A 57,461-nucleotide genomic window follows, 5' to 3' on the forward strand; every position below is an offset into this window, starting at 1 on the left:
CGTTGGCTTAGCTTTTATAAAAAGCTAAAAAATTGTTTGTTGACGTTCTTGTTTGTTTAGTTTTCAAAGATCAATTTCACTCGATCGCCTAAAAGCGACTTTATTAATATATCATCACCACAATGTAAAGTCAATAACTTTTTTCAAGTGATTTCTTTTACGTCAGCAGCGACGTTTATTAATATACCAACATACCATTTAAAAGTCAACGATATTTATTAAATTTATTCCTTTCTTTTTTTAGAAAGTAAATCTATCCTTTCTTCCTGCTTTTATTGTCCCGTCTCATATATTTTAAACACTCATTTGGGGAGGCCACTCTTCTAAATAAGGTAAATAAAATTTTATAACGTTCTTCCATTGCCCGTTTTACAACATGATCAATACGATCATCCTTTAAATCAAATAATATTTCATCCATCTCTCTCTTTATTAGGTATTCCATTTCTTTTACTTCTTTTGCATTAATGAGAAGCCCAAACATTGAATCACCCTTTATGTAAGATGTATTTATAGTAGTCTTTTCCAAAATAGTAAAATTTATAATTATTTTTTGTTAATCATATTCATTAAAAAATTTGCATAGGTATGAGACAAGGACAGCATTGGACGAGGTGGTTATAATGAACTTCTTTTTTGTATTGAATGGTAAATCTGTAAAACAAATTCTATTAGTAGTGATTGCTGCATTTTTTACTGCATTGTTTCTATTTATGAGTAATCTGTCATTGTCTCCAGTCTTCTCTACCAAGGATGGACCTAAAGCCGTTTATCGCGGTGAAAAGGACATTGCTCTTACCTTTAATATTGGCTGGGGTGATGAAAAGGCCGAGCCCATTTTAGATGCATTGAAAAAAGAAAATGTGAAATCAGCCACTTTCTTTTTGGCTGGTTCATGGGCAGAGAGGCACCCGGATATTGTCAGTCGTATCGTTAAAGAGGGATTTGAAATTGGGATTCTTGGTTATGCCTATGAAGATTACACGGAATTAGAAGATGTTAATATCGGGAAAGACATCGCAAAAGCAAAGGAAGCTTTTAGAAAGTTAAATATTAATGAGATAAAGCTTCTTCGCGCTCCTACAGGTCATTTTGATGAACGCTCCTTAAAAATTGCGGAACGATATGGGTACACGGTCGTTCATTGGAGTGTAGATTCAAAGGATTGGACCAATCCTGGTGTTAATCAAATTATTGCAAACGTAAAGAAAGCGGATAAAGGAGATATTGTTCTCCTCCATGCATCTGATTCCGCGAAACAGACAGCCAGGGCATTGCCGGGAATTCTCCATGGCTTACAAAGTAAAGGCTTGAAACTTGTTACAGTTTCAGAGTTAATCGCAAATGGAGTAGTTGAATCAAAAGAAATTAAATAAAATGTGAAAAAAACGTACACCTTTTCAATAAAGGGTTCCGTTTTCGGGTGCTTTCTTATTAAATGGATCAAGAGGGTCCGCACTTATCAGTTTGGAGAATAGGTTAAGCACACGAGCTAATAAATGATAGGCGGAAAAATTCCGCTTAATTCGAAATTATTATTAAAAAAGGCTTAAATAGACGGAGAGATTCCGCCTATTGACTCGAAAATTTCGAAAATGGGAGATTTTTCTTTGCATAAACGGAAAATCTCCGCTTATGTTACTTTTGCTGGGTACTCGATTAAGGATAAGACATCTTATTTAAAAAGGCGTGAGTTTTATCTCAAAAATCCATATTAATAAGGTTGTTGTATTCCTATAAAAGAAACTCGCCTTATGGCGAGTTTTACTTTTTTATATACTAATAACGATACCAATACGACTGTCATTTTGGCACTTATTTTAAGAAAAGCACCTCAAAACGGAACCGTCCACCTTTTCAAATGGACGGTTTTTTGCTTGATTTTTTCTGAGCATTTGTTTTTTTATTCGGTACTCGGTTACTCTCTATTCTCTGTCTCACCTGCTGTGATTGCATGTTTAACTTATGAAGAATCAAGATTTGATACGCATTACAGGCCAATAAAGAGAACAACATTAGATAAACCCAGCTATGTTCATTAACACGTAAAACAGGGAACCACTCGATAACAGTAACTACAATCATAAAAAAGAGTGCAGGAATAAATGCCTCGCGATTTGTTTGTTTGGCTTTAAACCATGCTGTGACCAAGGCAGGAATTAGCAGAAGGACTGCTAGAACGATATAAGGCAGGAGGCTGTCTCCAGATTTTGCAAAGGTCTCATAGCGTAAATAAACAAGATCAAATAACACAAATAGAATAATAACTACTTGAACACCATTCCAAAGTGAAACGGATTTAAAGATACCTAAGCCAAAGCGGTGGACAGTTAGATAGGCAAAAAAGCCCATTTGACTAATAACACTATAAAGAACGCCCCATAAGATAAACCAAAAAAGAGCGGATAATATATTGATGATTCGAAAATCGGCAAAATAGTTCACATATTCATTCCAATTGATAATAAAACCTACAATTGCTGTTGTAATTGCGCCAATTAATAGCGTAGTCATAAACAGCCTAACCCAAATACGACTCGTCACACCATTATCCTCCAATAACAAAAAATAAATTTCCATACTGATTGTACCAATCCAAATATAAAAAATCCATCTTTTCAATATTCACACGCATAATCTAACCCTCTTTTCTTCATCCTAAAAATTAAGGACTCTTATGTGAAAGGAGCTTTTTATATGAAAGGAAAAAGTCTTATATCCCTCTTGCTCATCACCATGATATTAACTAGTTGTGCATCACCAGAAGCAAGCGGCGGTGAACAAATAGATTATGAAGCAACAAAAAAGATGGTTGTCGATATTCTTAAAACGGATGATGGTAAGAAGGCAATTCAAGATGTAATGTCTGATGATAAAATGAAAGAAAAGCTGATAATGGACCAAAAGGTTGTCTCTGATACCATTCAGCAAACTCTTACTTCAGAAAATGCTACAGAGTTTTGGAAAAAAACCTTTAGTGACGAAAAATTCGCCCAAGGTATAGCCAAAAGCATGCGAACTGAGAATGAAAAACTTTTAAAGGATTTGATGAAAGATCCTGAATATAGAGGCATGATGATTGAGGTTTTCAAGGAACCGGAAATTCAGAAGGAAATGGCTGACGCTTTAAAGAGCAAAGAATATCGGGAACACCTTCAAAAAGTTATCTCAGAAACGCTTGAAAGCCCTCTTTTCAAGGTGAAAATGCAAGAATTACTCTTAAAGGCTGCTGAGGAAACACAGAAAAAGGAAGAATCAAAAAATGAGGAAAAAGAACAAGAAGGCGGCGAATAACAGAAAAATGAAAACCTCTTCCAAGTTGGAAGAGGCTTTTCATTTTATTTTTTCAAAAGATTTGTCATTTTTTCAGCAATTTCTAGATAAATTTTTCCTAATTGGTGATCTTCCTGATAAATTGACGGAGCAAAATCATCATCATTCCAATCAGGCTGATTAAGAGGCAGACGACCAAGAACTTCTGTATTCAAGTCTTCGGCCAACTTATCACCGCCGCCTTTACCAAATACATATTCTTTTTCACCTGTTAGCTTACTTTCAAAGTAAGCCATGTTTTCAATAACACCTAAAATTTCATGATCTGTACGCAGTGCCATAGCACCAGCCCTTGCCGCAACAAATGCCGCTGTTGGATGTGGAGTAGTTACGATTACTTCTTTACAAGCTGGAAGCATCGTATGAACATCTAATGCGACGTCCCCAGTTCCAGGTGGTAAGTCCAGTAGTAAATAGTCCACTTCTCCCCATTCGACTTCATTAAAGAAGCTGTTTAGCATTTTTCCTAACATTGGACCACGCCAAATGATTGGAGAATTATCTTCTACAAAGAAGCCCATTGAAATGACCTTAACGCCAAAGCGCTCAACTGGAAGGATTTTTTCTCCTCTAACCACTGGTCTTTTTGTTATTCCCATCATATCCGGAACACTGAAGCCATAAATATCTGCATCAATTAAACCTACTTTTTTACCTAGTCGAGCTAGGGCAACGGCAAGGTTGACTGAAACAGTTGATTTACCTACTCCGCCTTTTCCACTCGCAATCGCGATAAAGTTCGTTTTATTAGAAGCCAGTAATCCCTTGTCTTCTGTTTCGCTTGATGATTGACGGTGTTCTGCTAGAACCGCTTCTGGCAGCTCACTAAATCTGATCCCAACCGTTTGTGCTCCCGCTTCTTTTAGCAAATTAACTACTTGTGTTTGCAGTTGTAATTGTTCAGCCGTACCCGTTTTCGCGATCTGCAATTTCACGCTGACATGGTTTTTCTCTTCTTTGATTTTTATTTCTTCAATAGCATTTAGTTCTGCTAATGTTTTATGTAAAAATGGTTCTTTTAAGCTTCCTAGCACTTCTTGAACTTTCGCTTCTGTTAACATGTAAACAAACACCTCACCTAATGAATTCGTTTCCAGTTTTCAGTATAACATAACTTTTAATAGAAACAGTTAAATGAATCACATCCATTATTATTCAAAAAAAAGAAGGTGATTAAACACCTTTATTCATCTTCTATTTTTAATTCCTTTTCATTGGTAAAATAACGCAGTACTCCTTGATAGATGGATGCTGCTACCTTCTCCTGATAGGCTTCCTTTTTTAATTGCTCTCTTTCATTAGGATTTGAGAGGAATCCTACCTCTACTAATACTCCAGGCTTTTTAGCATTTTTTAAAATATAAACCGAATTAATTGGCTTCGCCTTTCTTGTCGTATTTTCTAAATTAACAATCAGTTCATCTTGAATGAATTTTGCCGCTTTGGCATTTTCTTTAAAGTGAGATGCATAAAATGTTTGCGCGCCGCTCCATCTTGCTGACGGAATGGCATTTAAATGAATGCTGACAAAAAGATCATTATCAGAGTTGTTTATCATTTTTAAACGCTTTTTCAAATCTTCCACTTTTCTTCTACTGTATCCTTTTGTATCATCATCTGCCAAATCTTTATCTGTCTCCCGGGTCATGACAACTAAGGCTCCCTGCTCCTGCAAATAATCTCTGACTTTTAATGAAATATCCAAAGCAATGTCCTTCTCTAATGCTTTTGAATTTCCGGCCCCGCCGTCTGGACCGCCATGGCCAGGGTCGAGTAAAATGATTTTGCCTGATAAGGGAAGACTCCATGAATCGCTGCCCCATGTGTTCTCTTTGACAAAATCATATTGTAAAATCAGAAATAAAAGAAGCAAACCAACAGAAAAACCAATGACCTTTAATTTTTTCTTAGACACCCCAATCATTCCCTCCCGCTCGTCCCTATTCACTTAACTATATGGGACAAGGGACCTGTTTAGAACCTAGAAGAAATGAGAAAGTAAAGCACCAGGATCATCGCTGGCCCTGGTGCTTGTTCTAACCATTCAATTAGTGTAATCGCAGCTTGCGGCGCCTTTGACCATTATTATAGCCTTCTTTCCACCATACATCTATATAGCCCTCACAGGAGTAATAAAGGGTTTCACTCATGGTTCCTTCTTCACCATTTCCCCAATAGAGGAGAAAATTGTACAGCGTATCAATTAAATGTTTCTCTTCTCTTTGACAACGTTTACGTACTTCATCTATATTCTCACCGTAATAACCAAATTTGCTGAATTTTGCTCCTAATAGGTAGGCTTCCAATGCTACGTCATAACAAGCCTCTTCAATTCCTGTATTCATAACAAAGCTTTGCGCAATTCTTGTTGAACCAAAATACTGCTGCACTCGTTCTTTTAACGTTTTCACCGATAAGTCCTTAAGGACGGACCGCTCGTATTTTATTTGTTTATCGCGACGCTTTTCTTTAAAGGTTGTAATTACAGTCACTCGTTTTTCACCTCTTAGGACTATTCTTCATCCCTTTGTCATAAGAAATGCAAACTACAAAGCGTTTTGTATTGCCAATTTTTATCGTATAGATTTTAAGCCTTCGATAGGCACTTCAACAGCTTTTGCTTAATCCCACCTTATAGAAAAGGAACTTCCCTTTATTACTGCAAACATATCTCTCCACCATTTCTCATAATAATGAAAAAAGGAGGGGAGGATTTGAAAAGAGTTCCCACAGATAATTCTCAACTTAAATATCCAAACGATATGCTTGCGATAATAAAAAAAGGGTTAAAAAAAGGGACCACCCCCAAGAAAGTCCTAATTGCAGGTGCAGGGATGGCTGGTTTAGTCGCGGCGTCCTTACTGAAAAAAGCTGGACATGAAGTGACGGTTCTTGAAGGAAACAACCGGGTTGGGGGCAGGATTTTCACAGTACGCCAGCCATTTACCCAGGGTAATTATCTAGACCTAGGTGCTATGCGAATTCCTGATACCCATGTTCTGGTATTCGAATACATTCACCGTTTCAAACTGCCTATTAATAGATTTATTAACGCTACACCAAGAGATTTGATTTTTGTTAATAATGTACTTACAACCAGTGCTTATTATGAGAAAAACCCTGATATACTAGGTTTTCCTGTTCAAGAATGGGAAAAAGGAAAAACAGCCAATGAACTTTTCCTCGCTTCCGTCAAACCTTTTATTGATCTTTATAAAAAGAGCACACCTGAGGAACAAGAGAAACTAAAAGAAAAATTTGATAGCTATTCAATGGAAGAATTTTTAAAAAATAACCCCTTCGGCCCTTCTTTGTCATTGAATGCCATTCGAATGATTAGTGTCATACTTGGTATTGAAGGATTTAGAGAATTATCTTTTGTAGGTATTGTTACGGATATCATCTTCCCCATTTTCAATGAAGAAACGGTCTTTTATGAAATTCTGGGAGGAAACGATCAAATCCCCTTATCGTTTTTGCCTGAACTTCATCAAAATATTTACTTGAACCAAAAGGTGGAAAAGGTCATTCAAAACAATAGAGGGGTTGTTTTTCAAACGAGAAATCAGGTAACAGGAGAAGCTCAGGCCTTTTCTGCCGATTATGCCATTATTACCATTCCTTATTCAGCGTTTCAGTTCGTTGATGTTGAACCTTACCATTCTATTTCCTTTAAGAAATGGCAGGCAATCCGAGAACTCTTAACGCTGCCTGCAGTTAAAATTGGAATTGAGTTCAAATCCCGTTTTTGGGAAAACCTCCAGTTAGGCAACGCAATATCAGATCGAACTACTCGGTTTAGTTATATCCCTAGTCACGGTATCGGGAGCGTTGGACCTGGAGTCCTACTCGCCAGCTACAGCTGGGGCCATGATGCAATACTGTGGAATAGCTTAACGAAGGATCAAATTATCTATTATGCACTTAAGGATTTGGCCAAAGTATATGGAAACGTGGTTTATAAGGAATTTCTGCAGGGAATTTCTTTCAATTGGAGTCAAAACCCCTTCTCAGCTGGGTGTTTTACACTATTTACACCAGGTCAAGTTACTGACTTTGGTGATTACATTCATCAACCTGAAGGGCTGCTGCACTTTGCAGGAGAGCATACTTCTAACTTTCACGGATGGATTGAAGGTGCCGTTGAATCTGGAATTCGAGCAGCATATGAAGTAAATGGAAGATAAGTAAACTCCCAACCAAATGGGCTGGGAGTTTCTCATTATTCGTATTTAATTAATATTTGAATCCTTCCTTCTTGAGGGTTACATCATTTAAATAAGACTTTATTTACGGAATATAGAGAAAATCCAGTCCCATTTATCTTTGGGTTTTTGAATCACTTTTTCTAAACGTTTATTAAAGTCATTTTGTGAAACCCACTCTTTTTTCATTTCTTCCTTGAGATTTTCTAATTCTCTTTGTAAGTAATCACTTTTTTCTTTTTCCTGTTCCAGTAATGTTTCGTAATGTATCTTTTCCTGTTCAGATAATTTTTCAATCCTAGCCTGCGTTTTTTGCGCTGAATTTGAAATGTTAGAACTTAAATCGTGGTGGTCCTGCTTTAGCCTGGAAACTGTCGTTTTAAGGTCTGCCATATCGTTTATGACTTGGACATTCATTTCACGTGTAGCAGCTAGTTCACTGGCTAAATAGGCTAAAATTTCTTTTAGGTGATTGGGGTCTTGGGGTAAATTGTCATACGTATCGGCTGCCGCTATATCTGTTTCACTTATTCCGTCTAGTCTTTCCTTTTGTTGCTGGGCAATTTCTTTAGCCGTATCGTCTAGGGGCTTGTCCGTATCGCGTAACGCTATAAGCGTTTCAATGTCGGATTGTACAAAAATACGACGATCACCTTCTTTTAAAAACACATAGCCATTCCGCTCTAGAATTTGTCCATACTTCCGAACAGTAGGTGTTGCAATCCCGGCTTCCTCAGCCACTTCTTTAGAAGAGAAAGAGCGTTCATACGGTTGAATATCATTTCGCATATCTGATCACCTTTTTTATATCAAGTATTAAGGGTTACTGGCAAATTTTCAAGAGCCATATCACCTAGCGATACAAATAAATATCACTGGGCGATACATTAGCCAAATTTTGATTGTCGAGGAATATGTTAATATTTGAGCGAAGAATGCTGGCAGCCGTATCGGCTGGCGATATGCCCTTACTAAATAAATTCAAAAGTATATCGCCCATCGATTTATTTCCTTTAATGACCCTCTGATTATCATATTTCAACAAAAATAGTATATTATTTCCCTGAAAATACAAACTTCGACTTGTTCTGCGATTTTCTACCTTAATCAGTCAGATAAAGCAGATGTAAAAAAGGCCCCCAAATGGTAGGCCCCTTATATCTATTTAATATAATAAGTACTTCTCACGCACTACGTTAAATTGATCTAACCCCGCCTGCCATGCTGCTTTCATTTCTTCAACACTTTTGCCAGCTTCAATATCAGCACGGATGGAGCCATTGCCGACAAGGTTATCAAAGAAGGAGATTCCGGCTGCACTCGGTGCTCTAAATTGGAAATCGTTTGGATACATATCATGGATTGTTTTTACGATATATAATCCTGTTTCAAACGGCTTATAGGAGTTTCGGTCTGTGACATGAATTTGAATACCATGGCTTAATACATTTGCATGTTTTGAGAAAGTCGGAATAAACGATGCCGCACGGAATGTGACACCAGGTAATTTGTATGAGTTTAACTTGGCAGCCAAGTTGTCGCTATTGATGAACGGTGCTCCAATCAATTCAAATGGCTTTGTTGTTCCTCTACCCTCTGAAACGTTGGTTCCTTCAATAAGTGCAGCACCTGGGTATACTACAGCAGTTTCCAAGGTTGGCATGTTTGGTGATGGAAGTACCCATTCTAATGGTGTCTCATCGTAATACATGTTTCGTTTCCAGCCTTCCATTTCCACTACTGTTAAATCAGCTCCAATACCAAATTCGTTATTGAAAAGCTTTGCTAGTTCCCCGACAGTCATCCCGTGGCGGACAGGAATCGGATATTCACCGATGAACGAAGAGTACTTATCCTCGAGTACAGGTCCTTCGACTTTTGTCCCGCTGATTGGATTCGGGCGGTCAAGGACAATAATTGGAATATTGTTTTCTTTAGCTGCTTCCATCGCTAGTGCCATGGTGTAAATATAGGTGTAAAAACGCGTCCCCACATCTTGGATATCAAATAACAACACATCGACATTGCTTAGCATTTCAGGTGTTGGCTTTTTTGTCTTTCCATATAGGCTGTAAACAGGAATCCCTGTTTTTTCATCCATATATTGTTCAACATATTGACCTGCCTGTGCACTTCCTCGTACACCATGCTCAGGGCCGTAAAGAGCAGTCAGGTTCACATCAGGATTATTGAAGAGTAAATCTACGATGCTCGTAACGTTCTGATCAACCCCAGTTGGATTTGTGATTAAACCGACACGTTTGTCCTTAATCAAATCAATTTGATCCTCTAACAAAACCTCGATGCCCAAACGGAACTCTTTATTCTTTTTCTCTTTATCGTTCTTGGCCATCGCCGCAGAAACAGTTGACAGTAGTAGAACGAGAATCAATAATCCAGTAAGCCACTTTTTCAAAAGTATCCCTCCTCTTTATCTATTCCCTGCTTAGTATCCTAAACCGTGATCAAATCCATATAGTACACTGCCGTCATGGTTGTAAATTGTTACTGGCAGTTTTCCAGTTGGATTGTTTTTACCAAAAATAGTATTTGCTGCTGCTTCAAAGCTTGCTTGTCTGAAACCATATTGAGCAATGTAGGCATCTACATTTTTGTAGGACATAATGTCATACGGATTTCTAGCACCAACAGCAATGACAGGCACCCCAGTCTCAATGAGTTGTCTTGTCATCACCATTTGGGTGGCGTCTTGAGCTCTTCCCCCAACACTAGATGTGTAGGTTCCAGCAATGATGTATTTCGCGTCCTTCAATTGATCTAATTGTGTACCATTAAGCGGACCTGAAGCATTCATATATACTGCGCCAGGATGGTGCTTTTGAACCTCCGCTGCAAGAAGGTTAATGGAGAATCCAGACCCACCAACCACAACGATCTTATCTTCAGGAGAAACAGTAAGTGGAATCACATTATTATTTTTCACAAGCGTAATGGATTTGGCTGCTGCTTCTTTTTCTATTGCTTTATGGTCTGCTGAGCCTACCATCTGAATCGCGTTTGCTACCTTCTCATCAATGCTCTTCTCTACCTCCGCCTTAACAATACCTCTATTTAATTTCAAGGTTAAAATCCTCTCAACTGACTGCTCAAGTCGTTTTTCTGAGATTTCACCAGAGTTCACGGCATCATAAAGTCCATTTGCTACATCTACGATTCCAACCGGCATTAACAGGATATCGGCTCCTGCCTTAACAGCACGGATTGCCGCATCTATAGGACCAAAATGATCTGCAATGGCACCCATATTCATCGCATCCGTTACGATAACTCCTTTAAAGCCCATTTCTTCGCGCATAAGACCCGTTAATATCTTGTGGGAAAGTGTTCCTGGTACAGCGACTTCAGTACCGTCCTTTTTAGAGATTGCTTTTGTATCATCTATTTTCGGGAAGGTCACGTGTGCTGACATAATCGCATCAATTCCCGCATCCATTGCCTGCTGGAAAGGATATAATTCTACATTCTTCAATCGATCGAGATCGTGAGGTACCGATGGAAGTCCTACATGGGAATCAACCGCAGTATCTCCATGGCCTGGAAAATGCTTAGCAGTTGCCGCAGTTCCCGTTTCATGGAGTCCTTTAATATAGGCATTTCCTAGTTTAGCAACTAGCCCAGGATCCTCACCAAAAGACCGGACACCTATCACCGGATTATCTGGATTGTTGTTTACATCCAGCACTGGTCCAAAGTTCATGTTAATACCAAGTGCATTCAGCTCTTCTCCAATAGTCCGTCCTACTTTTTCAGCAAGGTCTTCAGATCTTGTCGCACCTAACGCCATATTCCCTGGCATATCGGTGCCAGTTTGCAGACGTGTAACGATTCCGCCTTCCTGATCAATAGAAATTAATAGTCCGTACTTTTCTGCAGCTTCCTGATAGGCACTGACTAGTCTAGTTGTTTGATCAGCAGTTACCGCATTTTCACGGAATAAAATCACGCCGCCTAGGTGATAATCTTTTACCAACTTGGCAATTTCATTGTTCATTTCCGTAACATTTTGACCCTTCCAAGTTCTAAAGTCAGGCATTAACATTTGTCCGACCTTTTCTTCCATGGTCATATGCTCGATTGTCTTGCCAATAAGGTCATAACGTGCGCCTTTTTCCTTTTCAACAACGATTTCTTCTTGATTGCCTTTAAATTGAATCGAAACTCTATCGGTATGGGTGCCATCGCTGACAGAGATAAAGGTTTTACCATTGTGCCCTAATAAGGTAACTTCCCCATTTTTAGACACAGAGGCAACATTCTTATTAGAAGACTTCCAATTTAAGTTCTCAGACGCCAGCATAAAGTGACCATCCTCATAAACATGAAGTGCATTTAAATCAAGCTTGCTATCCTTTACTTCCCTTGTAACCTGTGGAACATTGAGATCAATCACTAAATCCTCGATTCCCGTAGCAGCAGCTGTTGTGCCCACAAGCTGAATTCCTGTAAATAATAGAGCAAATGCCAGAAACAGGGTGATAAATGACTTAAAAGATTTTCGCATTGTTTCTCCTCCTCAAGTTATTCTTATCTAAAAGATACATTGTAGGCAGGTCCTTCCTTATGTATACCAAAATATTGGCACCGCTTACAACTTATAGTAAAAGTATATAGTTAGTGTTGAGAAGTGGTCTATACCGCTTAAGTCACATAACAGGTGTTTCTGCAGGTCAAAAGGATTGTGCCATTAGCATTATTTTTTAAAATACATTGAAAAAAAGTGAAATAATATTTCAAAACCTAGTAGAATAGGGCAAATTCAATAAAAGATGTTGTCCTGGTGTATCAGGGTACGCACCTTAGCTGAAAAATAGATGGAGAATTTCCGCTTAATTAGCAAATATACTTAAAAACAACTTAAATAGGCGGAGAGATTCCGCCTATTTACTCGAAAAATTTGAAAATAGGAGATTTTTCTTTGCATAAGCGGAAAACCTCCGCTTATATACCCCGAAACGAGCTTCATTCTGCATCTACCCGGAAAATCTCCGCTTAATTTCTTTGCTGCCTACTCGATTAAGGACAAGACATCTTATTTAAAATAGAGTGAGGCTTTTCTCAAAAATCTAATAGAACTTCATTTTGGTACATAACGGTAAACCGCACTACAAGAAAGTGAGAAGTGTTGTATAGAAGAATTCAATTATCCCCTTTGTCTAAAAAAATAAAACACCTTTATCAATATCGATTTCTTTTTTCAATCCATTTAATTCGGAGTTGGTATATAACTCCTGGATGGCCTCATACGCTTCTTCACCGGATAAATGCCGAGGTTGGAACTTAGTTATTCTATTATTCGTATGGATTGGCCAAATTTCAGCACTTGTTAAACCACTTTCGTTAAAATGTAAAGTTGTTGGAAACCCATAGGTAAGGGGGGATCGACCAGGAGTATTGAAAATAAAGTTTCCAACACTAAAAAAAACGGGGACTCCATCCACCATACTCATTTTTTGATATTGGTGTGATCCATGACCGACGATAATATCAGCTCCGGCACTCACAATCATTTTCGCCTGTAATAATTGCTCTTCTGATACGGGTTGATAATTCTTTCCCCAATGGATGGACACGACAATAGTATTTATCCCTATTTTTCTTAAGGCACTGATATCGTTGTATACTGCTTTTTTAGACAAAGCAGCTATCCCACTATGAACATTAGACGCAAAGTGTTGATATTTCTCCTGATATCTTTTCCTGAAGCTCATGTAATTTAAAAGTGCGACTTTAATATTACCCTTTTTTATAATAAGTGCTTTTCTTGCTTCTTTTTTATTTCTTCCAGCACCAAGCGGGATCATTGAGTTTTTTTTCAAATACATAATGGTTTCCAATAAACCCTCATGTCCGTAATCAGTAGAATGATTATTTGCCAAAAAAAATATGTTGAAGGCCATTTGCTTAAATACATCAACCACTAGAGGGGACATGTTATATTTATAATCCTTTTCTGCATCAATTTTTTTCGCCATTTGGCTGATAGGTGCCTCAAGGTTAAGTGTCCGTACATCCGCTGATTTGTATATCTGATCAAGGTATTTAAAAGGATAATCATAACCATTACTGTCCAATAATTTTTGTGCTGCAGCACCTAACAAAGTATCTCCGCCAAAAAAAATACTCAGTTCCTTCGTAGGATCATCATAAACTTCGTATGTCATAGGTTTTATTATAGTCAATAGCTATCCCCTCTTAAAAAGTATTATATAGGCCACTTTTCTTAGCTTATGAGGAATAGCAACATATAGTTCCAAAATGAATTTAGGCTGGAGAATAAAAAAGACCCCCAACCAATATGGTTGAGAGCCTTTGAAGTGTTGAAGATTAACGTTTTGAGAACTGAGGAGCACGACGCGCACCTTTAAGACCGTATTTCTTACGCTCTTTCATACGTGGGTCACGTGTTAATAGTCCTGCACGCTTTAATGTTGGACGGAATTCAGGGTCAGCTTGAAGTAATGCGCGAGCAATACCGTGGCGGATTGCGCCAGCTTGACCAGTATAACCACCACCGCTTACGTTTACAAGAACATCGTAGCTGCCTTGTGTTTCAGTAGCTACTAATGGTTGGTTAACAACCATACGTAAAGCTGCAAATGGGATATACTCTTCGATGTCACGACCGTTAATTAGGATTTTACCTGTACCTGGAACTAAGCGCACACGTGCGACAGAGCTCTTACGACGACCAGTACCAATATATTGAACTTGTGCCAAGTTAATTCCCTCCCTCTTTATTAACCGCGAAGTTCGTAAACTTCAGGTTTTTGTGCTTGGTGCGGATGTTCGCTGCCAGCATATACGTGTAATTTTTTGAACGTTTGACGGCCAAGAGAATTCTTTGGAAGCATGCCTTTAACAGCAAGCTCGATCATTTTCTCAGCATAGTTTGTACGCATTTCAAGAGCAGTTCTAGTCTTTAAACCACCTGGGTGCATAGTGTGACGGTAGTAGATCTTGTCAGTTAACTTCTTACCAGTTAATTCAACTTTAGATGCGTTAAGAATGATAACATGATCACCAGTGTCAACATGTGGTGTAAAAGTTGGTTTATTTTTACCACGTAAGATTGCTGCTACTTCAGAAGCAAGACGTCCAAGAGTTTTGCCTTCAGCATCAATCACGTACCATTTACGCTCGATATTGTTGGCGTTAGCCATAAACGTTGTACGCATGAAATTCCCTCCTAAATTAAATCCATTAAAGATTATTTTTTCGCACCATCATAAGCCATTATCGTTCATTCTGTTCCGGGAATAAACGTTAACGCCATTGTGCGCCAATTTTAAGTTCATATATTTTCAATCACGATGAAGACTTTCCGGGGCTTAATCGTGGGATTAAAAACACAACCATATAATATAATAAGTTCTTTTGAGCTAAAAGTCAAGAAAATGTTACACTAGGATGAGTTGTTTACTTTTAAAATTTTAATAATATACTTTCCAAAGATATAACCCTTGTCCTGGTGCGGTTTTTCCAGCATAGCGACGATCCCTTTTATCAAGGATCTCCACTATTTCCTCTGGTTGACGCTTTCCAGAACCAACCTCAATTAAAGTTCCTACTAAAATTCTAACCATATTATATAGAAAACCATTCCCGACAAAACGAAAGCTAACACGCTTTTCATCCTGCAGGATCTCAATGGTTTCAATCGTTCGAACCTTATCTTCTACTTCCGTTCTTGCTGAACAAAAACTAGAAAAATCATGTGTCCCTAATAAATAGGCAGACGCCTCTCTCATGGCTTCAAGATTTAAAGGATAAGGGTAGTGAAAAGCATAATTTCTTTGGAATGGATCCCTTTTCGGTGATTGATTTAGATAATACCGGTATTCCTTTCCATTTGCATCGAACCGAGCATGAAAGGCAGGATCAGCCTCTTCAACACTTAGAACAGAAATATCCTCTGGCAGCATAGAATTTAATGCTAGCTCCCACTTTTCCAAAGGAAGGGATAACGGCGAATCAAAATGAACCACCTGGCCCTTTGCGTGAACCCCTGCATCCGTTCTTCCGGAGGCAGAAATTTTCACAGGGCTGCCCTTATGCATTTTGGTTAATACAGCTTCTATTACACTTTGAACGGTCCGCTTCTTTGGCTGAACCTGATATCCTGAGAAACCAGAACCATCGTAAGCAATAATGCATTTATAACGATTCATTATTTAACTCCATTATGAACGTAATAGGATTAGTAATATAGTCAATATAACAAGAATCAATAGCTGCAGGGTGTCAGAGAGACTCCAGTTTAATAGACGATATTTTGTCCTGCCCTCACCGCCACGGTACCCTCTCGCTTCCATTGCAATAGCAAGCTCCTCAGCACGTTTAAAAGAACTAACGAAAAGGGGGATAAGTAATGGAATGACAGCTTTGATTCTCTCCTTAATAGGCCCGCTTGAAAACTCGACCCCTCGCGCAATCTGAGCCTTCATAATCTTATCCGTTTCCTGCATGAGTGTCGGAATAAAACGTAAAGAAATCGACATCATTAAAGCCATTTCATGTACAGGGAACCGGACCTTTTTTAAAGGATGTAAAAGTGTTTCTAGACCATCAGTTATTTCAATTGGTGTCGTGGTTAAGGTGAGCAGACTGGTCATTAATATTAAGAAAAAGAATCTCATTGAAATAAAAATACCCTGTCTTACTCCTTCTTCATAAATCTTTATCGGCCCAAGCTCATATAATAGACTACCTTCTTTTGTGAAGAAGACCTGTAAGAGCAGCGTAAATAGTACTAACCAGAGAACAGGTTTTAAACCTGCGTACAGAAAGCGAATGGGTATTCGTGATAAACCAAGCATAAAAAAAGTATAAATACCAATAAGGACATAAGTAAATAAATTATTTGCAAGAAAGATAATACATACAAATAAGAATATAATAATTAACTTAGATCTAGGGTCTAGTCGATGTATTAAACTATCAGCGGGTACATATCTTCCAATAATCATTTTATCCATCATACTGGTGCACCTCTTAACAGTTCTGCAACCGCAGTTGATAGTTCATCGATTGATAGATAGGTTTTTTCTAACTTCAATCCTAACTTTTCTTCTAGACTTCGTTGAAAACGTACCACTTCAGGTACATCCAATCCCATTTCAACAAGCTCTGTAACCGAGGAGAAAATTTCGACAGGTGTCCCCTGCTTTACGACATGTCCTTGCTGCATGATAACAATTTGATCAGCATACCTCGCAGCATCCTCCATACTATGGGTTACAAGTATGGTAGACAAATTTCTCTTTTTATGAAGTGAATAAAACATATCCATGATTTCTTTACGCCCTCGCGGATCAAGACCAGCCGTTGGCTCATCCAGAACAAGACAGTCTGGTTCCATTGCCAGTACACCAGCAATCGCTACACGGCGCATTTGACCGCCTGATAAATCAAATGGAGACTTTTCTAATATTTCTTCAGCCAGTCCAACTTGCTTTAATGCAAGTCGTGCTCTCTCTTTTGCTTCTCTCTCTGAAACACCGAAATTCATCGGCCCAAATATAATATCCTTTTCGACGGTTTCCTCAAATAACTGATGCTCAGGAAATTGAAAAACAATCCCTACTTTTTGTCTAATCTGTCTTAAGTTCTTATTCTTTTGCTTTGCTTTGATTTCATGGCTGCCAATTGTTACAGTACCTTCTGTTGGCAATAGCAAGGCATTTAAATGCTGCAGCACAGTAGATTTTCCTGAACCAGTATGACCTATTAACGCCATGTATGTTCCTGTTGGGATGTTAATAGATACATCTTCAATAGCCAAACGTTCAAAAGGGGTGTTTGCTTGATAGCGATACTCTATATTTTGGAGCGAAATGTCCATAACTCATTCACCAACTCTTCTTCCGATAAATAGTGCACAGGTAAGTCAATTCCTTTTTGCCGGAATGCATTACTCATTTTAATTGAAAAAGGGATATCAAGTCCTAGATGAACCAATTCATCATCCATTGAGAATATGTCCTCTGGAGCTCCCTCGCGGTAAACTTCCCCTTGATTCATCACAATAATTCTGTCGGCTTTTGCTGCTTCTTCTAAATCATGAGTAATTGAAATGACAGTGAGTGACTTCTCATTCTTTAAAGTACGGACAGTCTCTAAAACTTCCTCTCTTCCTTTCGGGTCGAGCATAGAAGTTGCTTCGTCTAAAATGATAATAGATGGTCTCAATGCAAGAACACCAGCAATCGCTACTCGTTGCTTTTGTCCTCCAGAAAGATGGTGCGGCTCTTGATTAAGAAATTGATCCATTTGAACTTTTTTTAAGGAATCCTCTACCCTAAAGATCATATCATCCCTTGGGATTCCATGGTTTTCTAAACCAAAAGCCACATCATCCTGAACAGTCGTACCAACAAACTGATTATCAGGGTTCTGAAAAACCATCCCTAATTTCTTTCTTATGTCCCAAATGGAATCCTCATTTAACTTAATTCCACAAACTGTAATTTCACCCGATTGTGGAAATTGTAACCCATTTAAAAGCTTTGCCATCGTAGATTTACCTGAACCATTATGACCAACAATCGCTAACCATTCCCCTTCAACGATGTCAAAACTTACATTCTGAAGAGCGTAGCTGCCTTGATTTTCATATTGAAAAGACACATTTTTTAATGATACAACGGCCTCTCTCATATAAATCTTCTCCTCTCGTCTCATCTATGCGTACCATACTAAGCTAGGCTCGTAGAATACAAAAAAAGCCTGCACCTCACCCCTGAGCAGAATAACGAATATATTCTGCAGCATAAACGGGATTTCTAAAAAGAAATGGAGGAGGTGCATGAGCTAGACGAGACGTAAAAAAGAAAAATAAGTAATTTCATTCATCTTTCCAAGGAGAGAGAATCTCCCCACTATGCCCTATTGAATTAGGGTCACGCTCATCATAACACTCTTTTTGGCTTGGTTCGTACTTTATTAGATTTTATACAGCAAAAGGGCTCAAGAACAAGTTTGTAACTAAACTGTCCAGCGCCCTTGTTGTCTGCTTTCAGGTATTAAACTAACTCGATAATTACCATTGGTGCACCATCGCCGCGGCGTGGTCCAAGTTTCATAATACGAGTATATCCACCTTGGCGCTCTGAATAACGTGGAGCGATATCAGTGAAAAGTTTTTGTAGTGCATCTGTACCATTTTCAGCATCAGCAACTTCATTACGAACGTAAGAAGCAGCTTGACGGCGAGCATGTAAGTCACCACGTTTACCTAAAGTAATCATTTTCTCAACAGTACCACGAAGTTCCTTCGCGCGAGTTTCTGTTGTTTGAATGCGCTCATTGATAATTAAATCTGTAGTTAAATCACGTAGCATAGCTTTACGCTGTGCACTTGTGCGTCCTAACTTTCTGTATGCCATGAAGGGTTCCCTCCTTTGTTGAAGTCATTAAACGGATTAGTTATTGAGCAGGAATGCAGTTAATCAGTCATCCTTACGTAAGCCTAATCCAAGCTCTTCTAGTTTCGCCTTCACTTCTTCAAGTGATTTGCGGCCTAAGTTACGAACCTTCATCATATCTTCTTCAGTCTTATTAGCTAATTCCTGAACAGTGTTGATTCCAGCACGCTTTAAGCAATTATATGAACGAACTGATAAATCAAGTTCTTCGATCGTCATTTCAAGGACTTTTTCTTTCTGATCCTCTTCTTTTTCGATCATAATCTCAGCATTTTGTGCTTCGTCAGTTAAACCAACAAAGATATTTAAATGCTCGGTTAAAATTTTCGAACCAAGAGCTATAGCTTCCTTTGGCCCTGTGCTTCCATCTGTCCAAACATCAAGCGTTAGCTTATCATAGTTTGTCATTTGACCCACACGAGTATTTTCTATCTGATAGGACACACGAGAGACCGGTGTGAAAATAGAATCAATTGGAATAACACCAATTGGCTGGTCTTCACGCTTATTTTGCTCAGCAGGTGTATAACCACGGCCTCGCTTAGCAGTTAAACGCATGCGAAGATGACCACTTGAAGCCAATGTAGCAATATGAAGATCAGGATTTAAGATTTCAACATCACTATCATGAGTAATGTTTCCAGCTTTAACAGGACCTTCACCCTGAACATCAATCTCAAGAGTTTTCTCTTCATCAGAGTAGATTTTTAAAGCTAATTTTTTAATGTTTAATATGATGGATGTTACATCCTCTACGACGCCTTCAATTGTTGAGAACTCATGAAGTACCCCATCGACCTGAATCGATGTAACAGCGGCACCTGGGAGTGAAGATAATAGGATACGACGTAAGGAGTTACCCAAAGTGGTACCATATCCACGCTCAAGTGGCTCTACGACGAACTTCCCGTACTTGGCATCATCGTTGATCTCAACCGTTTCGATTTTTGGTTTTTCTATTTCGATCATCAAATAACCCTCCTTCAAAACGTCGAAACCTCGACTAGTAAATTATCTAATCGAAATTCCCCCATGTATACGTTCCCGTTTTGTGCACAACAACTGGAATAAATTTTCTGTATGAACTACAAAATTAGTATCATATCCCATTATAGACACAGGATATAAAATCTATACAGAAAAATTAAACACGGCGGCGTTTTGGTGGACGGCATCCGTTATGAGGTACAGGAGTAACGTCTTTAATTGCTGTTACTTCAAGACCTGCAGCTTGCAGCGCACGAATAGCAGCCTCACGACCTGCACCAGGGCCTTTAACTGTAACTTCAAGAGTTTTCATACCGTGTTCAATCGATGTCTTAGCTGCAGTTTCAGCTGCCATTTGAGCTGCGAATGGTGTAGATTTACGTGAACCTCTAAATCCAAGCGCACCAGCACTTGACCAAGAAATTGCATTACCATGAACATCAGTAATTGTTACGATTGTATTGTTAAATGTTGAACGGATATGCGCGATACCTTGTTCAATATTCTTTTTAACACGACGTTTACGTGTATTAGTTTTACGTGCCATTTAAATAACCTCCTTTGCCGATTACTTCTTCTTGTTCGCAACAGTCTTACGAGGACCTTTGCGTGTACGAGCGTTGTTTTTCGTGTTTTGTCCACGAACCGGTAAACCACGACGATGACGTAAACCGCGGTAGCAGCCAATCTCCATTAAACGCTTAATGTTAAGAGAAATTTCACGGCGAAGGTCACCTTCAACTTTTAATTTGTCGATGATATCACGGATTTTGTTTAGTTCGTCTTCAGTTAAATCACGCACTCGAGTATCTTCAGAAACACCTGCATCTGCTAATACTTTTTGTGCAGTATTTTTACCAATACCATAAATGTAAGTCAAAGAGATAACTACACGTTTTTCACGTGGAATATCTACACCAGCAATACGTGCCATAAATGAGCGCACCTCCTTCAAGATTAACCTTGTTTTTGTTTATGTTTAGGGTTTTCACAGATAACCATGACTTTACCGCGTCTACGGATAACTTTGCACTTTTCGCAGATCGGTTTAACAGATGGTCTTACTTTCATTATCCTAACCTCCTTAGTAATACGGAGTGCAAGCAATTATTTAAAGCGGTAAGTAATTCTTCCGCGTGTTAAGTCATATGGAGAAAGCTCGACAGTAACTTTGTCACCCGGAAGGATGCGAATGAAGTGCATTCGGATTTTACCAGAAACATGAGCTAGCACGGTATGACCATTTTCTAATTCTACCTTAAACATTGCATTTGGCAAAGTTTCAATCACTTTACCTTCAATTTCAATTACATCATCTTTGGCCATTAATTCGTCTCCCTTCTCATTTCAACTATTACATTCGAAAATGCAAAGCAAATACTTTTCTTTCGTACAAAACATTAGCAACCTTTTAATATTAACATAATGTTCTTCTTCTGTCCGCAAGTAAATTCTACATTAAATGGAATAACAATTTCCACATGTAAGTCTTGCCCAACTCTCGGTCCTACATACTCAGTACAATAGAAAAGCCATTTACATCCACATACTTTTGAAGTTTATTGAAGAGATGTTCGAGAGTCGACCTACGATTAAACTAATGGCCATTAACGTAAGTCCCTAAGCAATTGCTCGATATCAGCAAATACTTTATTAATGTCCTGCTGTCCATCAATTGTGCGAAGGTAACCTTTTGTTTCATAGAAAGTAAGCAATGGTTCTTGTTGTTTGATATTGACGTCCAATCGATTTTGAACCGTTTCAGCATTATCATCTGCACGTTGGTAGAGTTCTCCACCACATTTATCGCAAACACCCTCTTTTGTTGGAGGATTAAATACTAAATGATACGTTGATCCACATTCTTTACAAATACGACGGCCTGTCAAACGATCCATTAAAATACTTTTATCAACATTTATATTAATTACATAATCAATCTTTTTTTCTAAATCGGATAATAGACTTTCCAATGCTTCCGCTTGAGGTACCGTCCTAGGAAAGCCATCAAGTAAAAAGCCATTTTTACAGTCATCTTTACTTAACCGTTCACGAACAATGCCGATTGTTACTTCATCAGGAACAAGTGCGCCTTTGTCCATGAAAGACTTAGCTTCTAAACCTAGTTCTGTTCCTTCTTTCATCGCTGCACGGAACATATCTCCTGTAGAGATATGAGGGATGCCGTATTGTTCTACGATTTGTTCGGCTTGAGTACCTTTTCCGGCACCTGGAAGCCCCATTAATACTAAATTCACACGTGTTCCCCCTCGTGCTATTTATGGGTTTTAGGGAACGCAAGTCCCCAAAACCTTTTATTTAATAAAGCCTTTATAATGACGTTTAACTAGCTGCGCTTCAAGCTGTTTCATCGTATCAAGTGCAACACCGACAACGATTAAAAGACTTGTTCCACCAATTTGAGCCGATTGTGGCAAGTTACCAATTTCAATAAAGACAATAGGCAGTATTGAAATAACCGTTAGGAAGAGCGCGCCAACAAAGGTTAAACGGTATAATACGCGTGTTAAGTATTCTTGAGTACTTCTACCCGGTCTAATACCTGGAATATAGCCGCTTTGCTTTTGCAAGTTTTCAGCTGCTTGTTCAGGATTAACTTGAATAAAAGCATAAAAATACGTGAAAGCGATAATCAATGCAGCGTATAAAGTCATTCCAATAGGATGGGAATAATCAAATACCCTTGTAACCCAGAGAGTTACATCATTCGTTGGAAAGAATGATGCTATAGTTCTTGGTGTTACGATAAAGGATACTGCAAAGATAACAGGGATAACACCTGCTGCATTTACTTTTAACGGCATATGCGTAGATTGTTGTGCACCTGCGTTACGCCCGTTGATAGAACGTTGTTTTGCATATTGAATTGGTATTTTTCTTATCGCTTGCTGGATGAATACTGTACCAACAACAATTGAGATGACTGCTAAAACAATTAATAACACCGTAACAATACGAAGGAATAATTGCTCACCAGCATTTTCAAACTGCTGTACATAGATCTGATTAACGGTATTAGGAATACTTGCAACGATACCTGCGAAGATAATGATGGAAATACCATTTCCAACACCCTTTTCAGTAATTTGCTCACCTAACCACATTAAAAAGGCAGTACCAGCAGTTAACACAACTGCGATTAATAAGTAGGTACCAATTCCAGGGTTTTTGATCAATTGTCCGCTCGCCATACTATTAAAGCCATAAGACATACCTAAAGCTTGAATAAAGCCAAGAACAATTGTGAAATATCGTGTAAACTGAGCTAACTTTCGACGTCCAGCATCTCCCTGCTTTGACCATTCCGTAAATTTCGGAACTACATCCATCTGTAAAAGCTGAATAATAATGGAAGCAGTAATGTAAGGCATAATACCCATAGCAAGAATGGAGAAGTTTTGCAACGCTCCACCGCCAAAGGTATTTAAAATTCCGAATACACTTAATTTATCTTGTGCTGCCAAAATTTCAGCATTTACATTAGGAACAGGAATAAAACTGCCTAGTCGAAATACGATTAACATTAAAAGAGTAAAAACAATTTTTCTTCTAATTTCAGCCACGCGCATAAAATTGGAGATTGTCTGGAACATTAGATCACCTCAGTAGTTCCACCTACAGCTTCAATTGCTTCTTTGGCGGTAGAGGAGAATTTATGAGCTTTAACAGTAAGTTTTTTCTCTACGTTCCCTTTTGCAAGAATCTTAATTCCTGCTTTTTCGTTCTTAACAACACCAGTTTCAATTAGAAGTTCTGGAGTAACTTCTGTACCCTCTTCAAACTGATTAAGAACATCAAGATTTACAATTGCAAATTCTTTACGGTTGATATTAGTAAAACCACGTTTTGGTAAACGACGGAACAATGGTGTTTGACCACCCTCGAATCCAAGACGGACACCGCCGCCGGAACGAGCATTTTGACCTTTATGACCTTTACCAGCAGTCTTACCTTGACCAGAACCGATACCGCGTCCTAAACGTTTACGTTCTTTACGGGAACCCTCAGCAGGCTTTAGTTCATGAAGTTTCATATTGGCACCTCCTTATGAAAGAAAACAATCTATTATTGTTCTTTTACTGTTACAAGGTGAGCAACTTTTGTAATCATACCGCGAATTGCAGCATTATCTTGGTGCTCAACTGTTTGATTTAATTTACGTAAACCTAGAGCAGTAACTGTTGCGCGTTGGTCTTCAGGACGACCAATTACGCTGCGGTTGAGGGTAATTAATAGTTTGTTTGCCATTTGATTTCCCTCCTTATCCTAGCAGTTCTTCTACTGATTTACCACGTAACTTAGCTACGTCTTCAGCACGTTTTAATTGTTTTAGACCATCAATCGTTGCACGTACCATGTTAATTGGAGTGTTAGTTCCTAATGATTTAGAAAGGATATCTCCTACCCCGCCTAATTCAAGAACAGCACGGACTGGTCCGCCAGCGATAACTCCTGTACCTTCAGAAGCAGGCTTTAGAAGAATTTCACCAGCACCAAAACGTCCAATAACTTGGTGAGGAACAGTAGTTCCAACCATTGGCACTTCGATTAAGTTCTTCTTAGCATCTTCGATTGCTTTACGAATCGCATCTGGTACTTCTTGAGCTTTACCAGTACCGAAACCAACATGACCGTTTTTATCTCCAACTACCACTAGAGCAGTGAAGCGAAAACGACGACCACCCTTAACAACTTTCGCTACACGGTTAACCGTAACAACGCGTTCTTCTAGTTCAAGTTTGTTTGGATCAATACGACGTATCATTTATGTGTCCCTCCTTTGTCTATTAAAATTGTAAGCCGTTTTCACGGGCTGCATCAGCTAGCGCTTGGATACGGCCATGGTAAAGGTACCCTCCACGGTCAAAGACAACAGCAGTGATACCTTTTTCTACCGCACGTTTAGCGACTAATTCTCCGACTAACTTAGCTGCATCAACATTGCTTGTAGATTCAAGGTTTAGATCCTTTTCCATAGTAGAAGCACTTGCTAATGTAACTCCACTCATGTCATCGATTAATTGAGCATATAGATGCTTGTTAGAACGAAACACATTTAAACGTGGACGAGCTGCAGTACCGCTAAGTTTCGCACGAACACGAGCATGTCTCTTCTTGCGACTAGCATTTTTGTCAAGCTTCGTAATCATTTACGTCACTCCTTTCGTTTACCTATGCGGCATTACTTACCTGTTTTACCTTCTTTACGACGAACAAATTCACCTTCGTAACGAATTCCTTTACCTTTATAAGGCTCTGGAGGACGTACTTGACGAATATTGGCAGCTAATGCGCCAACACGTTCTTTATCAGTACCTTTAATCGTAATCTTTGTATTAGCAGGTACTTCTACTTCAAGACCACTTTCAGGTTCAATCTCAACTGGGTGAGAATATCCAACGTTTAATACAAGCTTGTTACCTTGCTTTTGGGCACGGTAACCAACCCCGATTAATTCTAACCTTCTTTCGAAGCCCTTAGAAACACCTTCGACCATGTTCGCGATTAACGCACGAGTAGTTCCGTGCAATGCGCGGTGTTCTTTCACATCAGATGGACGAGCGATCGTAACTAGGTTTTCTTCGATTTTAATTTCGATATCTGGATTAAAAGAGCGAGTAAGTTCGCCTTTTGGTCCTTTAACAGTAACGGTACTATTGTTTAAAGTAACCGTAACTCCTGCAGGGATTTCAATAGGTTTTTTTCCTACGCGAGACATTAAGTGCACCTCCATTCATTCAGAAACCTCTATTACCAAACGTAAGCTAATACTTCTCCGCCGACTTGTTTAGAACGAGCCTCTTTATCAGTTATAACACCATTTGAAGTTGATACTAGTGCGATACCAAGACCATTAAGGACACGTGGTACCTCAGTAGATTTTGCATAAACTCTAAGTCCAGGCTTGCTTATGCGCTTAAGACCAGTAATAACACGTTCGTTATTTGACCCGTACTTTAAGAAGATACGGATGATACCTTGTTTATTGTCTTCAATAAATTCGACGTCACGAACGAAACCTTCGCGCTTTAAGATTTCAGCGATTTCTTTTTTAATATTAGAAGCAGGCACTTCTAACTTTTCGTGACGCACCATGTTCGCATTACGAATGCGAGTAAGCATATCAGCAATTGGATCTGTCATGACCATTATTTTTACCTCCTTCCCAGACTTGGGTTTTACCAGCTAGCTTTTTTGACACCAGGAATTTGTCCTTTGTATGCTAATTCACGGAAACAAATACGGCAAAGCTTAAATTTACGGTATACAGAGTGTGGACGGCCGCAACGTTCACAGCGTGTGTACTCTTGAACCGGGTATTTAGGCGTGCGTTTTTGTTTCGCAATCATTGACTTTTTAGCCACGTTTTCGCCTCCCTTATTTAGCGATTACTTTTGGAATGGCATTCCAAATTGTGTTAACAGTTCACGTGCTTCTTCATCAGTGTTAGCAGTCGTTACGATAACAATATCCATACCACGAACTTTGCTAACCTTATCGTAATCAATTTCAGGGAAGATTAATTGTTCTTTAACACCCAAAGTATAATTACCGCGACCATCGAATGATTTCTTAGAAACACCACGGAAGTCACGAACACGAGGTAAAGAAACAGAAACTAATTTATCCAAGAATTGATACATGCGCTCACCGCGAAGTGTAACTTTTGCACCGATTGGCATACCTTCACGAAGACGGAAGCCAGCGATTGATTTCTTAGCACGAGTTACTACAGGCTTTTGTCCTGTAATAGTTGCTAGTTCTTCAACAGCATTATCTAAAGCTTTAGCATTTGCTACTGCATCACCAACACCCATGTTAATAACAATCTTATCAAGTTGAGGAACTTGCATTACTGATTTATAGTTGAACTTGCTCATAAGAGCAGGAGTAACTTCTTTTACAAACTTTTCTTTTAGGCGGTTCACTTATTGTACCTCCCTTCTAAATTTTAAACTATTTATCTAATACTTCACCGGATTTTGCTACGCGTACCTTTTTGCCATCAACCGTTGTGTAACCTACACGAGTTGGGTTACCAGACTTAGGATCGATAGGCATAACGTTTGATACATGAATTGGTGCCTCAAAGCTCATAATTCCGCCTTGTGGATTCACTTGAGAAGGTTTAGAGTGTTTTTTAACAATGTTTACACCTTCTACTAGTACACGGCTATCTTTAGGATAGGCTGCTAGGATTACTCCTGTTTTGCCCTTATCCTTACCGGAGATAACTCTTACTTTGTCACCTTTTTTAACATGCATTCGTAAGCACCTCCTTAAAGGCAATTGAATTTAAATTATAGTACTTCTGGAGCCAAGGATACGATTTTCATAAAGTTGTTATCGCGAAGTTCGCGGGCAACTGGTCCGAAGATACGAGTTCCACGTGGGCTCTTATCATCCTTGATAATTACACATGCGTTTTCATCAAAACGAATGTATGATCCATCAGGTCGACGAGCACCGCTTTTTGTACGAACGATTACGGCCTTAACAACGTCACCCTTTTTAACAACGCCACCAGGTGTTGCTTGTTTCACTGTACATACGATAACATCACCGATACCCGCAGTTTTACGGCCAGAACCACCAAGAACTTTAATGGTAAGTACCTCACGAGCACCTGAGTTATCAGCAACTTTTAAACGTGATTCTTGTTGAATCATGTGTGTAACCTCCCTTCGGAATGATGCTTATATCCGAACAATTAAATAATAACTGCTTTTTCTGTAACTTCAACTAAACGGAAACGCTTAGTAGCTGAAAGCGGACGAGTTTCCATGATACGTACGATATCGCCGATTTTTGCTTCATTTTGCTCATCATGAGCTTTAAACTTTTTAGAGTACTTAACGCGTTTACCGTAAAGAGGATGCTTTTTGTAAGTTTCGACTAAAACAGTAATAGTTTTATCCATTTTGTCAGAAACAACGCGTCCAGTGTAAACTTTGCGTTGGTTACGTTCACTCATTATGTGAACCTCCTCTCTGAGTGTTTACTTGTTAACGCTGATTTCTCTCTCACGAATCACAGTTTTCATACGAGCAATCGCTTTGCGTACTTCACGAATGCGAGCTGTATTTTCAAGTTGACCTGTCGCTAATTGGAAGCGAAGGTTGAAAAGCTCTTCTTTTAAAGATTTAACTTTTTGTTCAATTTCGGCAGTGGTAAGGTCTTTAATTTCATTAGCTCTCATTTGATTCACCACCAATTTCTTCACGTTTTACAAACTTACATTTAACTGGAAGTTTGTGCATAGCAAGACGTAGTGCCTCACGTGCTACTTCTTCAGAAACACCAGCGATTTCAAACATTACTTTACCTGGTTTAACGACAGCTACCCAGCCTTCAGGCGCCCCTTTACCAGAACCCATCCGCACCTCAAGAGGTTTTGCAGTATAAGGCTTATGTGGGAAGATTTTAATCCAAACTTTACCGCCACGTTTCATGTAACGAGTCATTGCAATACGGGCAGCTTCGATTTGGCGGTTTGTGATCCATGAAGCTTCAGTTGCTTGTAGGCCGAACTCACCGAATGTTACTTCAGTGCCACCTTTTGCGTTACCACGCATTTTTCCACGGTGTTGACGGCGATATTTAACGCGTTTTGGCAATAACATATTATTTGCCTCCTTCCGCAGGTTTCTTCTTAGTAGGAAGGACTTCTCCCTTATAGATCCATACTTTTACGCCAAGCTTACCATAAGTAGTATCTGCTTCAGCGTGAGCATAGTCGATATCAGCACGAAGAGTGTGTAGTGGAACAGTTCCTTCGCTATAGTGTTCTGAACGAGCAATATCTGCACCGCCAAGACGACCTGATACCATTGTTTTAATACCTTTCGCACCAGCACGCATAGCACGTTGAATTACTTGCTTTTGTGCACGACGGAAAGATACACGATTTTCTAATTGACGAGCAATATTTTCAGCAACTAATTTCGCATCAAGGTCAGCTCTTTTGATTTCAAGAATGTTGATGTGAACACGTTTGCCAGTTAATTGATTTAAAGCTTTACGAAGTGCTTCAACTTCAGTACCGCCCTTACCGATAACCATTCCAGGCTTAGCAGTATGAACTGTTACATTTACACGGTTAGCAGCACGTTCGATTTCAACTTTAGATACAGAAGCATCCTTCAAACGCTTCGTGATGTACTCACGAATTTTAAGGTCTTCGTGTAAAAGATCAGCGAAGTCTTTACCTGCGTACCATTTAGATTCCCAATCTTTGATGATACCGATACGCAAACCGACTGGATTTACTTTTTGACCCACAGATTATCCCTCCTTCTTTTCTGATAGAACGATTGTGATGTGGCTAGTGCGTTTGTTGATCTGGCTAGCACGGCCCATTGCGCGCGGACGGAAACGTTTCAACGTTGGTCCTTCATCTACAAAAGCTTGAGATACAACCAAGCTATTAATGTCCATTTCATAATTGTGCTCGGCATTTGCCACAGCAGATTTTAATACTTTTTCAACGATTGGAGAAGCAAACTTTGGAGTATGATTTAAAATCGACACCGCTTCACCAACTTGCTTTCCTCGAATTAGATCTACGACTAAACGTGCTTTACGAGGAGCAATACGAACTGTTCTTGCAACAGCTTTAGCTTGCATTTGGATGCCCTCCTCTCTTAACGTCTGGTTTTCTTATCATCATTACCATGGCCTTTGTAAGCACGAGTTGGAGCGAATTCTCCAAGCTTGTGTCCTACCATGTCTTCAGTAACATATACAGGCACATGTTTGCGACCATCATAAACAGCGATTGTGTGGCCAATAAATTGTGGGAAGATCGTAGAACGACGTGACCAAGTTTTTACAACTTGCTTACTTTCAGTTTCATTTAACTTTTCGATCTTAACCATTAAATGATCATCAACAAATGGTCCTTTTTTAAGGCTGCGACCCATGGATGAACCTCCCTTCGTGATTGTCCTACGGCTCGTTCTTTGAACCGTAGCTCAATCCCGTTATTTTTTACGACGACGTACAATGAACTTGTCGGATTTATTCTTTTTCTTACGAGTTTTGAATCCAAGAGTTGGTTTACCCCATGGAGACATTGGTGACTTACGTCCGATTGGTGAACGTCCTTCACCACCACCGTGTGGGTGATCGTTAGGGTTCATTACAGATCCACGTACTGTTGGGCGTTTACCTAACCAGCGTGAGCGTCCTGCTTTACCAATGTTGATAAGTTCGTGTTGTTCGTTACCTACTTGACCGATTGTAGCACGGCACTCAGCAAGAATCATTCGAACTTCACCAGAATTTAAACGTACAAGTACGTATTTTCCTTCTTTACCTAAAACCTGTGCAGATGTACCAGCAGAACGAACTAATTGGCCACCTTTGCCTGGTTTTAATTCGATGTTGTGTACTACTGTACCAACAGGGATGTTTGCTAATGGTAATGCATTACCTACTTTAATATCTGCCTCAGGGCCAGACATAACTTCCATACCTACTACTAGGTTTTTAGGAGCTAGGATATAACGCTTTTCACCATCTACATAATTGATTAATGCAATATTTGCGGAACGGTTTGGATCGTACTCGATAGTGGCAACGCGTCCAGGAATGCCATCTTTGTTACGTTTAAAGTCAATGATACGGTATGAACGCTTATGGCCGCCACCTTGATGACGAACAGTTAACTTACCTTGGTTATTACGGCCGCCTTTTCTCTTTAATGGAGCTAATAGAGATTTTTCTGGTGTGCTAGTTGTGATTTCAGCGAAATCAGAAACTGTCATACCGCGACGACCATTAGAGGTAGGTTTGTACTTTTTAATCGCCATTTTATTCCCTCCTCTTCTTGTTAGTTTTTATTATGCTTCAAAGAATTCGATTTCTTTGCTATCAGCAGTTAGTTTTACAATTGCTTTACGACGTTTGTTTGTGTAACCACCGAATTTACCCATGCGCTTGAATTTACCTTTATAGTTCATGATGTTAACTTTTTCAACTTCTACGCCAAAGATTTCAACAATCGCATCTTTAACTTGAGTTTTGTTAGCTCTCACATCAACTTCAAACGTATATTTCTTTTCAGCCATTAGGTCAGTAGAACGTTCAGTGATAACGGGGCGCTTAATGATATCGCGTGCATCCATTATGCAAGCACCTCCTCTACTTTTTCAACTGCAGCTTTCGTCATGATTAATTTATCATGATTTACAACATCAAGAACATTGATTCCGTCAGCAGTTACAACTGTTACACCAGGAATGTTACGAGCAGAAAGTGCTACATTTTCATCAAGGTCAGCAGTAACGATAAGTGCTTTCTTCTCAACAGAAAGACCACCTAATACTGTTTTGAAATCTTTCGTTTTTGGAGCATCGAAAGCAAGGCTTTCTAATACTAATACATTTTCTTCTAACACTTTAGAAGAAAGTGCAGATTTAATTGCTAAACGACGTACCTTTTTAGGTAATTTGTAGCTGTAGCTGCGTGGTGTTGGACCGAATACAGTACCACCTCCGCGCCATTGTGGAGAACGGATAGACCCTTGACGAGCACGACCAGTTCCTTTTTGACGCCATGGTTTACGTCCACCGCCGCGAACTTCAGAACGAACTTTTACTTTATGAGTTCCTTGACGTAATGAAGCTCTTTGCATAACAATCGCTTCGAATAATACGTGTTGGTTAGGCTCGATACCAAATACTGATTCATTAAGTTCGATTTCACCAACTTGTGATCCGTTTTGGTTAAATAATGAAACTTTAGGCATTCTTTTGCTCCTCCTTTCTTATGAAGATATTACGCTTTTACCGCACTTTTGATCTTTAATAGAGCTTTTTTAGGTCCTGGAACGTTACCTTTAATTAATAGTAAGTTACGTTCAACATCAACCTTAACAATCTCAAGATTTTGAACAGTAATTTGTTCTCCACCCATACGTCCTGGTAATAATTTACCTTTGAATACGCGGTTTGGAGCAACAGGTCCCATTGAACCTGGACGACGGTGATAACGTGAACCGTGAGCCATTGGGCCGCGTGATTGTCCGTGACGCTTGATTACGCCTTGGAAACCTTTACCCTTTGAGATTCCTGTTACATCTACTACATCGCCTGCAGCGAAAATATCAACTTTGACTTCTTGACCAACTTCATATCCTGTTACGTCCACTCCGCGGAATTCGCGAACGAAGCGCTTAGGATTAGTGTTTGCTTTAGCAACATGTCCTTTTTCTGGTTTGTTTGCTAACTTTTCACGCTTATCTTCAAAACCAACTTGAACAGCTTCGTAACCGTCGCTTTCAACTGATTTCTTTTGAAGTACTACGTTTTGAGCAGCTTCTACTACAGTAACTGGAATTAAGTTGCCATTTTCAGCAAATACTTGAGTCATACCAATCTTTCTTCCTAAGATTCCTTTGGTCATTTAAGTCACACCTCCTATGGAATTTGTTTATTTATTTTTACTAAAGTTTAATTTCGATATCAACACCAGATGGTAAATCTAAACGCATTAACGCATCAACTGTTTGTGGAGTTGGGTTAACGATGTCGATTAGACGCTTATGTGTTCTCATTTCAAACTGCTCACGAGAATCTTTGTACTTATGCACCGCACGAAGGATCGTGTAGATTGATTTTTCAGTCGGTAGTGGAATCGGACCAGAAACGGCTGCACCTGAACGCTTTGCTGTTTCAACGATTTTTTCTGCAGACTGATCAAGAATTCTGTGATCATAAGCTTTTAAACGGATACGAATCTTTTGTTTTGCCATTATTTTCCCTCCTTTATTCGCCTATTTTTAAAATAGACATTCTCAGTGAAAATTTCCCACACACTCGCCATGGCAAAGCGGCCGGGTGTGTCAGCAACCTTTCACATCATCGCAGTCAAAGACCAACATTGTCTATTATACATAAAACATTAGGCAAACGCAACTTTTTTTTATAATTAATTTCCGGTTACGTTTAGCACACTTTTACTATTATAGCGACCAGTTTATACAATTACAATAGAAAATCCCATTCTCCAAAAATAACCTATAATAGCGCTTTATTAATTGAATATTTGTTGAGTTCTATTTATATAGAAGAAACACGTATTTTTTAAATGGCTATGAATGATCAACCCTTCACCAAAAACAACAATGAATGATAACACAGCCTTTTAAATAGAAAAAAGCAGCTGGATCGTCATCCAACTGCTCCTTTATATAACTGATTTTTTAATTATTCAGTGATAGTTGTGATTGAACCTGAACCTACAGTACGTCCGCCTTCACGGATAGAGAACTTTGTACCTTCTTCGATTGCTACTGGAGCAATAAGTTCAACGATCATTTCGATGTGGTCGCCAGGCATAACCATTTCTACGCCTTCTGGAAGATTACAAATACCAGTAATGTCAGAAGTACGGAAATAGAATTGTGGACGGTAGTTAGTGAAGAATGGAGTGTGACGTCCACCTTCTTCTTTTGATAAAACGTAAACTTGTGCTTTAAACTTTGTGTGTGGAGTGATTGATTTTGGCTTAGCCAAAACTTGTCCACGCTCGATTTCTTCACGTGCTACACCACGAAGAAGTGCACCGATGTTGTCTCCAGCTTCAGCAAAGTCAAGAAGCTTACGGAACATTTCTACACCAGTTACAGTTGTAGATTTTGGCTCTTCAGTGAAACCTACGATTTCAACAACGTCACCAACTTTAACTACTCCACGCTCTACACGTCCAGTAGCAACTGTTCCACGACCAGTGATTGAGAATACATCCTCAACTGGCATCATGAAAGGCTTGTCAGTGTCACGAGTTGGTTGTGGAATCCACTCATCAACAGCGTTCATTAATTCATGAATTTTCTCTTCCCATGCAGCTTCGCCTTCTAATGCTTTAAGTGCAGAACCTTTGATAACAGGAGTGTCATCGCCAGGGAAATCGTATTCAGATAATAGGTCACGAATTTCCATTTCTACTAATTCAAGAAGTTCTTCGTCATCAACCATATCACACTTGTTCATGAATACAACAAGGTAAGGTACGCCTACCTGACGAGAAAGAAGAATGTGCTCACGAGTTTGTGGCATTGGACCGTCAGTTGCAGATACAACTAGGATACCACCGTCCATTTGCGCAGCACCAGTGATCATGTTTTTAACATAGTCAGCGTGTCCTGGGCAGTCAACGTGTGCATAGTGACGAGCATCAGTTTCATACTCAACGTGTGCAGTTGAGATAGTGATTCCACGCTCTTTTTCTTCTGGAGCACCATCAATTTGATCATATGCACGTGCTTCTGCTTTACCAGTTTTAGCAAGAACAGAAGTGATTGCAGCAGTTAAAGTTGTTTTACCGTGGTCAACGTGACCAATTGTACCAATATTTACGTGTGGCTTTGAACGGTCGAATTTAGCTTTACCCATTAGGAAAATCCTCCTTTAATTTAAAAAAGTTAAGTATGTTTATGGAAACTGTAAATCAGGGTTGTCCCAATTTCACAGTTTCCATTCTTACATAAGTAGTTATACTTTATTAAAAGGTGAAAATCAATTATTCACCTTTATTTTTTTTGATAATTTCCTCAGAAACAGACTTTGGTACTTCTTCATAGTGATCAAAGTGCATAGAGAAAACTCCACGGCCTTGTGTACTTGAACGAAGTGCAGTTGCATAACCAAACATTTCTGATAGTGGAACCTGTGCACGCACAACTTGTGCGTTACCACGAGCTTCCATTCCTTCTACACGGCCACGGCGCGCAGTGATTTGACCCATAATATCTCCAAGATACTCTTCAGGGATTACAACTTCAACCCTCATCATAGGTTCTAGGATAACAGGTTTACACTTAGAAGCCGCGTTTTTAAGTGCCATAGATGCAGCAATCTTAAATGCCATTTCGGAAGAATCGACATCATGGTAAGAACCATCAAACAATCTAGCTTTAATATCAACTAAAGGATATCCAGCAAGAACGCCGCGATTCAAGGAATCTTCAAGACCAGCTTGAACTGCAGGGATGTATTCACGAGGAACAACACCACCAACGATACCGTTCACAAATTCAAACCCTTTACCTTCATCGTTTGGAGAGAATTCAATCCAAACGTGTCCGTATTGTCCACGACCACCTGATTGACGTGCAAACTTACCTTCTACCTGTGCTGAATCACGGAAAGTTTCACGGTAGGCAACTTGTGGAGCTCCTACGTTAGCTTCTACCTTGAATTCACGACGCATACGATCTACTAAGATATCAAGATGAAGCTCTCCCATACCGGCAATGATAACCTGTCCAGTTTCCTGGTCAGTATGTGCACGGAAGGTTGGATCTTCTTCTTGCAGCTTTTGTAGTGCAGTTGTCATTTTATCTTGGTCAGCTTTTGATTTTGGTTCAACAGAAAGTTGAATTACTGGTTCAGGGAAGTTCATTGACTCAAGAATTACTAGATTCTTATCATCACAAAGTGTATCACCAGTAGTTGTATCTTTCAAACCTACAGCTGCAGCAATATCACCAGCGAAAACCTTTGAGATTTCTTGACGGCTGTTTGCATGCATTTGCAGGATACGTCCAACACGTTCACGCTTTCCTTTAGTAGAGTTCTGAACATAAGATCCAGATTCTAAAGTACCAGAGTAAACACGGAAGAACGTTAATTTACCAACATAAGGGTCAGTCATAACTTTAAATGCAAGAGCAGAAAACGGCTCTTCGTCACTTGAATGACGTTCAAGGACTTCTTCTTCATCATCCGGAGCATGGCCCTTGATTGCAGGTACATCTAATGGAGATGGAAGGTAATCAATAACAGCATCTAACATTAACTGAACACCTTTGTTTTTGAAAGCTGATCCACAAATAACAGGGTAGAATTCTACATTAACAGTACCTTTACGAATAGCTGCTTTTAGCTCTTCTTTAGTGATTTCTTCACCGCCAAGGTATTTTTCTGTCAACTCTTCATCTAGTTCTGCTACTGCTTCAACTAGCTTTTCACGCCACTCTTCAGCAAGTGCGCGGTGTTCTTCAGGAATCTCACGTACTTCAATATCAGTACCTAAGTCATTACTGTAGAATACTGCGTTCATTTCCACAAGGTCAATGATTGCTGAGAACTCATCTTCAGCACCGATAGGTAACTGAATTGGGTGAGCGTTCGCTTGCAGACGGTCATGTATTGTTCTTACTGAATACAAGAAGTCTGCACCGATTTTGTCCATTTTGTTTACGAATACTACACGAGGTACTCCGTAAGTTGTTGCTTGACGCCAAACTGTTTCAGTTTGAGGTTCAACACCAGACTGTGCATCAAGTACAGCTACCGCACCATCAAGTACTCTTAGTGAACGCTCAACTTCAACAGTGAAGTCTACGTGTCCCGGAGTGTCGATGATATTTACGCGGTGGCCTTTCCATGATGCAGTTGTTGCTGCGGAAGTAATAGTGATTCCGCGTTCTTGTTCTTGCTCCATCCAGTCCATCTGAGAAGCACCTTCATGTGTTTCACCGATTTTATGAATCTTACCAGTGTAATAAAGGACACGCTCAGTGGTCGTCGTTTTACCGGCATCGATGTGTGCCATGATACCGATATTACGAGTGTTTGTTAAGGAGAACTCTCTTGCCATGGGTCTTTCTCCTTTCTAATGTGAAAGTTTTTATAATTAAGGTAATTCTACCAGCGATAGTGAGCAAATGCTTTGTTTGCTTCTGCCATTTTGTGTGTATCTTCACGCTTTTTAACAGATGCTCCAGCGTTGTTTGCTGCATCCATGATTTCGTTAGCTAAACGCTCTTCCATGGTCTTTTCTCCACGAAGACGCGCGTAGTTTACTAACCAGCGAAGACCAAGAGTTGTACGACGGTCAGGACGCACCTCAACTGGTACTTGGTAGTTTGCTCCACCTACACGGCGAGCTCTTACCTCTAGTACTGGCATGATATTCTTCATAGCTGCTTCGAAAATTTCCATTGGTTCTTTACCAGAACGTTCACGGATTGTTTCGAATGCAGAGTAAAGAATTTCTTGTGATTTACCTCTTTTACCGTCAACCATCATTTTGTTGATTAAACGAGTAACTAATTTTGAATTGTAAAGTGGATCTGGTAACACGTCTCTTTTTGCTACAGGACCTTTACGTGGCATTTAATTTCCTCCTTTCAAACAGGCTTTCTATTTATACTGTTATTACTTCTTAGCTGCTTTTGGTCTCTTAGTACCATATTTAGAACGTCCTTGCATACGGTTGTTAACACCAGCCGTATCAAGAGCACCACGTACGATGTGATAACGTACCCCTGGTAAATCCTTTACACGTCCTCCACGAATAAGAACAACACTGTGCTCTTGAAGGTTGTGGCCAATACCAGGAATGTATGCTGTCACCTCAATACCGTTTGTCAAACGTACACGAGCATATTTACGTAACGCTGAGTTCGGTTTCTTTGGAGTCATTGTACCAACACGAGTACATACTCCTCGTTTTTGTGGTGAAGATACATTAGTTTGTGATTTCTTGAAGCTGTTGTAACCTTTGTTAAGCGCAGGAGACTTCGACTTTTCTGTAATTGCTTGACGAGGCTTGCGCACTAATTGGTTAATAGTTGGCATGTTACTTTTCCTCCCTTCATTATTTGTAAGCCCACACATCCAGGTGGTTCATTTTTGTGCAAAAACAAAGTTTTTGCAGATCATCTATCTACAAAAACAGTTTTTAACGGATAATCGCTACAGTGGAAGCACCCACTTCTATTCCACATGCTTTCCCGAGTTTTACCATCGAGTCAACATAGATAATTGGGATGTTCACTTCCTGAGCTAGTTTCACTACCGCAGCTGTTACTTTCGCTTCAGCGTCACTTGCAATGATCAGCTCACAAGAGGACCCATCCTTCAGTGCTTTTACTGTTTGTTTTGTTCCTATAACAATCTTTGTTGCCTGGTATACTTTTTCATAAGACATTTAACATATCCTCCAAAGTATCAGGTGAATAGGAGCACCTTTGATATATTACCATCTTCTAAAATAGATGTCAACAATTGTTGCGAATTTTTATTTCTGATTGGACATCTGGATATTCTTTAAAACGCGGTACTCACTCTTTTGGCGAGTACCGCATCTTGTTAACTTTTAATCAATTGTTACTGTTTCTTCAGAAGTCGTGTCCCTTAATACAGGCTCTGCTTTGCGATAGCGCTGCATTCCTGTTCCTGCTGGAACTAGCTTACCGATGATAACATTTTCTTTTAAGCCAAGTAATTCATCGCGCTTGCCTTTAATCGCTGCATCAGTAAGAACTCTTGTTGTTTCTTGGAAGGATGCGGCAGACAAGAATGAATCTGTTTCGAGTGATGCTTTCGTAATACCGAGCAATACTGGACGGCCGGTAGCAGGTAATTTTCCAGCTAACAACGCTTTTTCGTTTGCATCTGTGAACTGGTGGATATCTAATAGTGTACCAGGAAGTACATCTGTTTCACCCGCATCACTTACGCGAACCTTACGCATCATTTGACGAACCATTACTTCTACGTGCTTATCGCCAATTTCAACACCCTGCATACGGTAAACCTTTTGAACTTCACGTAACAGATATTCTTGAACAGCATTAACGTCTTTTACCCTGATTAATTCTTTAGGGTCAATAGAACCTTCTGTTAATTCTTGTCCACGGATAATTGGATCATTAACTGCTACTTTCAGGCGCGCTGTATACGGAGCATTATAAGTACGTGATTCAATTTCACCTTGAACAATAATTTCATGCTGGCGGTCACGACCTTCATTAATACCAACAACCACACCATCAATTTCAGAAATAACCGCAACCCCTTTTGGATTACGTGCTTCAAATATTTCTTGAATACGTGGTAAACCTTGAGTGATATCGTCTCCTGCAACACCGCCTGTATGGAATGTACGCATTGTTAACTGTGTACCAGGTTCACCAATTGACTGGGCAGCAATAATTCCAACTGCTTCCCCAACTTCAACTTCCTGACCTGTTGCCAAGTTACGGCCATAACACTTCTTACATACACCATGACGGGTATTACATGTAAAGGCAGAGCGGATTTTAACTTCTTCAATTCCAGCCCCAACGATTGTTTCAGCAAGATCCTCAGTGATAAGTCCATTTTCAGGAACTAGCACTTCTTTTGTTTCAGGATGTCTAATTGGGTTACGAGCATGTCGGCCAATTAAGCGTTCATCCAATCCTTCGATAACCTCTGTACCGTCTTTCAATGAACGGATTAATAAACCACGGTCTGTTCCACAATCATCTTCACGGACAATAACATCTTGTGCTACGTCAACGAGACGTCTTGTTAAATAACCAGAGTCAGCCGTTTTCAAGGCAGTATCAGCAAGACCTTTTCGAGCACCGTGTGTAGAAATAAAGTACTCTAAAACCGTTAGACCTTCACGGAAACTTGACTTGATTGGTAATTCAATGATACGTCCAGCTGGGTTGGCCATCAATCCACGCATACCAGCAAGCTGAGTAAAGTTAGATGCGTTACCACGCGCTCCGGAATCACTCATCATGAATATTGGGTTCGTTTTATTCAAGGATTTCATCAGTTTCCCTTGGATGGTATCCTTCGCAGCACTCCATATAGCAATAACGCGATCATAACGTTCGTCTTCAGTTATTAAACCGCGACGGAACTGTTTTAAAACGTTATCTACTTTACTTTGAGCCTCGTGAAGAATTTCTTGCTTTTCAGGTAATACGACGATATCAGAAACACCGACGGTAATACCTGCTTTTGTCGAGTATTTAAATCCTAAGTCCTTCATACGGTCCAGCATTTTAGACGTTTCAGTAATTTTGAATCGCTTAAATACTTCGGCAATGATATTACCAAGGATTTTCTTCTTGAACGGATCCACTAACGGCATTTCTTTAATTCTAGCTCTAACATCTTCACCTTTTTCAACAAAGTAAATTGCTGGAGTTTCAACCTCTAGGTTTTGTCTAGTAGGTTCATTGATATACGGGAATGACTTAGGAAGAATTTCATTAAAAATAAGTTTACCAACCGTTGTAATCAGTAATTTATTATTTTGTTCTTCTGTCAAAGTTTCATTTCCTAATGAACCAGCATGGACAGCAACACGAGTGTGCAGATGAACATAGCCGTTTTGATAAGCAACTAACGCTTCATTTGTATCTTTAAAAATCATACCCTCGCCGACAACGTCTTCTCTTTCAAGAGTTAGGTAGTAGTTACCTAGTACCATATCCTGAGAAGGTGTAACAACTGGCTTACCATCTTTAGGGTTTAGAATGTTTTGGGCAGCAAGCATTAAAAGTCTAGCTTCTGCCTGGGCTTCAGACGAAAGTGGAACGTGAACAGCCATTTGGTCACCATCGAAGTCCGCGTTGTATGCTGTACATACTAGTGGATGAAGGCGAATCGCTCTTCCTTCAACAAGTGTCGGTTCAAATGCTTGAATTCCAAGTCTATGAAGTGTTGGGGCACGGTTTAGTAAAACTGGGTGCTCACGAATAACATCTTCAAGCACATCCCACACTTCAGGAGACACTCTTTCAATCTTACGTTTTGCAGATTTTATATTATGAGCTAACCCTTTTTCAACTAGTTCCTTCATAACAAATGGCTTAAATAACTCTAGAGCCATTTCTTTCGGAAGACCACATTGGTACATTTTTAGGTTTGGACCGACAACAATAACGGAACGGCCAGAATAGTCAACACGTTTCCCAAGTAAGTTTTGACGGAAACGGCCTTGCTTCCCTTTTAACATATGTGAAAGTGACTTTAATGGACGGTTACCTGGACCTGTTACCGGACGGCCGCGACGGCCATTATCAATTAAAGCATCTACTGCTTCTTGAAGCATCCGCTTCTCGTTTTGAACGATAATGCTTGGTGCACCAAGATCCAACAAACGCTTTAAACGATTATTCCGATTGATTACTCGACGGTATAAATCGTTCAAATCAGATGTAGCAAACCTTCCTCCATCTAACTGTACCATTGGACGAAGTTCTGGTGGAATAACAGGAAGAACATCAAGAATCATCCATGATGGTTCATTTCCAGAGTTTCGGAATGCTTCCAACACTTCAAGACGTTTAATCGCACGCGTACGACGCTGACCTTGAGCTGATTTTAATTCTTCTTTTAATGCGTCTACCTCTTTATTCAAATCGATATCAGATAGAAGCTTTTTAATTGCCTCAGCACCCATAGCAGCTTGGAATTTATTTCCGTACTTTTCACGGTATGCACGATATTCTTTTTCTGATAAAAGTTGTTTCTTATCAAGAGCTGTATCTCCTGATTCCGTTACAACATAAGAAGCAAAGTAGATAATTTCTTCTAATGCCCTTGGAGACATATCTAAAACTAGTCCCATTCGGCTAGGAATTCCTTTAAAGTACCAAATATGAGAGACAGGAGCTGCAAGCTCAATATGACCCATACGTTCACGACGAACCTTTGCTCTTGTTACTTCAACACCACATCGGTCACACACTACACCTTTGTAACGAACACGTTTATATTTTCCACAGTGACATTCCCAGTCCTTTGTAGGACCAAAAATCCTCTCACAGAATAAACCATCCTTTTCAGGCTTCAATGTACGATAGTTAATGGTTTCTGGCTTTTTTACTTCTCCAAAAGACCATGAACGGATTTTATCTGGTGACGCCAGACCGATCTTCATATACTCAAAATTATTAACATCCAGCAAGGGGCCTACCTCCCTTTCTATCTAGACAATCATCAGCTGAAGTGCTTCATGAGCACTTCAGCTAAAAATTTATTCCTTGGAACCAACCTTTTCAGATTCAAATGCTTGTGTTTCTGGAACGATGTTTAATGTATCGACTTGCTGTAAGTCATCGTCATCTTCCGTATCACGCATTTCAATTTCTTTTTCATCACCAGAAAGGATTTTTACATCCATTCCTAGACTTTGAAGTTCTTTTATTAATACTTTAAATGATTCAGGAACTCCTGGTTCCGGTACATTTTCACCTTTTACAATCGCTTCGTACGTTTTCACACGACCCACCACGTCATCTGATTTTACTGTCAGAATCTCTTGTAGTGTATATGCAGCACCGTATGCTTCAAGCGCCCAAACCTCCATCTCTCCGAAACGCTGTCCGCCAAATTGTGCTTTACCGCCAAGTGGCTGCTGCGTTACAAGTGAGTAAGGTCCAGTTGAACGTGCATGGAGCTTATCATCAACCATGTGAGCAAGTTTAATCATATACATGACACCTACAGACACACGATTATCGAACGGTTCACCCGTACGTCCATCATATAATACAGTTTTTGCATCATTTGCCATTCCAGCTTCTTCAATCGTTCCCCAAACATCTTCTTCACGTGCACCGTCAAATACCGGTGAAGCAACGTGAATTCCAAGAGCTCGAGCTGCCATTCCTAAATGAAGCTCCAGCACCTGACCGATGTTCATACGCGAAGGAACACCTAAAGGATTCAACATAATATCAATTGGGGTACCATCCGGTAAATACGGCATATCCTCTTCTGGCAATATTCGAGAAATAACCCCTTTATTACCATGGCGTCCTGCCATTTTATCCCCTTCATGAATCTTACGCTTCTGAACGATATATACACGAACTAGCTGATTTACGCCTGGTGGCAATTCATCGCCATCTTCACGATTAAAGACCTTAACGTCAAGGACAATACCGCCTCCGCCATGCGGAACTCTTAGGGAAGTATCACGAACTTCTCGTGCTTTTTCACCAAAGATAGCGTGTAGTAATCTTTCTTCTGCAGTAAGTTCCGTAACTCCTTTTGGTGTTACTTTACCTACTAGCAAGTCACCGTCTTTTACTTCAGCACCCGTACGGATAATTCCACGCTCATCCAAATTACGAAGGGCATCTTCCCCTACATTCGGAATGTCACGGGTAATCTCTTCAGGTCCAAGTTTTGTATCACGTGATTCTGATTCATATTCTTCAATATGAATAGAAGTATATACATCATCTTTTACAAGACGTTCACTCATAATGATCGCATCTTCATAGTTGTAACCGTCCCAGTTAACGAAGCCAACTAAAACGTTACGACCTAGAGCTAGTTCACCCAGTTCCATTGAAGGACCATCCGCTAGAATCTCCCCTTTTGTTACGTGGTTACCCACCGCAACAATCGGGCGTTGATTATAACAGGTTCCTTGATTAGAACGAATGAATTTCAACATTTTATATTTATCAAGGTCACCTTTCACTTCTTGACCATCGACTGTATTAATTCGACGCACCCAAACCTCACGTGCCTCAACATGCTCAACAATACCTTCGTGCTTACAGATGACTGCTGCTCCCGAGTCTTTACCAGAAACATATTCCATTCCTGTTCCAACTCTTGGTGCTTCCGGCTGCAGGAGCGGCACGGCTTGACGCTGCATGTTTGCTCCCATCAATGCACGGTTAGAGTCATCATTTTCTAAGAACGGAATACAAGCTGTTGCCGCAGAAACTACCTGTTTAGGAGATACATCCATATAGTCGATACGGTCACGTTTTACTACCGTGTTTTCACCACGGAAACGAGCAACAATATCTTCATCAATAAATGTACCGTCATCGCTAAGGCGCGAATTCGCCTGTGCTACAACATAATTATCCTCCTCATCTGCTGTTAAGTAATCAATTCGGCTTGTAACCTTTCCAGTATCAGGATCAATCCGGCGATATGGAGTTTCAATAAAGCCAAAACGGTTTACTTTTGCAAAGGATGAAAGTGAGTTAATCAAACCAATGTTTGGTCCCTCTGGCGTTTCAATCGGACACATACGGCCATAGTGGGAATAGTGAACGTCACGCACTTCAAATCCAGCACGTTCACGCGTTAATCCACCAGGTCCTAACGCAGATAAACGGCGCTTATGTGTCAATTCTGCAAGTGGATTTGTTTGATCCATAAATTGCGATAATTGGGAGCTTCCAAAGAACTCTTTTATCGAAGCAATTACAGGACGGATGTTGATTAACTGCTGCGGTGTGATCGTAGCAGTATCTTGAATGGACATTCTCTCACGAACCACACGTTCCATACGTGACAAACCGATTCGGAACTGATTTTGAAGCAATTCGCCAACAGAACGCAGACGTCTGTTTCCTAAATGATCAATGTCATCTGTATCGCCGACACCGTGTAATAAGTTAAAGAAATAACTGATAGATGAAATGATATCAGCAGGTGTAATGTTTTTAATTGGCTCTGCAACATAAGCATTGCCTAGAACATTAATAACCTTTTCACCATCATCATTTGGTGCATAAATTTTTATTCCTTGAAGAATGATTTCTTCCTGTACTACACCACCAGCTGGATTAAAGCCTTTGAAATTAATATCCTTTTCCAAAGCAGGGATAATTCGATCTAGATTTCTTCGATCTAAAAGTGTCCCTTTTTCTGCAATAATTTCACCTGTTTCAGGATCGACAAGTGATTCAGCCAAACGCTGATTAAATAAGCGATTTTTAATATGGAGTTTCTTATTAATTTTATAACGACCTACATTTGCAAGGTCATATCTCTTTGGATCAAAGAATCTTGAAACCAATAAACTCTTTGCGTTTTCAACGGTAGGAGGCTCACCTGGACGCAGGCGCTCATAAATCTCTAAAAGCGCTTTTTCTACTCCCTCAGTGTTGTCCTTTTCAAGAGTATTTCGAATGTACTCATTATCTCCAATCAATTCAATGATTTCTTGATCAGAGCCGAAGCCAAGTGCACGCAAAAGAACCGTAACGGGCAGTTTCCGAGTACGATCTATTCTGACATATACGACATCTTTGGCGTCTGTTTCATATTCAAGCCAAGCGCCGCGGTTCGGAATTACTGTAGCTGTAAAACCCTTTTTACCGTTCTTATCAAGTTTTCCACTAAAGTATACGCTCGGTGAACGCACTAACTGTGAAACGATAACACGTTCTGCCCCATTGATGACAAACGTACCTGTTTCAGTCATGAGCGGAAAGTCACCCATAAAAACATCTTGGTCTTTTACTTCGCCTGTTTCTTTGTTTACAAGACGTACTTTTACACGCAATGGTGCAGAATATGTAACGTCCCGCTCTTTTGATTCCGCAACAACATACTTCGGTTCGCCAAGGCTGTAATCAATAAATTCTAGTGATAGGTTACCAGTAAAGTCTTCAATCGGTGAAATATCCTGGAACATTTCACGCAATCCCTCATCAAGAAACCATTGATATGAAGAGGTTTGGATTTCAATTAGATTTGGTAATTCTAAAACTTCACTGATTCGTGCGTAACTTCTTCGTTGGCGGTGTCGTCCATACTGAACTAGTTGACCTGTCAACTGATTCACCCCTCAAATCAAGCGTTTTTATAATACATATATTTTGGTCTTATGTAAGGAACAAAAGGAGTTCCTCCATTAGACAAAAAAAGAAAAAGGGTTTTTATTTCTTAAAAACCACATTTTCACATTTTGACTATTATTTTGTCATCTTTTCCGTCTTAAACATGTTTTATACTTATAAAATAAGTATTTTCAGGAATAATTCGGAAAATATTATGATGGCATTTTATAATGCTAACATAGGTGACAATTTCAAGTCAACTATTTTACAGCCTTAATAATAAAATAACCTTTAGACTTGTCAATAGTATCTACCGTGGTAAAAAGTTCTTTTAATTTTTCAATAGCAGAAGGTGCACCTTGTTTCTTCTGAATGACCACCCAAAGCTCTCCCTGGGTGACTAAATGCTTATAACTCTGTTCAAAAATGTCGTGAACCGTCTTTTTTCCTGCTCTAATAGGCGGGTTTGTTAATATAGCAGCAAAGTTTGATTGCTTCACATTTATCAAAGTATCACTTTCATAAATTTCAACATTATCTACCGCATTTTGCCTTGCATTTTCCAACGCTAACTCAATAGCCCGTTCATTTACATCGATCATATGTACAATGCGCTCCGGATAATTCTTTGCAATCGACAGACCGATTGGACCATAGCCGCAGCCTACATCTAGAACAGGTCCTTCAACATTTGGCAATACAAAAGCTTCTATTAATAAGCGGGAGCCAAAATCTACTTCCTTCTTTGAAAATACGCCGTTATCTGTTTTAAAACGAAATAACACATTCCTTAAGGTGAAATCCCAATATTTCGGTTCACTTTCGACCTTTTGGGTGCGAGAATAGTAATGTTCAGACAATAAACTCACCTCCTGAGGAGTGTTCATTAATGAGGTTACCTGAGGAAAAAATCTAATATCCAGCGAAACGCCTAGGCACTTCACTTTTAAGCATCGAAAAAAAGCCCGCTTATACAGCGAGCTTTTCTATTAGGTTATTACTTAACTTCAACGTTAGCTCCAACTTCAGCAAGCTTAGCTTTAATTTCTTCAGCTTCTTCTTTAGAAACGCCTTCTTTAACAGCTTTTGGAGTGTTGTCAACAAGGTCTTTTGCTTCTTTAAGACCAAGACCAGTGATTTCACGTACAGCTTTGATAACCTTGATTTTTTGATCGCCAGCGCTAGCTAGGATTACATCAAATTCAGTTTGCTCTTCAACAGCCGCTACAGCCGCTCCGCCCATTGCTACTGGTGCAGCAGCAGTTACGCCGAATTCTTCTTCGATTGCTTTTACTAGATCGTTAAGTTCTAAAACAGTCATAGATTTAACTGCTTCAATGATTTGTTCTTTAGTCATTTTAATGTTCCTCCTTAGTTTTCATTCCGTATTGGTTAAGCGATAAGTTTTGTCCAACTCCGGCGCCTAGGGGCTCGGGGTCATAAGCCAATCCATCTAGAAGGCTAAAGAGCAGCCTTCTAGCCGGCTCGTCTTATGCCTGTCGCCCCTGTCAAGGCGCCTCCGTTTTTCTATTAACTTACGCGCCTTGTTCTTCTTTTTGGTCTGCAACTGCTTTTGTAGCAAGAGCAAGGTTGCGGATTGGAGCTTGTAGTACGCTGAGTAGCATAGAAAGCAAGCCTTCGCGTGAAGGTAGTTCTGCAAGTGCTTTAACCTCTTCAACTGTTGCTACATTGCCTTCGATTACACCAGCTTTAATTTCAAGTGCATCGTGCTTTTTAGCAAAGTCATTAAGAATCTTTGCAGGTGCTACTACATCTTCCGTACTGAACGCAATTGCGTTAGGACCTGTTAATGCTGCATTTAACTCTGAAAGTTCAGCTGCATCTGCTGCACGACGAGTCATAGAGTTTTTGTAAACCTTGAAGTCGATACCTGCTTCACGAAGCTGCTTACGAAGTTCAGTAACTTCAGCAACAGTCAGCCCACGGTAGTCAACTACGATTGTTGAAACACTAGCTTTTAACTTAGCTGTAATTTCATCAACGATTTGAATCTTTTGTTCGATTACGCTGCTCATCTTTACACCTCCTGTAGAATATCTACATTTATACCAGGCAAAGTAAAACCTCCACATCAAAAGCCAGACATGGAGGTGCATACAATAGCCGAATGAATCAGCCCATTCTATCGCATTACCTCGGCAGGAAATTAAGCATTAAAACGCACCTGCTGTCTTCAGTACAAATGTTTTATTTAAACAACAAAATAGATTATATAAAATATACCTATACTTGTCAATTGGTAAAAAATTACTTAACTGTTACAGATGAAGGATCAACCTTCACGCCAGGTCCCATTGTTGAAGTAACTGTTACGTTCTTCATGTATGTTCCCTTTGCAGCTGCAGGTTTAACTTTAACCATTGTTTCGAACACAGTTTTGAAGTTCTCAACAAGTTTTTCGTTTTCGAAAGATGATTTACCGATAGGCACGTGGATATTTCCAGCTTTATCTACACGGTACTCAACTTTACCTGCTTTAATTTCGTTAATAGCTCTAGTTACATCAAATGTTACTGTACCTGTTTTAGGGTTTGGCATTAAACCTTTTGGTCCTAATGTACGACCAAGCTTACCTACTTCACCCATCATGTCAGGAGTTGCTACGATTACATCAAAATCAAACCAACCTTGTTGGATTTTAGTGATGTATTCTGCATCGCCAACATAATCTGCACCAGCAGCTTCTGCTTCTTTCACTTTTTCACCCTTTGCGAATACTAAAACGCGTTGAGTTTTACCAGTTCCGTTTGGAAGTACTACTGCACCACGGATTTGCTGGTCAGCTTTCTTAGGATCTACACCTAAACGGAATGCAACTTCAAGTGTTGCATCAAATTTAGCATAATTAGTTTGCTTTGCAAGTTCGATTGCTTCAGCAACTGGATAAGCTTTTGTGTTATCAACAAGCTTAGCAGCTTCTAAATACTTTTTACCTTTTTTAGCCATTTTTATTTCCTCCTAGATTGTGGTTTTAGCGATTTACTCTCCCACTTATTAAAGCGGAGGCGCCTGGCTCAGCCCCGACAGGCATAAGACGAGCCGGCTAGAAGGTTGTTTTTTAACCTTCTGGACGGATTGGCTTATGACCCCGAGGGGCTAGGCGCCGCAGCTAGTCACGAATAAAGGTTGCGTAAGTAACGCAACCCCCTTCATTCAAAAACAGTTTGCATGGATTAGTCTTCGATAACGATTCCCATGCTGCGAGCAGTACCTTCAACCATGCGCATTGCTGCTTCAACGCTTGCAGCGTTTAGGTCAGGCATTTTCTGTTCCGCAATCTCGCGTACTGTGGTACGCTTAACTGTTGCTACTTTATTACGGTTTGGTTCACCAGAACCAGACTGAATTCCAGCTGCTACTTTCAAAAGAACTGCAGCAGGAGGAGTTTTTGTAATAAATGTAAATGAACGGTCTTCAAAAACCGTGATTTCAACAGGGATGATCAATCCAGCTTGATCTGCTGTACGAGCGTTAAATTCCTTACAGAATCCCATGATATTAACACCGGCTTGACCTAGTGCAGGACCAACTGGCGGTGCTGGATTTGCTTTACCAGCAGGGATTTGTAATTTAACAACTTTAATTACTTTTTTAGCCACGAGACACACCTCCTTAAAGTCCGTGATGTGGTAATAGGGTTTTTACCCTCCCACTCAGGTATCTGTCTTTATATAAAGATAAAGATCTTAGCAAAAGTCTTGTCTCTCGAAGAGACATACTGACCTATGAAATATTACCACTTTTTAAAAATGATTTCAAGTTTTTTTCAAATTACTATTAATAATTCTTTAAATGTCCAGTTTCAGCGCCTAGAGGCTCGGGGTCATAAGCCACCCCCTGAAGAAGGCAAAATGCGCCTTCTTACAGGGGGTGGCTTATGCCTGTCGCCTCTGGGCAAGGCGCTTACACTTTTCTATTTACAACTTCTCAATCTGTGTAAATTCTAGTTCTACCGGTGTATCCCGGCCAAACATATTAACGAGAACTTTAAGTTTTGCCTTGTCTTTATCCATTTCTTCTACTGTTCCTGTAAAGTTCATGAATGGACCTTCTTTTACCCGGACCGTTTCGCCAATTTCATAGTTTACATCGATGCGTTTCTCATCAACGCCCATGCGTTTTAGGATGACCACTACTTCTTCAGGCAGAAGCGGCGTTGGTTTTGATCCTGCTCCAGCAGAACCGACAAAACCGGTTACACCTGGAGTATTCCGGACAACATACCATGAATCATCTGTCATGACGATTTCAACAAGTACATAGCCTGGAAATACTTTTCTTTTCACTACTTTCGTTTTTCCATTTTTTATTTCTGTCTCTTCTTCTTCAGGCACTACGACACGGAAGATTTTATCCGTCATACCCATCGATTCAACACGTTTTTCTAAATTTGCTTTGACCTTATTCTCATAACCTGAGTAAGTATGTAAAACATACCAATTTTTTTCCATTCAAGAGGACTAAACGTCCATCCCTCCCCGTACTTTCATAAAAATCTTTTAAAAACCAAATGAAAAAACCCGCTAAACGGGCTTTACTTAAGAATTTGTTTTATTATTCACCATTATACCATGAAATACCTTTTATTATTCAAGGATAACTCGAATCAATTTTGAAATACCTAAATCGATTACTCCAAAAAATATTGCAAAAAAAGCAACTGTTGTGATAACAGTAATGGTATAGCGAGTTAGTTCCTTGCGTTTCGGCCAACTAACTTTTCTCATTTCACGTAGAATATCATTGAAGAAATTCTTTAAGCGTTGCATATCTGTAACCCTCCAACTATCGGAATAACATTGCTAGTATGAATAAAAATCACTTAGTTTCTCGGTGGATTGTATGGGCGGCGCATGTTTTGCAATATTTTTTTAATTCCAATCGTTCTGATTGTAACTGATTTGCATTCGTCGAGTAATTACGTGACCCACAGTCAGCACATGCCAGAATAATCTTTTTACTCATAATGTGTCACCTTCAATATCCATCTTTTATATCCCTAAAAATGTAACATGACCCCTAATCATTGTCAACAGCATGCGTGAGCGTGTTCATCCAAATGTCACCGTTTTCAAAAATCAGAGACTAAATTCCCTAATTTCTAAATACCGTTCTAATTTTCTTTTTACACGCTGCAGAGCATTATCAATTGATTTAACATGCCGATTCAGTTCTTCTGAAATCTCTTGATAGGATTGCCCATCGAGGTATAACGCCAAAACCTTACGTTCTAAATCGCTCAATAATTCAGTCATTTTCACTTCTATGTGATCGAATTCTTCTTGATTAATAATTAGTTCTTCTGGGTCAAGAACCTTCGCACCAGATAGGACATCCATTAATGTGCGGTCGGATTCTTCATCATAGATAGGTTTATCCAATGATACATAGGAATTTAATGGTATGTGCTTTTGTCTTGTTGCTGTCTTAATGGCAGTGATAATTTGTCGAGTGATACAAAGTTCAGCAAACGCCTTAAAGGAGGTAAGCTTGTCCTCGCGAAAGTCACGTATTGCCTTATACAGCCCAATCATTCCCTCTTGAACAATATCTTCTTTATCAGCACCGATTAGGAAGTAGGACCTTGCCTTTGCACGTACAAAATTTCGATATTTGTGGATTAAATAATCCAAAGCCTCACTATTACCTTGGTGCACCAGATCTACAATTTCCTCGTCTTCCATTGATAAAAATAGCAGGTTGCTTTTTTCCCCGAAGTCTGTACTCAATTAAGATCCCCCTCCACCGAACAAGCATAGATAGTATTATTATACTGTCGAAAACTTTTGAACGTCAACGCTTACTTTTGACCTCTGCGCCACTTTTCAAAAATTTCTGCCACTTCAGTGCTAATTGGTATTTTTGAGACTGGTCTTTTTTCCTGAATCTTTTTCACATTTTTCTCTATTCCCTTTTCGACTGAGGACATCTCTATAAGTAATTCCCGCGCAGATTTCCTTAGTGCTCCTTGTCCGAAAATAGCCCATTGCTCTGTATAATCCGAGGTAGCAACATGAATTTGAGTCCTTCGGTTATTTAAAGCAATGGCTAATTTCTCAATTCGCTCATCCGCGGTTTCGTTTTCTTTTGTAAAAATAACCTCTACTTTATGGTTATTATACTTCTTCTCGGTTCCCTGAACATAGTAGGCGTCAAACACAACAATGACACAATAGCCTGAAAAAGCTTGGTATTCCGCCATCCTTTCTACTAAGCGGTCCCTTGCCGCTGGTAAATCATGGTCCTTTAATGCCCTTAACTCCGGCCAAGCCCCAATAATGTTATATCCATCGACGAGCAGAATGTCCATTGCTATCCCTCTAGAGGATGCCGCTTGCGGTATACCTCATACATTAGTAGCGCTGCTGCAACAGAAGCATTTAATGATGTTACCTTTCCAGCCATCGGCAGGTTGATGAGAAAGTCACATTTATCTCTAACAAGACGGCCCATCCCTTTTCCTTCGCTCCCAATTACAAGGCCTAGCGGCATCGTACCATCTAATTGACGATAATCTTGTTTTCCACTTGCATCCGTTCCGGCAATCCAAACACCGCGCTCCTTTAATTCATCAATGGTTCTCGCCATATTGGTAACCCGGACTACCGGGATATGTTCAATCGCACCTGTTGATGCTTTTGCGACTGTTGCCGTTAAACCAACTGCTCTTCTTTTTGGAATAATAATTCCATGTGCACCTACTGCATCAGCGGTACGCATGATGGATCCAAGATTATGAGGATCCTCGATTTCATCCAATAATAAAAAGAATGGAGGCTCGTTCTTCTTTTCTGCAGCTGCAAATAAATCATCCATCTCTGCATATTGGTAGGCTGCAACGTAAGCAAGAACTCCTTGATGGTTTTCATCAGATATCTGGTCAATTTTTTTCTTTGGGACAAATTGAACAATAACATGTGCTTCTTTTGCTAATTGAATTAATGGCTGCATTTGACCTCGCTGGGAGGATTCTGCAATCAATATTTTGTTGATATCTCTTTCTGCTCTTAGTGCTTCCATAACTGGGTTTTTACCAATGATATAATCCTGGTTTTCATTCATTCGCCTTTTCCTCCTTTCTTTTCTTCCACATATTCAAATGACTTTAAGATAAGTTCTTCTAGTCGGTCCGTTTTCTCCGTTAAATATAGAAATCCTAGTAACGCTTCAAATGCGGTACTGTAATGGTAGGTTTGGACGTCTGTGTTTTTTGGCACCGTGCCTGATTTAGCATTACGTCCACGCTTAACTACCGCCAGCTCCTCCTCAGTAAGGAGGTGTTCATCCATCATTCGAAATAACACTTGGCATTGCGCCTTTGCGGAAACATAGGTTGTCCCCTCGCGGTGAAGACTGTTGGGCTTTACCTTCCCGCTTTGCAGGAGGTGACGTCTGACATAAATCTCATAGACAGCGTCACCCAAGTAAGCTAGTGCAAGACTGTTCAATTGATTAGCGTTTACTTTTTCTTGATAATCAAGCATGAATTAGCCTCTTTTCCATCTTGTACCCTGCGGAGTATCTTCTAAAATAATATTCATTTCCTTTAGCTGATCTCTGATTTGGTCAGACAGCTGAAAATTACGGTCTTTGCGAGCCTGAATTCTTTTTTCTATTAAGGCATCTATTTCTTCATCTAACATTTCTGTCGTTTGTTCAAGCGTCAGACCTAAGACATTAAATAACTCATCAAATTGTTCTGTAAATGTATCAATTACTTCTACCGCAGTGTTCTTTTCCAAAAGATAGTAGTTAGCCAGCTTCGAAAGGTCAAACAAAACAGAAATCGCTTTTGCTGTATTGAAATCATCATCCATTGCTTTTATAAACTCATCCTGTATGGCTGCTATTTTCTTTAGCCATTCCTGATTATTATTTGTTAAATCTGTACTAGATTCCTTACGGTGTTTTAAATTTTGATAAGAAGTTGTTAAGCGCTCAAAGGCAGCCTTTGTGCTTTCAAGTAACTCCTCACTATAGTTGATAGGATTGCGGTAATGAACCGACAGCATAAAGAATCGTAAGACTTGAGGATTATGCGCCCGTATAATGTCATGGACAAGAACAAAGTTCCCAAGCGATTTTGACATCTTTTCATTGTCAATATTGATATACCCGTTATGCATCCAGTAGCGGGAAAAGGTCTTTCCAGAAAGTGCCTCCGATTGAGCAATTTCATTTTCATGATGCGGGAAGGTTAAATCTTGACCGCCAGCATGGATATCAATCGTTTCACCAAGATATTTTTTTGCCATTGCCGAGCACTCAATATGCCAGCCTGGACGTCCAATTCCCCAAGGGCTTTCCCAATAGATTTCCCCTTCCTTTGCAGCTTTCCATAATGCAAAGTCCAAATCATCCTGCTTCTTCTCGCCAATTTCAATTCTTGCTCCAATCTGCAGGTCATCAATGGATTGATGAGAGAGTTTACCGTAGTCATTGAAGCTTCTTGTTCTGAAATAGACATCACCTTCTGATTCATATGCAAAACCTTTTTCAATAAGCTGCGCAACAAAATCAATGATTATATCCATATTTTCCATTACCCGCGGGTGAACATCCGCTTGTTTACAGCCTAATGCTGTCACATCTTCAAAATACGCTTGAATGAAACGATCCGCGACAGCAGGGACATCCACCCCAAGCTGATTTGCAGCACGGATTAATTTATCATCTACATCTGTAAAGTTGGAAACAAAATGGACGTTGTAGCCACGGTACTCAAAATAGCGGCGAACGGTATCAAAAACAATAGCCGGGCGTGCATTACCGATATGAATATAATTATAGACAGTCGGTCCGCAAACATACATTTTAACTTTCCCTTCCTCAAGTGGGACGAACTCTTCTTTTCTTCGGGTTAATGTATTATAAAGCTGAATGGCCATTTACTTTAGTCCTTTCTTTTTTCGATTCAGTGAATTCTTCTTTTAGATAAATTATTTCTAGTTGCAATTCCTTAATGCGGTCCGCAATAGGATCTGGAAGATTGCAATGATCTAAATCCCTGTCAATTCGCTTCCCGTCCTGGATTACTACCCTTCCCGGAACACCTACAACCGTTGAATTAGGCGGTACTTCCTTTAAGACGACAGAGCCTGCACCAATCTTCGAATTTTCCCCTATGGTGATTGAACCCAGCACCTTTGCACCTGTTGCAATTAACGCATTATCCTTTATCGTTGGATGGCGTTTACCTTTCTCTTTTCCAGTTCCACCTAGTGTCACACCTTGAAACACCGTTACATTATCACCAATTTCACACGTTTCTCCGATCACAACGCCCATACCGTGGTCTATAAAAAATCTTCTGCCTATTTTTGCACCAGGATGGATTTCAATACCTGTGAAAAAGCGGCTAATCTGAGAAATTACCCTTGCAAGAAAATATAATTTTCGTTTAAAAAATGCATGGGCAATACGGTGTGCCCAAATCGCGTGTAAGCCTGAGTACGTTAGGATAACCTCTAGGTAGGTTCTCGCTGCAGGATCTTGTTCAAAAACAACCTCAATATCCTCCCTCATCCTTTTGAACATTTTTTCATTTCCCCCTTATTATTAATAAAACATTAGCTTAAGCCTAAGATAGTCTCCTCTGCGTTGTTCCACTTTGTTTTTTTTGAAAAATAAAAAACGCCCCTGTCATAACGACAGAGACGCTTTGGCGCGGTTCCACTCTGATTAGACCTAAGCTGCTTAACATACAGCTTATATATGGTCTCACTCTACCTGTTAACGGAAAGGTTCCGCCCACATCTACACAGATTTAGCATCTTTCGAAATGGGACTCAGAGGTGCATTTCAAACATGAGAGGCTTAAACCACTTTCAGCCGGTGATGGTTTTCTCTTTAAAGCGTCATATTCTACTTTTCCTCTTCAACACTTTTTCTTATCAAGAGTATATATCCTTTACTATATTACATATTTGTTCAAATGTTAACCAATAATTTTTTGAATTCTATTTAGAACTTTTCCTTTTCCTAAAAGTTCAATAGCCTGAGGTAAATCTGGACCATGTGTTTGACCCGAAACAGCTGCACGAATCGGCATAAACAAATTCTTTCCCTTTTGGCCAGTGGATTTTTGAACTGCCTTCATCGCTGCCTTAATTTCACCGGCTTTAAAGTTGTCTAGTTTCTCTAGCTCCTCAGCAAAAGCCTTAAGTACTTCAGGAACTGTCTCTCCTGTTAATACTTCCTTAGCATCCTCTTCGTATTCTGCCTCTTCTTTAAAAAACATATCCGAAAGCTCAACAATCTCTGCACCGAAGCTCATTTTTTCCTGTAACAAACTTACTAAACCTCTTGCCCACTCATGCTCTTCATCCGTCAAGCTCTCACTTAACACTCCAGCTTTTACTAGATGTGGCATGGATAGCTCCAATACTCGATCAACCTCTATCTTCTTCATATACTGATTGTTCATCCATGTCAGCTTATTTGTATCAAATAAAGCCGGGGATTTTGATAAGCGATTGGCATCGAAAATTTTAATAAATTCCTCTTTAGAGTAAAGCTCCTCTTCGCCTGTTGGTGACCAACCCAGCAAAGTAATAAAATTAAACAAAGCCTCTGGCAGATAGCCTAATTCTTCATATTGTTCGATAAATTGAATAATAGATTCATCCCGTTTGCTTAACTTCTTTCTGCTTTCATTCACGATTAGTGTCATATGACCAAAAACCGGCGGCTCCCATCCTAATGCCTCATAAACCATTAACTGCTTAGGAGTATTGGAAATATGGTCATCACCGCGAAGGACATGCGAAATTTTCATTACATAATCATCTACCGTTACCGCAAAATTATAAGTTGGCGTTCCATCCTTTTTGATGATGACCCAATCGCCCATTCCTTCAGACTCAAAGGAAACAGTCCCTTTTACCATATCCTCGAAGGTGTAAGTTTTCGCTTCTGGTACGATGATTCGAATACTAGGCTCGCGGCCTTCACTTTCTAATTTTGCACGTTCCTCAGCCGTTAGATGACGGCACTTTCCAGAATATTGAGGAGTTTCGCCTCTTTCGGTCTGCTCTTCCCGCTCCGCTGCGATTTCTGCTTCTGTACAATAACATTTATAGGCATGACCATTCTCTAATAATTGATTGTAGTAGGTTTGATAAATATCATTTCTCTCTGACTGTCGATAAGGTCCATATTCACCGCCGACATCCACACTTTCATCCCAATCCATACCCAGCCATTTCAGGTATTTTAATTGGCTTTCTTCTCCGCCAGCAATATTCCGCTTCTTATCTGTGTCTTCAATCCGGATAATAAATTTACCGCCCTGATTACGCGCAAATAAATAATTAAATAATGCAGTACGGGCATTCCCAATATGTAAATGTCCAGTAGGACTTGGAGCATACCTTACACGAACTTCATTTGACATCATTATGCCTCCGTATACCATTAATTTCTTATATCTGATTTATTTTACCATTGTGTATTTCAGCAATAAAGAATTTAATTCTTTTTTAGTAAAACTACCGCTTGTGAGGCAATTCCTTCACCGCGGCCAGTAAAGCCTAGCTTTTCTGTTGTTGTTGCCTTCACATTGATTTGTTCAGGAGAAGCATTAAGTAATTCAGCCATTCTCTCTTTCATTTGCTGAATATAGGGTGCCATTTTGGGCTTTTGTGCAATGATTGTACAATCTGCATTTACAAGCTCATATCCTCTATCCTTCACAAGCTGCCATACATGCTCCATTAGCTTAGCAGAATCTGCATCTTTAAATTCCGGATCTGTATCTGGAAAATGCCTGCCTATATCGCCTTCTCCAATGGCTCCAAGACATGCATCTGCTACCGTATGTAATAAAACATCTGCATCCGAGTGACCCAACAGCCCTTTTTCATATGGAATGGTAATGCCGCCAATTATCAGCGGGCGCCCCTCCGTTAATTGGTGTACATCAAAGCCTTGTCCAATACGAAACATATTCAAAAACTCCCTTTTCTTTTCTGTAATATCGCCTGTGCAAAAAATAAGTCTTCCTGTGTCGTAAGCTTGATATTATCATAATCCCCCTCAACCATTGTAACAGGGTGAGAGATTCTCTCTACCAAGCTTGAATCATCCGTACCAATAAAGCCATCC

Annotated in this window: 71 protein-coding genes and 2 other annotated features (1 of these 73 running past the window's edge); of the genes, 3 read left to right on the top strand and 68 right to left on the bottom strand. The window is 39.7% G+C overall.

Annotation, left to right across the window (positions count from 1 at the left end; translation table 11 throughout):
* Positions 1–253: 253 nt before the first annotated feature.
* Positions 254–484: a hypothetical protein gene (locus tag ACY3XC_RS25875; RefSeq protein WP_179161227.1), complete on the bottom strand. Its 231-nt coding sequence runs from the start codon at positions 482–484 to the stop codon at positions 254–256.
* A gap of 139 nt (positions 485–623) precedes the next feature.
* Here ACY3XC_RS25875 and pdaB point away from each other — a divergent pair, with 139 nt between their 5' ends.
* Positions 624–1,376 (top strand): polysaccharide deacetylase family sporulation protein PdaB, encoded by a 753-nt coding sequence (gene pdaB, locus ACY3XC_RS25880; RefSeq protein ID WP_464871149.1) that lies wholly within the window; start codon positions 624–626, stop codon positions 1,374–1,376.
* A gap of 481 nt (positions 1,377–1,857) precedes the next feature.
* Here the strand turns inward: pdaB and ACY3XC_RS25885 are convergent, their stop codons facing one another.
* Complete coding sequence (locus tag ACY3XC_RS25885; protein ID WP_464871150.1) at positions 1,858–2,544, bottom strand: KinB-signaling pathway activation protein; 687 nt, start codon at positions 2,542–2,544, stop codon at positions 1,858–1,860.
* A gap of 153 nt (positions 2,545–2,697) precedes the next feature.
* Between ACY3XC_RS25885 and gerD the strand changes: the two genes are divergently transcribed.
* Complete coding sequence (gene gerD, locus ACY3XC_RS25890; protein WP_464871151.1) at positions 2,698–3,294, top strand: spore germination lipoprotein GerD; 597 nt, start codon at positions 2,698–2,700, stop codon at positions 3,292–3,294.
* Positions 3,295–3,338: 44 nt separating this feature from the next.
* Here the strand turns inward: gerD and ACY3XC_RS25895 are convergent, their stop codons facing one another.
* The 3 genes from ACY3XC_RS25895 to ACY3XC_RS25905 form a co-directional block, all read right to left on the bottom strand.
* A complete protein-coding gene (locus ACY3XC_RS25895; RefSeq protein WP_464871152.1) occupies positions 3,339–4,394 on the bottom strand; it encodes an Mrp/NBP35 family ATP-binding protein in 1,056 nt (351 codons plus the stop codon).
* A 122-nt stretch (positions 4,395–4,516) separates the two neighbouring features.
* Complete coding sequence (gene cwlD / locus ACY3XC_RS25900) at positions 4,517–5,248, bottom strand: N-acetylmuramoyl-L-alanine amidase CwlD (protein WP_464871153.1); 732 nt, start codon at positions 5,246–5,248, stop codon at positions 4,517–4,519.
* 133 nt (positions 5,249–5,381) lie between these two features.
* On the bottom strand, positions 5,382–5,825 hold the full coding sequence (locus tag ACY3XC_RS25905; protein WP_464871154.1) for a YbaK family protein: 444 nt from the start codon (positions 5,823–5,825) through the stop codon (positions 5,382–5,384).
* A 222-nt stretch (positions 5,826–6,047) separates the two neighbouring features.
* Between ACY3XC_RS25905 and ACY3XC_RS25910 the strand changes: the two genes are divergently transcribed.
* The gene (locus ACY3XC_RS25910; protein ID WP_256989286.1) at positions 6,048–7,520 is read left to right on the top strand and encodes a flavin monoamine oxidase family protein; all 1,473 of its coding nucleotides are present in this window, start codon (positions 6,048–6,050) and stop codon (positions 7,518–7,520) included.
* 99 nt (positions 7,521–7,619) lie between these two features.
* On the opposite strand, the gene ACY3XC_RS25915 is transcribed toward ACY3XC_RS25910, so the two are convergent.
* From ACY3XC_RS25915 to ispD, 63 genes are all read right to left on the bottom strand, one after another.
* Complete coding sequence (locus ACY3XC_RS25915; RefSeq protein WP_464871155.1) at positions 7,620–8,327, bottom strand: MerR family transcriptional regulator; 708 nt, start codon at positions 8,325–8,327, stop codon at positions 7,620–7,622.
* Positions 8,328–8,703: 376 nt separating this feature from the next.
* Complete coding sequence (locus ACY3XC_RS25920) at positions 8,704–9,954, bottom strand: exo-beta-N-acetylmuramidase NamZ family protein (protein ID WP_464871156.1); 1,251 nt, start codon at positions 9,952–9,954, stop codon at positions 8,704–8,706.
* A 30-nt stretch (positions 9,955–9,984) separates the two neighbouring features.
* Positions 9,985–12,060, bottom strand: a complete 2,076-nt coding sequence (locus tag ACY3XC_RS25925) for a glycoside hydrolase family 3 protein (protein WP_464871157.1) — start codon at positions 12,058–12,060, stop codon at positions 9,985–9,987.
* Between the two features lie 652 nt (positions 12,061–12,712).
* Positions 12,713–13,738, bottom strand: a complete 1,026-nt coding sequence (locus ACY3XC_RS25930; RefSeq protein WP_464871158.1) for a CapA family protein — start codon at positions 13,736–13,738, stop codon at positions 12,713–12,715.
* Positions 13,739–13,883: 145 nt separating this feature from the next.
* Complete coding sequence (gene rpsI / locus ACY3XC_RS25935) at positions 13,884–14,276, bottom strand: 30S ribosomal protein S9 (protein ID WP_179161243.1); 393 nt, start codon at positions 14,274–14,276, stop codon at positions 13,884–13,886.
* Positions 14,277–14,296: 20 nt separating this feature from the next.
* On the bottom strand, positions 14,297–14,734 hold the full coding sequence (rplM, locus tag ACY3XC_RS25940; protein WP_179161244.1) for a 50S ribosomal protein L13: 438 nt from the start codon (positions 14,732–14,734) through the stop codon (positions 14,297–14,299).
* A 255-nt stretch (positions 14,735–14,989) separates the two neighbouring features.
* Positions 14,990–15,727 (bottom strand): tRNA pseudouridine(38-40) synthase TruA, encoded by a 738-nt coding sequence (gene truA, locus ACY3XC_RS25945; RefSeq protein WP_464871159.1) that lies wholly within the window; start codon positions 15,725–15,727, stop codon positions 14,990–14,992.
* A gap of 12 nt (positions 15,728–15,739) precedes the next feature.
* Positions 15,740–16,537, bottom strand: coding sequence for an energy-coupling factor transporter transmembrane component T family protein (locus tag ACY3XC_RS25950; protein ID WP_179161246.1), 798 nt, complete (start codon positions 16,535–16,537; stop codon positions 15,740–15,742).
* Entirely contained in the window at positions 16,534–17,400 is an 867-nt protein-coding gene (locus ACY3XC_RS25955; protein ID WP_179161247.1) for an energy-coupling factor ABC transporter ATP-binding protein, read from the bottom strand. The genes ACY3XC_RS25950 and ACY3XC_RS25955 overlap by 4 nt, the downstream gene beginning before the upstream one ends.
* Positions 17,376–18,215 carry an energy-coupling factor ABC transporter ATP-binding protein gene (locus tag ACY3XC_RS25960; protein WP_179161248.1) on the bottom strand — a complete coding sequence of 280 codons (840 nt, stop codon included), beginning with the start codon at positions 18,213–18,215 and terminating at the stop codon, positions 17,376–17,378. Before ACY3XC_RS25960 ends, ACY3XC_RS25955 begins: the two co-directional genes overlap by 25 nt.
* A 365-nt stretch (positions 18,216–18,580) precedes the next feature.
* The gene (gene rplQ, locus ACY3XC_RS25965; protein WP_179161249.1) at positions 18,581–18,943 is read right to left on the bottom strand and encodes a 50S ribosomal protein L17; all 363 of its coding nucleotides are present in this window, start codon (positions 18,941–18,943) and stop codon (positions 18,581–18,583) included.
* 63 nt (positions 18,944–19,006) lie between these two features.
* The gene (locus ACY3XC_RS25970) at positions 19,007–19,951 is read right to left on the bottom strand and encodes a DNA-directed RNA polymerase subunit alpha (RefSeq protein ID WP_045516506.1); all 945 of its coding nucleotides are present in this window, start codon (positions 19,949–19,951) and stop codon (positions 19,007–19,009) included.
* 175 nt (positions 19,952–20,126) lie between these two features.
* Positions 20,127–20,516 (bottom strand): 30S ribosomal protein S11, encoded by a 390-nt coding sequence (gene rpsK / locus ACY3XC_RS25975; RefSeq protein WP_066072366.1) that lies wholly within the window; start codon positions 20,514–20,516, stop codon positions 20,127–20,129.
* Positions 20,517–20,537: 21 nt separating this feature from the next.
* Positions 20,538–20,903, bottom strand: a complete 366-nt coding sequence (rpsM, locus tag ACY3XC_RS25980) for a 30S ribosomal protein S13 (protein ID WP_090767670.1) — start codon at positions 20,901–20,903, stop codon at positions 20,538–20,540.
* Between the two features lie 23 nt (positions 20,904–20,926).
* On the bottom strand, positions 20,927–21,040 hold the full coding sequence (gene rpmJ / locus ACY3XC_RS25985) for a 50S ribosomal protein L36 (protein ID WP_000868344.1): 114 nt from the start codon (positions 21,038–21,040) through the stop codon (positions 20,927–20,929).
* A gap of 36 nt (positions 21,041–21,076) precedes the next feature.
* A complete protein-coding gene (gene infA / locus ACY3XC_RS25990; protein WP_007085268.1) occupies positions 21,077–21,295 on the bottom strand; it encodes a translation initiation factor IF-1 in 219 nt (72 codons plus the stop codon).
* Positions 21,296–21,576: 281 nt separating this feature from the next.
* Entirely contained in the window at positions 21,577–22,227 is a 651-nt protein-coding gene (locus ACY3XC_RS25995; RefSeq protein ID WP_464871160.1) for an adenylate kinase, read from the bottom strand.
* A 57-nt stretch (positions 22,228–22,284) separates the two neighbouring features.
* The gene (gene secY, locus ACY3XC_RS26000) at positions 22,285–23,583 is read right to left on the bottom strand and encodes a preprotein translocase subunit SecY (RefSeq protein ID WP_464871161.1); all 1,299 of its coding nucleotides are present in this window, start codon (positions 23,581–23,583) and stop codon (positions 22,285–22,287) included.
* Positions 23,583–24,023, bottom strand: a complete 441-nt coding sequence (gene rplO, locus ACY3XC_RS26005; RefSeq protein ID WP_179161253.1) for a 50S ribosomal protein L15 — start codon at positions 24,021–24,023, stop codon at positions 23,583–23,585. Before rplO ends, secY begins: the two co-directional genes overlap by 1 nt.
* 32 nt (positions 24,024–24,055) lie before the next feature.
* Entirely contained in the window at positions 24,056–24,238 is a 183-nt protein-coding gene (rpmD, locus tag ACY3XC_RS26010) for a 50S ribosomal protein L30 (protein WP_034676120.1), read from the bottom strand.
* Positions 24,239–24,251: 13 nt separating this feature from the next.
* Entirely contained in the window at positions 24,252–24,752 is a 501-nt protein-coding gene (rpsE, locus tag ACY3XC_RS26015) for a 30S ribosomal protein S5 (RefSeq protein WP_082799596.1), read from the bottom strand.
* Between the two features lie 25 nt (positions 24,753–24,777).
* Positions 24,778–25,140, bottom strand: coding sequence for a 50S ribosomal protein L18 (gene rplR, locus ACY3XC_RS26020; RefSeq protein ID WP_095250615.1), 363 nt, complete (start codon positions 25,138–25,140; stop codon positions 24,778–24,780).
* 32 nt (positions 25,141–25,172) lie between these two features.
* Positions 25,173–25,709 carry a 50S ribosomal protein L6 gene (gene rplF, locus ACY3XC_RS26025; protein WP_464871162.1) on the bottom strand — a complete coding sequence of 179 codons (537 nt, stop codon included), beginning with the start codon at positions 25,707–25,709 and terminating at the stop codon, positions 25,173–25,175.
* A gap of 32 nt (positions 25,710–25,741) precedes the next feature.
* Complete coding sequence (gene rpsH / locus ACY3XC_RS26030) at positions 25,742–26,140, bottom strand: 30S ribosomal protein S8 (protein ID WP_179161255.1); 399 nt, start codon at positions 26,138–26,140, stop codon at positions 25,742–25,744.
* Between the two features lie 29 nt (positions 26,141–26,169).
* A complete protein-coding gene (locus tag ACY3XC_RS26035) occupies positions 26,170–26,355 on the bottom strand; it encodes a type Z 30S ribosomal protein S14 (protein ID WP_009791316.1) in 186 nt (61 codons plus the stop codon).
* Between the two features lie 24 nt (positions 26,356–26,379).
* Positions 26,380–26,919, bottom strand: coding sequence for a 50S ribosomal protein L5 (gene rplE / locus ACY3XC_RS26040; protein WP_034676105.1), 540 nt, complete (start codon positions 26,917–26,919; stop codon positions 26,380–26,382).
* A 28-nt stretch (positions 26,920–26,947) separates the two neighbouring features.
* Positions 26,948–27,256: a 50S ribosomal protein L24 gene (rplX, locus tag ACY3XC_RS26045; protein WP_179161257.1), complete on the bottom strand. Its 309-nt coding sequence runs from the start codon at positions 27,254–27,256 to the stop codon at positions 26,948–26,950.
* Positions 27,257–27,291: 35 nt separating this feature from the next.
* The gene (gene rplN / locus ACY3XC_RS26050; protein ID WP_034676100.1) at positions 27,292–27,660 is read right to left on the bottom strand and encodes a 50S ribosomal protein L14; all 369 of its coding nucleotides are present in this window, start codon (positions 27,658–27,660) and stop codon (positions 27,292–27,294) included.
* Positions 27,661–27,701: 41 nt separating this feature from the next.
* Positions 27,702–27,965: a 30S ribosomal protein S17 gene (gene rpsQ, locus ACY3XC_RS26055; RefSeq protein WP_034676097.1), complete on the bottom strand. Its 264-nt coding sequence runs from the start codon at positions 27,963–27,965 to the stop codon at positions 27,702–27,704.
* A gap of 24 nt (positions 27,966–27,989) precedes the next feature.
* Positions 27,990–28,190: a 50S ribosomal protein L29 gene (gene rpmC, locus ACY3XC_RS26060; RefSeq protein WP_034676094.1), complete on the bottom strand. Its 201-nt coding sequence runs from the start codon at positions 28,188–28,190 to the stop codon at positions 27,990–27,992.
* Positions 28,180–28,614, bottom strand: a complete 435-nt coding sequence (rplP, locus tag ACY3XC_RS26065; protein WP_034676090.1) for a 50S ribosomal protein L16 — start codon at positions 28,612–28,614, stop codon at positions 28,180–28,182. The genes rpmC and rplP overlap by 11 nt, the downstream gene beginning before the upstream one ends.
* A 1-nt stretch (position 28,615) precedes the next feature.
* Complete coding sequence (rpsC, locus tag ACY3XC_RS26070) at positions 28,616–29,272, bottom strand: 30S ribosomal protein S3 (protein WP_179161258.1); 657 nt, start codon at positions 29,270–29,272, stop codon at positions 28,616–28,618.
* A gap of 3 nt (positions 29,273–29,275) precedes the next feature.
* Positions 29,276–29,617 (bottom strand): 50S ribosomal protein L22, encoded by a 342-nt coding sequence (rplV, locus tag ACY3XC_RS26075; protein WP_464871163.1) that lies wholly within the window; start codon positions 29,615–29,617, stop codon positions 29,276–29,278.
* Between the two features lie 17 nt (positions 29,618–29,634).
* Positions 29,635–29,913 carry a 30S ribosomal protein S19 gene (rpsS, locus tag ACY3XC_RS26080; RefSeq protein WP_095250620.1) on the bottom strand — a complete coding sequence of 93 codons (279 nt, stop codon included), beginning with the start codon at positions 29,911–29,913 and terminating at the stop codon, positions 29,635–29,637.
* Positions 29,914–29,973: 60 nt separating this feature from the next.
* Positions 29,974–30,804 (bottom strand): 50S ribosomal protein L2, encoded by an 831-nt coding sequence (rplB, locus tag ACY3XC_RS26085; protein ID WP_034676082.1) that lies wholly within the window; start codon positions 30,802–30,804, stop codon positions 29,974–29,976.
* 30 nt (positions 30,805–30,834) lie between these two features.
* A complete protein-coding gene (gene rplW, locus ACY3XC_RS26090; RefSeq protein WP_174524435.1) occupies positions 30,835–31,122 on the bottom strand; it encodes a 50S ribosomal protein L23 in 288 nt (95 codons plus the stop codon).
* Entirely contained in the window at positions 31,119–31,742 is a 624-nt protein-coding gene (gene rplD, locus ACY3XC_RS26095) for a 50S ribosomal protein L4 (RefSeq protein ID WP_179161260.1), read from the bottom strand. Before rplD ends, rplW begins: the two co-directional genes overlap by 4 nt.
* A 29-nt stretch (positions 31,743–31,771) precedes the next feature.
* Positions 31,772–32,398 carry a 50S ribosomal protein L3 gene (gene rplC / locus ACY3XC_RS26100; protein ID WP_179161261.1) on the bottom strand — a complete coding sequence of 209 codons (627 nt, stop codon included), beginning with the start codon at positions 32,396–32,398 and terminating at the stop codon, positions 31,772–31,774.
* 40 nt (positions 32,399–32,438) lie between these two features.
* Positions 32,439–32,747, bottom strand: a complete 309-nt coding sequence (gene rpsJ / locus ACY3XC_RS26105; protein WP_034676072.1) for a 30S ribosomal protein S10 — start codon at positions 32,745–32,747, stop codon at positions 32,439–32,441.
* Between the two features lie 454 nt (positions 32,748–33,201).
* Positions 33,202–34,389: an elongation factor Tu gene (gene tuf, locus ACY3XC_RS26110; RefSeq protein WP_464871164.1), complete on the bottom strand. Its 1,188-nt coding sequence runs from the start codon at positions 34,387–34,389 to the stop codon at positions 33,202–33,204.
* Between the two features lie 127 nt (positions 34,390–34,516).
* Positions 34,517–36,598, bottom strand: a complete 2,082-nt coding sequence (gene fusA / locus ACY3XC_RS26115; protein WP_464871165.1) for an elongation factor G — start codon at positions 36,596–36,598, stop codon at positions 34,517–34,519.
* Positions 36,599–36,645: 47 nt separating this feature from the next.
* On the bottom strand, positions 36,646–37,116 hold the full coding sequence (rpsG, locus tag ACY3XC_RS26120) for a 30S ribosomal protein S7 (RefSeq protein ID WP_179161264.1): 471 nt from the start codon (positions 37,114–37,116) through the stop codon (positions 36,646–36,648).
* Positions 37,117–37,158: 42 nt separating this feature from the next.
* A complete protein-coding gene (gene rpsL / locus ACY3XC_RS26125; RefSeq protein ID WP_026574083.1) occupies positions 37,159–37,581 on the bottom strand; it encodes a 30S ribosomal protein S12 in 423 nt (140 codons plus the stop codon).
* Positions 37,582–37,684: 103 nt separating this feature from the next.
* The gene (locus ACY3XC_RS26130) at positions 37,685–37,933 is read right to left on the bottom strand and encodes a 50S ribosomal protein L7ae-like protein (protein ID WP_179161265.1); all 249 of its coding nucleotides are present in this window, start codon (positions 37,931–37,933) and stop codon (positions 37,685–37,687) included.
* A 168-nt stretch (positions 37,934–38,101) separates the two neighbouring features.
* On the bottom strand, positions 38,102–41,701 hold the full coding sequence (rpoC, locus tag ACY3XC_RS26135) for a DNA-directed RNA polymerase subunit beta' (protein ID WP_464871166.1): 3,600 nt from the start codon (positions 41,699–41,701) through the stop codon (positions 38,102–38,104).
* A 69-nt stretch (positions 41,702–41,770) separates the two neighbouring features.
* Positions 41,771–45,331 carry a DNA-directed RNA polymerase subunit beta gene (gene rpoB / locus ACY3XC_RS26140; protein ID WP_179161267.1) on the bottom strand — a complete coding sequence of 1,187 codons (3,561 nt, stop codon included), beginning with the start codon at positions 45,329–45,331 and terminating at the stop codon, positions 41,771–41,773.
* 264 nt (positions 45,332–45,595) lie between these two features.
* The gene (locus ACY3XC_RS26145) at positions 45,596–46,195 is read right to left on the bottom strand and encodes a class I SAM-dependent methyltransferase (RefSeq protein ID WP_464871167.1); all 600 of its coding nucleotides are present in this window, start codon (positions 46,193–46,195) and stop codon (positions 45,596–45,598) included.
* Positions 46,196–46,332: 137 nt separating this feature from the next.
* Entirely contained in the window at positions 46,333–46,692 is a 360-nt protein-coding gene (gene rplL, locus ACY3XC_RS26150) for a 50S ribosomal protein L7/L12 (RefSeq protein ID WP_179161269.1), read from the bottom strand.
* 178 nt (positions 46,693–46,870) lie between these two features.
* Positions 46,871–47,371 carry a 50S ribosomal protein L10 gene (rplJ, locus tag ACY3XC_RS26155; protein WP_179161270.1) on the bottom strand — a complete coding sequence of 167 codons (501 nt, stop codon included), beginning with the start codon at positions 47,369–47,371 and terminating at the stop codon, positions 46,871–46,873.
* Between the two features lie 33 nt (positions 47,372–47,404).
* Positions 47,405–47,551, bottom strand: a sequence feature (ribosomal protein L10 leader region).
* Between the two features lie 52 nt (positions 47,552–47,603).
* Positions 47,604–48,302, bottom strand: coding sequence for a 50S ribosomal protein L1 (gene rplA / locus ACY3XC_RS26160; RefSeq protein WP_095250633.1), 699 nt, complete (start codon positions 48,300–48,302; stop codon positions 47,604–47,606).
* Between the two features lie 227 nt (positions 48,303–48,529).
* Positions 48,530–48,955 (bottom strand): 50S ribosomal protein L11, encoded by a 426-nt coding sequence (gene rplK, locus ACY3XC_RS26165; RefSeq protein ID WP_179161271.1) that lies wholly within the window; start codon positions 48,953–48,955, stop codon positions 48,530–48,532.
* Between the two features lie 318 nt (positions 48,956–49,273).
* Entirely contained in the window at positions 49,274–49,807 is a 534-nt protein-coding gene (nusG, locus tag ACY3XC_RS26170) for a transcription termination/antitermination protein NusG (protein ID WP_133371715.1), read from the bottom strand.
* Between the two features lie 135 nt (positions 49,808–49,942).
* On the bottom strand, positions 49,943–50,125 hold the full coding sequence (secE, locus tag ACY3XC_RS26175; RefSeq protein ID WP_464871168.1) for a preprotein translocase subunit SecE: 183 nt from the start codon (positions 50,123–50,125) through the stop codon (positions 49,943–49,945).
* A 49-nt stretch (positions 50,126–50,174) separates the two neighbouring features.
* The gene (gene rpmG, locus ACY3XC_RS26180) at positions 50,175–50,321 is read right to left on the bottom strand and encodes a 50S ribosomal protein L33 (protein WP_179161273.1); all 147 of its coding nucleotides are present in this window, start codon (positions 50,319–50,321) and stop codon (positions 50,175–50,177) included.
* Positions 50,322–50,434: 113 nt separating this feature from the next.
* Positions 50,435–51,040, bottom strand: coding sequence for an RNA polymerase sporulation sigma factor SigH (gene sigH / locus ACY3XC_RS26185; RefSeq protein WP_052106397.1), 606 nt, complete (start codon positions 51,038–51,040; stop codon positions 50,435–50,437).
* 116 nt (positions 51,041–51,156) lie between these two features.
* On the bottom strand, positions 51,157–51,666 hold the full coding sequence (locus ACY3XC_RS26190) for an NYN domain-containing protein (protein WP_464871169.1): 510 nt from the start codon (positions 51,664–51,666) through the stop codon (positions 51,157–51,159).
* 2 nt (positions 51,667–51,668) lie between these two features.
* Entirely contained in the window at positions 51,669–52,418 is a 750-nt protein-coding gene (gene rlmB / locus ACY3XC_RS26195; protein WP_464871170.1) for a 23S rRNA (guanosine(2251)-2'-O)-methyltransferase RlmB, read from the bottom strand.
* Positions 52,415–52,840 (bottom strand): Mini-ribonuclease 3, encoded by a 426-nt coding sequence (locus ACY3XC_RS26200; RefSeq protein WP_179161276.1) that lies wholly within the window; start codon positions 52,838–52,840, stop codon positions 52,415–52,417. The genes rlmB and ACY3XC_RS26200 overlap by 4 nt, the downstream gene beginning before the upstream one ends.
* Before the next feature lie 3 nt (positions 52,841–52,843).
* Positions 52,844–54,244: a cysteine--tRNA ligase gene (gene cysS, locus ACY3XC_RS26205; protein WP_464871172.1), complete on the bottom strand. Its 1,401-nt coding sequence runs from the start codon at positions 54,242–54,244 to the stop codon at positions 52,844–52,846.
* Positions 54,225–54,893: a serine O-acetyltransferase gene (cysE, locus tag ACY3XC_RS26210; protein WP_179161278.1), complete on the bottom strand. Its 669-nt coding sequence runs from the start codon at positions 54,891–54,893 to the stop codon at positions 54,225–54,227. Before cysE ends, cysS begins: the two co-directional genes overlap by 20 nt.
* 112 nt (positions 54,894–55,005) lie before the next feature.
* Positions 55,006–55,246 (bottom strand) — a binding site (T-box leader).
* 47 nt (positions 55,247–55,293) lie between these two features.
* Positions 55,294–56,751: a glutamate--tRNA ligase gene (gltX, locus tag ACY3XC_RS26215; RefSeq protein WP_464871179.1), complete on the bottom strand. Its 1,458-nt coding sequence runs from the start codon at positions 56,749–56,751 to the stop codon at positions 55,294–55,296.
* Positions 56,752–56,825: 74 nt separating this feature from the next.
* Positions 56,826–57,302 carry a 2-C-methyl-D-erythritol 2,4-cyclodiphosphate synthase gene (ispF, locus tag ACY3XC_RS26220; protein WP_464871173.1) on the bottom strand — a complete coding sequence of 159 codons (477 nt, stop codon included), beginning with the start codon at positions 57,300–57,302 and terminating at the stop codon, positions 56,826–56,828.
* Positions 57,303–57,304: 2 nt separating this feature from the next.
* Positions 57,305–57,461, bottom strand: the 3' portion of a protein-coding gene (gene ispD / locus ACY3XC_RS26225; protein WP_464871174.1) for a 2-C-methyl-D-erythritol 4-phosphate cytidylyltransferase. The gene runs 533 nt beyond the window's last position; 157 of the gene's 690 nt are visible here — the last part of the coding sequence; its start codon lies off the right edge, out of view; it ends in the stop codon at positions 57,305–57,307.

It is taken from the genome of Bacillus sp. CZDM1 (assembly GCF_055502545.1).

Coding starts and splice junctions, on each gene's coding strand:
- pdaB (WP_464871149.1), top strand. CDS start 624: ATGAACTTCTTTTTTGTATTGAATGGTAAATCTGTAAAACAAATTCTA.
- ACY3XC_RS25970 (WP_045516506.1), bottom strand. CDS start 19,951: ATGATCGAAATAGAAAAACCAAAAATCGAAACGGTTGAGATCAACGAT.
- cysS (WP_464871172.1), bottom strand. CDS start 54,244: ATGGCCATTCAGCTTTATAATACATTAACCCGAAGAAAAGAAGAGTTC.
- rpsJ (WP_034676072.1), bottom strand. CDS start 32,747: ATGGCAAAACAAAAGATTCGTATCCGTTTAAAAGCTTATGATCACAGA.
- ACY3XC_RS25955 (WP_179161247.1), bottom strand. CDS start 17,400: ATGGACATTTCGCTCCAAAATATAGAGTATCGCTATCAAGCAAACACC.
- rplC (WP_179161261.1), bottom strand. CDS start 32,398: ATGACCAAAGGAATCTTAGGAAGAAAGATTGGTATGACTCAAGTATTT.
- ACY3XC_RS25950 (WP_179161246.1), bottom strand. CDS start 16,537: ATGATGGATAAAATGATTATTGGAAGATATGTACCCGCTGATAGTTTA.
- rpsH (WP_179161255.1), bottom strand. CDS start 26,140: ATGGTCATGACAGATCCAATTGCTGATATGCTTACTCGCATTCGTAAT.
- ACY3XC_RS25875 (WP_179161227.1), bottom strand. CDS start 484: ATGTTTGGGCTTCTCATTAATGCAAAAGAAGTAAAAGAAATGGAATAC.
- nusG (WP_133371715.1), bottom strand. CDS start 49,807: ATGGAAAAAAATTGGTATGTTTTACATACTTACTCAGGTTATGAGAAT.
- rplF (WP_464871162.1), bottom strand. CDS start 25,709: ATGTCTCGCGTAGGAAAAAAACCTATTGAAATCCCTGCAGGAGTTACG.
- secE (WP_464871168.1), bottom strand. CDS start 50,125: ATGCAACGCTTAAAGAATTTCTTCAATGATATTCTACGTGAAATGAGA.
- rplR (WP_095250615.1), bottom strand. CDS start 25,140: ATGATTACGAAGCTTGACAAAAATGCTAGTCGCAAGAAGAGACATGCT.
- rplP (WP_034676090.1), bottom strand. CDS start 28,614: ATGTTATTGCCAAAACGCGTTAAATATCGCCGTCAACACCGTGGAAAA.
- gltX (WP_464871179.1), bottom strand. CDS start 56,751: ATGTCAAATGAAGTTCGTGTAAGGTATGCTCCAAGTCCTACTGGACAT.
- sigH (WP_052106397.1), bottom strand. CDS start 51,040: ATGGAAGACGAGGAAATTGTAGATCTGGTGCACCAAGGTAATAGTGAG.
- ACY3XC_RS25895 (WP_464871152.1), bottom strand. CDS start 4,394: ATGTTAACAGAAGCGAAAGTTCAAGAAGTGCTAGGAAGCTTAAAAGAA.
- rpmG (WP_179161273.1), bottom strand. CDS start 50,321: ATGAGTAAAAAGATTATTCTGGCATGTGCTGACTGTGGGTCACGTAAT.
- tuf (WP_464871164.1), bottom strand. CDS start 34,389: ATGGGTAAAGCTAAATTCGACCGTTCAAAGCCACACGTAAATATTGGT.
- ACY3XC_RS26200 (WP_179161276.1), bottom strand. CDS start 52,840: ATGCTTGATTATCAAGAAAAAGTAAACGCTAATCAATTGAACAGTCTT.
- rpsM (WP_090767670.1), bottom strand. CDS start 20,903: ATGGCACGTATTGCTGGTGTAGATATTCCACGTGAAAAACGTGTAGTT.
- ACY3XC_RS25960 (WP_179161248.1), bottom strand. CDS start 18,215: ATGAGAGAGGCCGTTGTATCATTAAAAAATGTGTCTTTTCAATATGAA.
- rplV (WP_464871163.1), bottom strand. CDS start 29,617: ATGCAAGCTAAAGCTGTTGCAAGAACAGTTCGTATTGCTCCTCGTAAA.
- fusA (WP_464871165.1), bottom strand. CDS start 36,598: ATGGCAAGAGAGTTCTCCTTAACAAACACTCGTAATATCGGTATCATG.
- ACY3XC_RS25915 (WP_464871155.1), bottom strand. CDS start 8,327: ATGCGAAATGATATTCAACCGTATGAACGCTCTTTCTCTTCTAAAGAA.
- rpsQ (WP_034676097.1), bottom strand. CDS start 27,965: ATGAGTGAACGTAACCAACGCAAAGTTTACACTGGACGCGTTGTTTCT.
- rpmD (WP_034676120.1), bottom strand. CDS start 24,238: ATGGCAAACAAACTATTAATTACCCTCAACCGCAGCGTAATTGGTCGT.
- rplN (WP_034676100.1), bottom strand. CDS start 27,660: ATGATTCAACAAGAATCACGTTTAAAAGTTGCTGATAACTCAGGTGCT.
- ACY3XC_RS26130 (WP_179161265.1), bottom strand. CDS start 37,933: ATGTCTTATGAAAAAGTATACCAGGCAACAAAGATTGTTATAGGAACA.
- rplL (WP_179161269.1), bottom strand. CDS start 46,692: ATGACTAAAGAACAAATCATTGAAGCAGTTAAATCTATGACTGTTTTA.
- cysE (WP_179161278.1), bottom strand. CDS start 54,893: ATGTTCAAAAGGATGAGGGAGGATATTGAGGTTGTTTTTGAACAAGAT.
- rpsG (WP_179161264.1), bottom strand. CDS start 37,116: ATGCCACGTAAAGGTCCTGTAGCAAAAAGAGACGTGTTACCAGATCCA.
- rpsK (WP_066072366.1), bottom strand. CDS start 20,516: ATGGCACGTAAAACTAATACACGTAAACGTCGTGTTAAAAAGAATATT.
- rpmJ (WP_000868344.1), bottom strand. CDS start 21,040: ATGAAAGTAAGACCATCTGTTAAACCGATCTGCGAAAAGTGCAAAGTT.
- rpsL (WP_026574083.1), bottom strand. CDS start 37,581: ATGCCAACTATTAACCAATTAGTGCGCAAGCCTCGTCAAGCAATTACA.
- rplX (WP_179161257.1), bottom strand. CDS start 27,256: ATGCATGTTAAAAAAGGTGACAAAGTAAGAGTTATCTCCGGTAAGGAT.
- gerD (WP_464871151.1), top strand. CDS start 2,698: ATGAAAGGAAAAAGTCTTATATCCCTCTTGCTCATCACCATGATATTA.
- rplB (WP_034676082.1), bottom strand. CDS start 30,804: ATGGCGATTAAAAAGTACAAACCTACCTCTAATGGTCGTCGCGGTATG.
- rpmC (WP_034676094.1), bottom strand. CDS start 28,190: ATGAGAGCTAATGAAATTAAAGACCTTACCACTGCCGAAATTGAACAA.
- ACY3XC_RS25925 (WP_464871157.1), bottom strand. CDS start 12,060: ATGCGAAAATCTTTTAAGTCATTTATCACCCTGTTTCTGGCATTTGCT.
- rlmB (WP_464871170.1), bottom strand. CDS start 52,418: ATGAATGAAAACCAGGATTATATCATTGGTAAAAACCCAGTTATGGAA.
- rplQ (WP_179161249.1), bottom strand. CDS start 18,943: ATGGCATACAGAAAGTTAGGACGCACAAGTGCACAGCGTAAAGCTATG.
- rplJ (WP_179161270.1), bottom strand. CDS start 47,371: ATGAGCAGCGTAATCGAACAAAAGATTCAAATCGTTGATGAAATTACA.
- ispF (WP_464871173.1), bottom strand. CDS start 57,302: ATGTTTCGTATTGGACAAGGCTTTGATGTACACCAATTAACGGAGGGG.
- secY (WP_464871161.1), bottom strand. CDS start 23,583: ATGTTCCAGACAATCTCCAATTTTATGCGCGTGGCTGAAATTAGAAGA.
- infA (WP_007085268.1), bottom strand. CDS start 21,295: ATGGCCAAAGATGATGTAATTGAAATTGAAGGTAAAGTGATTGAAACT.
- rplA (WP_095250633.1), bottom strand. CDS start 48,302: ATGGCTAAAAAAGGTAAAAAGTATTTAGAAGCTGCTAAGCTTGTTGAT.
- rplM (WP_179161244.1), bottom strand. CDS start 14,734: ATGCGTACAACGTTTATGGCTAACGCCAACAATATCGAGCGTAAATGG.
- rplD (WP_179161260.1), bottom strand. CDS start 31,742: ATGCCTAAAGTTTCATTATTTAACCAAAACGGATCACAAGTTGGTGAA.
- ACY3XC_RS26190 (WP_464871169.1), bottom strand. CDS start 51,666: ATGGACATTCTGCTCGTCGATGGATATAACATTATTGGGGCTTGGCCG.
- rpsS (WP_095250620.1), bottom strand. CDS start 29,913: ATGGGTCGCAGCCTTAAAAAAGGACCATTTGTTGATGATCATTTAATG.
- truA (WP_464871159.1), bottom strand. CDS start 15,727: ATGAATCGTTATAAATGCATTATTGCTTACGATGGTTCTGGTTTCTCA.
- rplO (WP_179161253.1), bottom strand. CDS start 24,023: ATGAAACTTCATGAACTAAAGCCTGCTGAGGGTTCCCGTAAAGAACGT.